This is a genomic window from Shewanella avicenniae (assembly GCF_017354945.1).
Classification (GTDB): domain Bacteria; phylum Pseudomonadota; class Gammaproteobacteria; order Enterobacterales; family Shewanellaceae; genus Shewanella; species Shewanella avicenniae.
On record NZ_CP071503.1, the window covers coordinates 519043 to 576713 of the forward strand.

The following is a 57671-nucleotide window of genomic DNA, read 5'->3' on the forward strand; positions in this document are numbered from 1 at the left end:
CACATGGTCTTGCATAAACTCACATTTAAGCCAATCAGACACATCGCGGGTGGCTTCGTCAGCGCGGCGCTCGGTATTGGAACACTCCTCACCCAGCAAATCCAGTTCTTCGAGCTGATAGTGATAGCCACCATCGTCGGTCCATTTGTTTTCGACATCACCTGCATCTTTGGCCAGCAGATAACGGATCACACGGTGCAATACCAAGTCAGGATAACGGCGAATAGGCGAGGTAAAGTGTGCGTACTCTTCCAATGCCAAACCGAAGTGGCCTTCGTTATCTGGCGTGTACGTTGCTTGGCGCATCGAGCGCAGCAGCATCACTTGGATCAACTCGGCATCTGGGCGCTCACGCACTTGTTCGAGCAGTAATTGATAGTCGATCGGTTGTGGATCTAAGCCACCACCCAGCTGCAAGCCACGTTCACGCAGGAATTCCCGAAAGTTGGTCAGTTTTTGCTCTGATGGTGCTTCGTGAACCCTATAAAGTACTTCGCCTTTGTGTTTCTTAACGAACTTGGCCGCGGCTACGTTGGCCAGAATCATACATTCTTCAATGATTTTATGTGCTTGGTTGCGTGTGCGCGGCACAATACGCTCAATCTTACGTTGGTCATTGAAGATAAACTGGGTTTCTTCGGTTTCAAAACCGATCGCACCACGCTGATGGCGTTGCTCATCTAACGTTAGATACAGTTCTTGCAGCACTTGCAGATGTGGGTACAGCGCTTGGTATTCGGTTGGCACTTCACCTGTTTCGAGCATCGCCGCTACTTTGGTGTAGGTGAATCGCGCGTGAGAATGCATCACGGCAGGATAAAACTTGTAACCGGAAAGCTTGCCGCTGGCGGCGATGGTCATTTCTGCCACCATACACAAACGATCAACGCCCGGATTTAGTGAGCACAAGCCGTTAGAGAGTTTCTCTGGCAGCATTGGGATCACTTGCGACGGAAAGTACACCGAGTTGCCGCGCGCGCGCGCTTCTGAATCCAATGCTGATTGTGTACGTACATAATGGCTTACATCGGCAATGGCTACCCATAAACGCCAACCGCCGCCACGTTTACGCTCAGCATACACTGCATCGTCAAAGTCGCGTGCATCTTCGCCATCGATAGTGACTAATGGTAACTCGCGTAAATCGACTCGACCGACTTTGTCTTCTTCCTGCACTTCATCAGGAATTTTTCGCAGCTTTTTCTCAATTAAGCTGGACCAAGTATGGGGTAGGTCATAATTGCGCAGTGCAATTTCGATTTCCATCCCCGGCGCCATCTCTTTACCGAGTACTTCGGTAACTTTGCCGGCGGCTTTGACATAGCGACCGGGACGGCGGGTGAGCTCTACTACTACCACGTCACCCGCGCGGGCGCCGTTTCTATCCGCAGTTTCAACCAGAATTTCTTGGGAGATGCGTTTATCATCAGCGACCACAAACCCCATACCGCTATCAACGTAGAAGCGGCCAACTAATGGGGCTTTGCGTTCTTCTAACAAGCGCACAATGCGCGCTTCGCTTTTGCCTTTGCGTTCAACGCCGGCGCGTTGCGCTAACACGCGGTCGCCATGAAAATAGCGTTGCATATCGCCGTGGTGGATAAACAGATCTTCGCCGCCCTCATCCGGTTGGAAGAAGCCGTATCCGTCGCGGTGGCCGATAACGCTACCGGCGATTAAATCCATGCGTTCAGGCAAGCCATAACATTGGCCGCGGGTAAACACTAATTGGCCATCGCGTTCCATGGCACGCAGCCGACGTCGCAGTGCTTCATACTGTTCTTCATCGTTGAGGCTGATGCCCAGTGCATGGGCGATGCTGTCGCGGTTTAGAGGGGATTGCTGAGACTGGAGGTATTCCAGAATATATTCCCGGCTGGGAATAGGATTTTCGTATTTATCTTGTTCTCTCTCAAAATGAGGATCTTTAGTCATTCATTATCCATTTCTATTTAGCCCTCAGCCATTATTGATGTAACTGAGGTTGTTGTGCTCGTTTGACCTGGCTGTCGGGCATCAACTTTGCCAACTTTGCCAGTAATTTTTGGCTTTGCTGCTGTGTTTTTTCATCAGCAAAGGTTTGGTTATATAACCAATAATAGGCCAGCACATAATCTCTGGGTGTACCGTGCCCTTCGCTAAGTAATTTGACCAACATCATCTGCGCAGCCAAGCTGCCACCAGACGCAGCAGGAAACACGTAATACACTGCTCGTTCAGGATCTTTGGTTAAAAACTTACCGTCATTATAGTATTGCGCGAGCTTAAGCATCGCTTCTGGGCTGCCTTGCTCAGCAGAGCGGCGTAACCATTCAATACCACGTTTGGGGTCTGCTTTGGTGCAAACTCCATAATTCAACATTTCGCCCCACAAGTATTGATACAAAGGCTCTTTAAGGACACTTGCGTGGGCTTCAATGTCCTTAAGTAATTGGCAGTCATCTTGTTTGACGCGCTTAAGCTCGCTGCCTTGGCGGATGAGCTCTAACAACTCTTCTTGACTGTAAATGTCGACAGCTTTGATTTCAGCTCGCGCAGCAAGGGGCATGACACTTAGCAAGAGAAGAAGGGTAATCCGCAGCAACATTTCAGCACCTGTCAATCTGAGTTAGATACCAGTTAATCGGCAGTATAATGCAAATCTGAAGTGACACATCATGTTGCGCAATTGTCTTCCAATAAAAAAGGCCGCTATTGCGGCCTTTTTTGATTACTCACTAAATGGGTTGACGCGAATGATAGTCTCATTGCGGTCAGGACCAGTAGAGACGATATCAACCGGCGTCTCTAGCAGTTCTTCAATCCGTTTAATGTAATCTAATGCCGCTTGTGGCAGTTGCTCAAGTGAAGTTGCGCCAAAGGTGTTTTCACTCCAGCCTGGCATGGTTTCATAAATTGGCTTCACCAATTCATAGCCTTCTGCTGCCAAAGGCGCTGCTTTGGTTACGCTACCATCAGGCAGTTCATAACCAACACAGATTTTAACTTCTTTCAGACCGTCCAACACATCAAGCTTGGTCAAGCAAAAGCCACTGAGGCTGTTGATTTGCACAGCACGGCGCATAGCAACCGCATCCAACCAACCTGGACGACGTTTACGACCAGTGGTTGCACCAAACTCTTGGCCTTTGGTCCCTAAATGATCACCAATTTCGTCCAACAGTTCAGTTGGGAATGGACCGGCACCCACGCGAGTGCTGTATGCCTTGATGATACCCATCACGTAATCGAGATGGCGAGGACCCATACCGCTACCAGTTGCAACGCCACCAGCAGTGGTGTTTGAAGAGGTCACAAATGGATAAGTACCGTGGTCGATATCCAGCATAGTGCCTTGTGCACCTTCGAACAGGATTGGTTCGCCTGCGTGGCGAGCTTGATCCAGCATTTCTGTGACATCAACACACATGCTCTTCAGATAGTCAGCAAGTGCCAACGCATCTTCCAAGGTTTTCTGGTAATCCACTGGTTCGCACTTGTAGTATTCGGTCAGCGTAAAGTTGTGATATTCCATCACTTCTTTCAGCTTCTCAGCGAACAATTCTGGATTAAACAGATCACCTACGCGTAGGCCGCGACGTGAAATCTTATCTTCATATGCTGGACCAATACCACGACCGGTAGTACCGATAGCTTTGTTACCACGCGCTTTTTCGCGAGCGATATCGAGAGCACAGTGATATGGCAGAATAAGTGGACATGCTTCAGAAATAACCAGTCTTTCTTCAACTGGAATACCTTTGTCTTTCAGCATGCTGATTTCATTCATCAGGGCATCTGGTGCAAGTACAACACCATTGGCAATAACGCATTTGACGTTATCACGTAAGATACCTGATGGAATCAAGTGAAGAACGGTTTTCTCACCATCGATAACCAGTGTATGACCAGCATTGTGGCCACCTTGGTAACGAACGACGTATTTTGCCTGTTCTGTCAGAAGGTCGACAATCTTACCTTTTCCCTCGTCACCCCATTGTGTGCCGAGAACAACTACATTTTTGCCCATTGTTTGCTGCAAGGTTGCGGTTAAAAAAGAATTCTAACAGATTTGAAACGCTGGGGGTACGGTTTATGAAAAAATAATCAAAATAACTGCGCCGACCAGTGCTAATCCCGCACCTAGTCTTTGCAGTGTGGCTGCGGGTTGGCGTGCCATTTCGGCTAAATATAGTTGCCACTTTTTTGGAAACAGTAGTGGTCCAATTCCTTCGACAATTAACACCAGTCCGAGTGCCAACATTAATACTTGTCCGTTCATGTTGTCCCCCTAATAAGTTACCCAATAAAAAGCCCGGCATAAGCCGGGCTTTTGGAAATAGCCTTGTGCGATTAACGCTTAGAGAATTGTGGTTTACGACGTGCTTTACGCAGACCCACTTTCTTACGTTCAACCTGACGAGCATCGCGGGTTACGAAACCAGCAGCACGCAGAGTAGGACGCAGAGTTTCATCAAGTTCCATCAATGCACGAGTAATACCGTGACGGATTGCACCAGCTTGACCAGTGATACCACCACCTTTAACAGTGACATAGATGTCCAATTTTTCAGTCATTTCAACCAGTTCAAGCGGTTGACGAACTACCATGCGAGCAGTTTCACGACCAAAATAAACATCCAGAGGACGCTTGTTAACTACGATATTACCACTACCTGCTTTGGCAAATACGCGGGCAGTTGAAGTTTTGCGACGGCCAGTGCCGTAGTACTGAGTTGCAGCCATTTGCTTAATCCCGTTTAGATATCAAGAACTTGAGGTTGTTGTGCAGCGTGGTTGTGCTCTGCGCCTGCGTAAACTTTCAGTTTACGGTACATAGCGCGACCCAATGGGCCTTTTGGCAGCATACCTTTAACTGCTTTCTCGATGATCATCTCTGGTTTGTGCGCTTGCAGTTTTTCAAAGCTGATCTGCTTGATTCCACCTGGGAAGCCTGAATGCGAGTAGTATTGTTTACCAAAGGCTTTGTTACCTGTTACAGTCACTTTCTCAGCATTGATAACGATGATGTAATCACCGGTATCTACGTGAGGAGTGTACTCAGGCTTGTGTTTACCACGGAGACGCAAAGCGATTTCAGTGGCGATACGACCCAAAGTCTTACCTTCAGCATCAACAACATACCAGTCGCGAGCTACAGTTTCTGGCTTGGCAGTAAAAGTCTTCATTATTACAAAAACCCAAAGTTAAATTCTGTCACATGTTGAATCGACATGACTCAACAATACACGCCTTCCATATACCCCTTCGAATATATTTTGGCATTAAATCCGCCCATCACGGACGGAGTAACGTGGGCAGGGCGTGGATTATAGACAAAGCTGAGTTAAAAATCACCTGCTTTTTTGTCGAAAATCCAGTAATTGCGGCGATTTTTAAAACGCTTCAGCAGGGAGATGTTCAAGGGCTAAATATTCCCGAGATTGCATCTCAATTAAACGTGAACGGCAGCGGCGAAATTCGAAGCTAAGTAGGCCTTCAGTATAGATTTGTTCCAGCGGAATTGCGGCGGAAACGATCAGTTTTACCCGGCGTTCATAAAATTCGTCAACCAGCGCTAGAAAACGTCGTGCGATGTCATCACCGGTTTGTTGTGCGCCCATTTGCTCGACATTTTGCAGCAGTACGGTGTGGTAGGCCATGGCGATTTCCATGTAGTCGATTTGGCTACGTGGGCCGTCGCACACGGCACGGAAATCGAGCCATAACACACCATTTGCGTGCTTAACGGTTTGGATATCGCGTCCATCAATATTGAGCGCTGCAGTCACGACGTCAGCACCGCTGGTAAGCTGCTCAAAATAAAGCGCCAAGTTACATTGGGCCGTGTCATCTAACGGATGATGATAGATCTCGGCTTGCTCTAATGTACGCAGGCGATAGTCGATGCCCGAATCTACGTTCAGTACTTGGCAATGGTGGTTGATTTGCTCAATGGCAGGTAAGAAACGGGCGCGTTGCAGACCATTGCGATAAAGTTCATCAGGAATAATATTCGAGGTTGCGACGAGCGCGACACCTTCAGCAAATAAGGCAGTGAAGAGGGTGCCGAGTAACATGGCATCGGTAATATCGGAAACAAAAAATTCGTCAAAGCAGATAACCCGATACTGCTTCGCCATTCGTTTAGCGATGAACAGCAGCGGATCTTGGGTACCTTTTAGATCATTCAGCTCGCGGTGAATCCGCAGCATAAAATGGTGGAAGTGTGCCCGCAGTTTTTGATCACTTGGCAATGACTCAAAAAATAGATCCATTAAATAAGTCTTACCGCGACCAACACCGCCCCAAAGATAGAGCCCTTTTACCTGTGGTACTGAGTTTTTAACAAAAAAACGTTTTAGTCCGGTTACTGGCGGTTGCTGCAGTTCGTCATAAACACGCTGTAAGGCTTTTACTGCCTGCTCTTGGGCGGCATCAAAACTGAAGCCTTCTTTATTGAGGTCTTGTTGGTAGCGTTGCCAAGGAGTTGTTACTGCCACTTGAAATGTTCTCGTTAAGCCTTATTTGACAAGGTGATGAAGATCAAATTTTGCTTGATGTTAGCACGCCAACTGCAACACGCCTACTGGCCAACAGTAGTAACTAACAGGCGATGTTTTACCCTCGCATTTCGGTTCAGTTGGATTAATTAATCTTTGTTAATGGCAGAAACTTTTGTGAATTGTGGTTAGTCGGAGTTAGTAACAAAGCTCAAGCGAGCGTAACCAAAGTCGCTTCAGCGTGACTGATGAACAATTCCGGATTCGGATATTAGGAGCAAACCTCGATGAAGACCAAATTAACACTGATATCTGCGGCACTGTTAGGTGCGAGCTTAATGAGCGCCCCTGTGATTTCTCAAGCCGCAATTCCGCAATCTGTGGATGGCCAACAAGTGCCAAGCTTAGCGCCAATGTTAGAAAAAGTGACCCCAGCGGTGGTGTCTGTGGCGGTTTCGGGCAACAAGGTGTCCCGTCAGCGCGTGCCTGACGTATTCCGCTACTTCTTTGGGCCTAACGCGCCACAAGAGCAAGAGCAAGTGCAAGAGCGCCCATTCCGTGGTTTGGGCTCAGGCGTGATCATCGATGCAGATAAAGGCTACATCGTCACTAACAACCATGTGATTGATGATGCAGATGAAATTAAGGTGGGCTTGCATGATGGCCGAGAAGTTACCGCCAAATTGATTGGTACAGATAAAGAGTCGGACGTCGCGTTGCTGCAGATTGAAGCTGACAATCTTACTGAAATTAAGCCAACGGATTCTGATGCAATTCGCGTAGGTGACTTCGCAGTGGCGATTGGTAACCCGTTTGGGCTGGGGCAAACTGTTACCTCAGGTATCGTCAGTGCGCTGGGGCGTAGCGGCTTAGGTATTGAAATGCTGGAAAACTTTATTCAAACCGATGCCGCGATTAATAGTGGTAACTCAGGTGGCGCTTTGGTGAACCTGAAAGGTGAACTGATAGGGATCAACACTGCCATTGTGGCGCCAGGCGGTGGTAACGTGGGCATTGGCTTTGCGATTCCAGCTAACATGGTACGTAGTTTAGTACAGCAAATTATCGACCACGGTGAAGTGCGCCGCGGCGTGCTGGGGGTCATGGGTCGTAACCTTGATAGCAACCTTGCTGAAGGCTTTGGTTTAAAATCGCAACACGGTGGTTTTGTTAACTCAGTGGTAAAAGACAGTCCAGCAGATAAAGCAGGCATCAAAGCAGGTGACATCATTGTTAGTATTGATGGTAAACCAGTTAAAACCTTCCAAGAGTTGCGGGCGAAGATCGGGACTATGGGCGCCGGTACTGAGGTGAAACTGGGCATTATTCGCGATGGCGATGATAAAACAGTTGAAGTTACCTTAGGCGAGGCCAGTGAAGTCAAAGAACAAGCTGCTGGCAATATCCATCCAATGTTGGCGGGTGCAACACTGGAGAATAAAGATAAAGGGGTTGAGATCACTGGCATCGCTGATGGCTCTCCGGCAGCCATGAGTGGACTACAAAAAGGCGATGTGATTGTGGGTATTAACCGCACGCGTATTAAAACCCTCAAAGAACTAAAAGAGGGCTTAGAAGAACACGAAGGCGGCGTCGCACTGAAAATTATGCGCGATAACAACCTGTTGTACTTAGTGCTGCGTGGCTAATTTTCGGTAACTCTCATCTCAATTATCAAGAGCTGCTACGGCAGCTCTTTTTATGGATGACCGCTAATTTGTGGCGATGAAAACAAATGCAAACCGCTAGATGGTCGATCAGCCTAAAAACTGTTATTCTAGCCTAACTTTCAAACAGTTAACTCAGCAGCTACCCATGTTCAAAGATACTCTGCTCTATCTCAGTAAAGCGATAGCCTTTGGCTTAGTCATGGCCGCGGTTGTGTTGCTGTTTAACCATTTTAGCCACTCGTCAGTTAATCTTTTCCAGCAAGGGAATGAGTTGCAACGTGTGTCGTTTAACGGCGCAGTGCGTAAAGCAGCACCGGCGGTGGTAAACATTTATAACTTGGGCATGAGCCAAAACCGCCCCTTAAATAAAAGTAAACTGCAAGGGTTAGGTTCTGGCGTCATCATGCGTTCTGAAGGCTATATCATCACCAACTATCATGTGGTGGAAGATGCAGACGAAATTGTTGTAGCGTTACAGGATGGACGTAAATTTAGTGCGGATATTGTCGGTTTAGACTTTGATACCGATTTGGCCGTGCTGAAGATTGAAGGCGATAAACTGCCGGTGGTGCATGTGGATTTAGCGTCGCCACCTAACGTCGGTGACATAGTGTTGGCCATTGGTAACCCTTACAACATTGGCCAAACCATCACTCAAGGGATTATTAGTGCAACTGGCCGTACCGGGCTTAGCAGCACTGGCTATCAGGATTTTATTCAAACAGATGCGGCGATTAACGCCGGCAACTCAGGTGGCGCATTGATTGATACCACTGGCAGCCTTATCGGGATTAATACTGCCGCGTATCAGCTGCGCAACGAAGGCGGTGGTCATGGCATAAACCTCGCGGTGCCAATTAAGTTAGCCTACGACATCATGGGCAAGCTAATTAAAGATGGCCGAGTGATCCGCGGTGCTTTAGGTATTTCCGGTGAAGAGGTGATTAATCCGGTAGTTGGGCAGATGCTGAAAATCCCCAATCTGCGGGCTGTGGTGATTAATGCGATGGACAGTAGTGGCCCAGCAGCTAAGGCTGGCTTAGCCCCTGGCGATTTAATTATTCGCTACCGTGATGAAGTGGTGACTGGGGTGACGATGTTGATGGATCGCATTGCAGAAACCAAACCTGGCTCAGAAGTGACCATGCAGGTTGTGCGTGGCAGTAACATTATGGATGTGCAGGTTGAGATTGCAGAAAAAGAAGCTGCTTATCCAGAAAGAAAATAATATTGCGGATATGTAGGTAACAAAACGCCGACGATATGTCGGCGTTTTCTATGGCATTAATGATTAACGACTGGCTCGTCGTCTTCATCATCCTCGTCATCGACTTCGTCACCCATAAAGTAGGTGCCCCAGCCGTCATAGTCGACTTTGTGCTTTGCCGCTAAGGCAAATAATTTCTCACATGCATTATCGAGCAGGTCGATATCCAGCGCATGATTGGCGATCGCATCAAAGCAGAACAGCAGTGAGCCATCATCTAATTCAATTTCTTCGGCATCATTCACTTCAAAGCCAAGTTTAAAAGCATCAACGGCAGCTTTTTCCAGCTTATCAAAGTTGGTCGATGAAAAGTGATGCTCAATTGTGTATTCCGCATCAGGATCTGAACCGTCCTGCAGCAGCGATTCTACGATATCGCGGTTCTCTTCCATCTGCTGTTTCAGCAGTTGCTCAATGGCCATAAGCATCTCCAATGTGGCAGTTCGTTACTGCAAATAGTTGATCAGTCGCTGTTACTTCGACGCAGCGAGCTGTTGATTCAATTCTGTAAATTTAGCTGACATTTGCTGATGTGTAGTTAATGCCAAATTTTTAGCATCCGATGCACTTAGTGCGCTGGTTTGTATCGGTGGCAGCACTTCAATAACAACTTTACCGTTGTGCCAACGATTGAGCTTAATATCACCCTGACAACTAGCAACCACGGGCACCACCGGCACACCTGCGGTAATGGCCGTATGAAATGCTCCCGATTTGAACGGCAAAATTCCTCGGCCACGGCTACGTGTGCCTTCGGGGAATATCCAAACTGATAATTTATCATCGCGAATACGTTGTGCAGTTTTGGTTAAGGTTTCCACTGCTGTTGCTCTATTTTTACGATTGATCATGATGTTGCCCGAGAGCCAGTAGATCAAGCCAAACAGTGGGATCCATAAAATGCTGCGTTTACCCAAAGTGACTGTACCGGGCACAATGACATTTGAATGGGTGAACAGATCGTAATTGTTCTGATGGTTTGCCACAAAAATACAAGGCTGGGATTGAGCGCGTTCGGCATGGCGGATTTCTAGCGCAATGCCCATCAATTTTGCACACCAGCTAAAAGGGCGAGACAGTACATAAACGTTATTGCGGTGCAGTGGTCGCAGCAGGCAATAAATCGTTCCGCAGATGAATAGTAGCAGTAGCATCAGTGCTAATAGTAGGCACCTTAATAGCAACAGCATAACTCGCTCCTTTTTTCTAGGGGCGCCAGTATAACGGCACATACCATTGCGCTCAATCTGCAAACAGCGTACTTAAGCTGATTTAGCGTTTGGTTAAGAGACAGTTAAGAGTATAGCTCTAGCCTATGGCTGAATTATTAATGTAGGGAACAATGTATGCTGGCTTTTTTACGCAAAAATATCGGATTGATTATCTTGGCAATTGTGCTTTTCGGTGGCGTATTTGGCGGTATTTATTATGTGGAACATTCATTATCTAGCCAAGAGCGAGTCATTAACTAGATTTGTGCGAGAGTAGGTTAGCTGTTGACCCGACTGCTCGTAACTGACGCATCCCGATCGGTTTGCGCATAAACCGTTATGCGCGGCGGTTTATATCTCTTTTCATTTGTTGATGTTTCATCGTTGGGGAGTCGCACTGACGGATGCCACAAGGACTTCAGCGTTAGTGGTCAGCCCTCCTTGTTCATCATTCCCTCTTTCTAATCGCCATAATGACCAACTCACTCTTGCTGAGATCTGTTGCTAGGCGCAAAATAGTTAGCCTGCTAACAGGTTAGGCCGCGGATGGCGGTACTACCGGATCAAATTCTTCGTAAAATGGACAGTTGTACATCATGGACAGGGTTTCGTTGCAAGTAACGGAAGATGGCTCCCATACACTTTTTAATGCCGAATTAAACGAAACATATCATTCCAGTCGAGGCGCGATGGCCGAAGCGCAACACGTATTTATTGACTCTGGGTTTGATGTGGAATTCGCTCAAGTGACTGGGCAGCTCAATATTCTTGAAATAGGTTTTGGCACCGGCTTAAACGCGTTAATGACCTTGGGACGGGTTACTGAGTTGGCGCAAAACCAACCGGCCAATTCGCTACCGCAAGTCTATTACCAATCATTGGAGCCTTATCCAATTGCTGACTTTATCATCCAGCAACTGAATTACACCGCACTGCTGCCGGAGCGCTTTGGTGAGCTGTTTGCCGCGATTCACCATGCTGAATGGCATCATCCTGAAGTATTATCGCCGCAGTTCACCATTGAAAAGACCATGACCACCTTAGAGCAGTTTAACGCAGCGGCTCACACATTTGACCTCATCTACTTTGATGCGTTTGCACCCAATAAGCAGCCGGATGTGTGGTGTCCAGACAATATGCAAAAGTGTTTTGAGTTACTTAAACCTAATGGCATGTTGGTGTCGTATTGTGCTAACGGGCAATTCAAACGTAATTTGAAAGCGGCTGGGTTTATGGTCAAGCCACATCCAGGTGCACTAGGAAAGCGTGAGATGACTCGAGCTTGGAAAATCAGTAGGGAATCTCGCCAATTGAAGTGAGACATTTTGTCTATGTCGGTTTGAAGAAGTTCACATAATCTGCGTAATTACGCCAGAATAAAATGACAGAGATGGACAAACAAATGTATCGATTTATTATTGTTGTCGGGCTCATTTTTATCGTGGGGGCGATTTAAATGACTTTGCCCACCTCTGTCGAAACTTCAGCAGATCACTATTATTGTTAATCTTTGCCTAGCATGTGATCTGCTGCTTTTCCTTCCCTTCGTCCTTATGATCTCGCTAGTATCCTCTAGCTGAATTTCTTCCTGAATAAAAAACGACTTAAGTGAACTTAGAATTAGCGCATTATTTTATTATTGGGCACATTTTCTATCGTTGGGGGCGATAACAAGGTGTTCAGCCCACCCAAGTCGAAACTATTGCGGTAAACGTTCTCAAGCTTGTTTACCTTGGTCGCTAACATTCCGCCGACGACCTTGAATAAAAATGACAGAATTAAACCTAGAAAAGCGCGAATTTGGGGAGCACACTTTTTTCTATCGTTGGGGGCGATAACACAAGGTTCGGTCCAATCCTGCCTAAATCGTTTACACTGACATCAAACGTCGAAACGATGACACCAATGCTGCAAAGCCTTTTTGCTTGATGTCTGCTTCAGCTTCTACAGACCAAGCGAATAATGTTTTTGTCGGTACACCATACTGACGGGCAACGTCAAAATGCAGCTTACCGTGGGAGAGATCGTTCAATGCTCTGGTTTTGATGTTTACATCAATCATGTTGTTCTCCCTTTGTTATTGACCCTGAAAGTTAAATCAGCAATCGTTAATCTTTACTCTACATCCCACTGGCTAATGCCCAAATGTTGCAGTTGTTCCCAACATTGCCGACAGCTATTCAAGAATCCGAAAATCTGTTTCATTCTTTACTCCTTGTCGTAGTGGCCTACTACTTTAGTTATATGTAAGAACTGTGCCAATTTTTCATAGTTAAAATTTTTCAATAAAAACAATACCTAATAAAATTGGATTGTGATTGCGAGAAAAAGCTAAAGATCCAAGGATGTGCATGCTGCACTAATTTGGTGCAATTAAGGCGCTTTTGCTGTGCAAGCACAGAGAGAAAGAATTCAGTGAGAATTAAAAGGGAAAATTAGCTGAATAGCCACTGAATTGGCGTTAAAAACGGAACGCTATGGTTATTGAACGGTTGTGACTTAAGCTGCTCAAGATATACTTAGAGCCAATTCAGTACGAATATCAAATTCACAAGGAGGCGATGTGATGCACATTTCCAAAAAACTATTAGCCACTTTTGTGGTGACCGCATTGGCCGCTGGTTGCACCACGGTAAATCCCTATACCAAAGAGGAACAAACCGCTAAAGCATCTACAGGTGCGATTATTGGCGCAGTTGCTGGTGCCGTCGTTGGTGTGGCAACTTCCAGTAAGCATGATCGCGGTAAAGGTGCGTTGATTGGTGCTGCGTCGGGTGCTGCCGTGGGTGGTGGTATTGGCTATTACATGGATGTTCAAGAAGCTAAATTGCGTCAGCAACTGGATGCTACCGGTGTGAGTGTCACCCGTACCGGCGACACTATCGTGCTGAACATGCCTAACGAGTTAACTTTCGGGGTTGACAGCTCGACCCTGAGTGAGCGCGCACAATCGGTGTTGGATGGCGTAGTGCTGGTGGTTAACGAATACAGCAAAACCCAACTCAACGTGATTGGCCATACTGATAGCTCAGGCAGCGATTCTTACAACCTGCGTCTGTCGCAGGTAAGAGCATCAACAGTAGGTAGCTATTTGATTACCAAAGGTGTTGCAGGACAACGTGTTGTGACCCAAGGCGCGGGTGAGAGTCAACCTATCGCCTCAAATGATACTGCGCAGGGACGGGCACAAAACCGCCGGGTAGAGATTATCCTTACACCATTGCCGCAGTAAGTGATGCGATAAAAAAAGCGCTCGTTGAGCGCTTTTTTATTGGTAATCTTTAGATAGCAGAGACTGGTAGCTTCTGTTTAACTCGCTTCATCAAACCTAGCGTTGATCAGCTGACAGATTGCGTCTAATGCTTGTTCCGCTTCTGGGCCTTCAGCGCTGAGAGTGATGGTTTTACCCATACCTGTTTCTAACATCAATAGCCCCAATACGCTGCCAGCTGACGCCTTTTTACTGCCCTGAATGATCGTGACATTGGCGTCAAATGCGTTGGCGAGTACTGCAAGCTTAGTTGCTGCGCGCGCATGAAGCCCGAGCTTGTTGATGATTTCGATCTCGCGTTCAACTTTTGCCACTTTGTAACTCCCGATGCTTCGCTTGCACGCGATGTTTGCTACTGCTAAAGCGTTTAGCAAGTTGATCTGCTACATACACTGAACGATGTTGCCCACCAGTACAACCAATAGCGATGGTGAGATAACTGCGGTTATTGCGTTCAAGATGCGGCAACCAAGTCTCAAACAGGTTTTCAATCTGCCAGATGAGCTTATTGACTAGCGGTTGGCGTGACAAAAACTCCTGCACCGGTTCATCTAAGCCAGTGTATGGCCTAAGACTGACTTCCCAGTGCGGGTTCGGTAGGAACCTGACATCAAACACAAAATCAGCTTCGGTTGGCACCCCATGTTTAAACCCAAACGACTCAAAGTTAATTACCAGTTCTTTGGTAGAGGTGCCCAGCAGAATTTCACGCACAGTGTCGCTTAATTCATAGATGTTGGAAGTTGAGGTATCAAGATAATGATCCATCAACTGCGAGATAGGCTCTAGCAGTTCACCTTCCTCTTCAATCGCCTCTTTTAACGATTTATGACGCTTGGAGAGCGGATGTAAACGGCGGGTTTCACTATAGCGCTTGATTAATACTTTGTCGGATGCATTGAGGAAAAAACTGATGACCTCTGTGCCTTCGGGGAGTTTCGCAAGCTGACTTTCAAGTAACTTATCTTGGTTGGGTAAGTTGCGCACGTCAACACTGATAGCGACGAACTCATTGCTGCCTCGCAGATTTACTAGCAGATCGCCAATCATCTGTAATGGCAAGTTGTCAACACAGTAATAGCCCATATCCTCTAATACGCGCAGGGCTACAGATTTTCCTGAACCTGAACGACCGGAGACTATGGCCAACTTCATGCGGTGATTACCTGATAAAGTTCTTGCTCGTTCTCAGCCTTACGAAGCTGCTTGAGCACTTGTTTATCGCTTAGCTTTTCCGCCATGGCGGAGAGCGTGCTCAGGTGTTGCTGACATTGATCTGCTGGCACAATAAGTGCGAACAAAATATCCACCGGTTGATTATCAATCGCGTCAAAAGGAATGGCCTCTTCACACTTGATTAATACCGCAACGGGCGTGTCAATATCCGGCAAACGACCATGCGGGATCGCAATACCGTTACCGATTCCTGTACTGCCCATACGCTCGCGAGCCAAAAGACTTTCAAAAATGGCTTGAGAGGATAGGTCGGGATACTGGGCTGCTGCGAGATCGCTGATGAGCTCCAGTACCTTTTTCTTACTGCCCGGAGTCGCACAGGTGGTACACTCCGGCCGCAGGATGGTCCTAAGTTCCATCGTTAGTGTTTTGTCAGCTTTTCTTTGTGTTTAATGACCTGACGATCCAATTTATCAATGAGGATGTCAATGGCGGCGTACATGTCGTCGTGTTGAGAGGTTGCAAATACTTCGCCGCCGGAAAGGTGCAGCTTGGCTTCTGCTATCTGTAGTGCTTTTTCAACAGCGAGGACAATGTGGACATTATTGATCTGTTCGAAATGGCGTTCAAGCTTTGCAAATTTGCTCTCAACGTAGCTACGTAAAGAATCGGTGATCTCAAGTTGTTTTCCTGCAAGATTAATTTGCATCGTTGACTCCTCCGATTGTCGGGCTTTTAAAGGCTCTTCCGCTGATTTGACGGCGGAATTAGCATTGCTTCCCGATACTTAGCGATTGTTCGTCTCGCGACATTAATGCCTTGTTCGGCAAGCAATTGCGCCATTTTACTGTCGCTTAACGGCTTTTTAGGGTTCTCCGCGGCAACCAGCTTTTTGATGAAAGCACGAATGGCTGTTGAAGAACACTCGCCGCCATCGTCAGTACCTACATGGCTAGAGAAGAAATATTTTAGTTCAAAAATGCCGCGAGGGGTGTGCATGTATTTCTGGGTGGTGACCCGCGAAATGGTCGATTCATGCATTTCTACCGCTTCGGCAATATCGTTGAGCACCATAGGTTTCATCGCTTCTTCACCATATTCGAAGAAGCCTTGCTGAAATTGAACGATGCAATTAGCGACTTTAAGCAGGGTGTCGTTACGGCTTTCCAAACTCTTGATAAACCATTTAGCTTCTTGCAGATGACCACGAATAAATTGGCTATCTGACTGGCTGCGCACGCTACGTGCCATCGTGGCATACTGCTGATTGATGCTGATTTTTGGCATGCAATCTGGGTTGAGTTCAACCACCCAGCGCCCGTTTTTCTTCCATACCGTCACGTCTGGAATGACATATTCATCTTCAGACTCTTGGATGGTTAATCCTGGGCGAGGATTTAACGTTTGGATGAGAACGATTGCGTCACGTAACTCTTCTTCCTTAAGGCGCGTTTTGCGCATCAAGGTGCGGTAATCTTTGGCGGCGATCAGATCGAGGTACTCATCGATGAGCATTTTGGCATTGGCCAAATGCGGTACGTCGTCACTGAATTGTGATAATTGGATCAGCAAACATTCGCGTAAATCGCGCGCGGCAACTCCCACGGGATCAAAGTGTTGAATGCGCTTCAGCACGGCTTCAACTTCATCCACTTCGATATCATCTAAGCCCAGCGCTTCAATAATTTCTTCAGCTGATTGGGTTAAATAGCCACGCTCGTCAATGGCTTCAATAATCGCGGTAGCAATTGCTTCATCGGTTTCTGAAAATGGTGTGAGGTTTTTTTGCCATTCCAAATGCTCATGCAAGCCTTCGCTAGTTTCACCTTGAAACGGCATGTCATCGTCACGGACGACGCCAGATGACGTGTTGGGCGCAGCGGTGAAAACCTCGTCCCAAGTGGTGTCCATTGGCAGTTCTTCAGGGAGCTCTTGGCTATTAAGCGCATCACTGGTTTCAACGGACGAACTGTCTTCTATCGACTCTGACAGCTCTTGTTCACTGTCACGTTCGCGGTTATCCGCTTCAAGCCCCGCGTCATTGTTATCAACATCAACATCGTCATTAATCTCCAACATCGGGTTGGAATCGAGTGCTTGTTGAATTTCCTGCTGCAGCTCAAGCGACGACAATTGCAGTAGACGAATTGCCTGCTGCAGTTGCGGTGTCATAGTTAATTGTTGACCCAGCTTAAGCTGAAGTGACGCTTTCATTGTTGACTGCTAATCCCCAAAAATTATGTATTAAAACAACCACAAAGAGTTGGTAGTTTTATGAAATTTATTTGTCCCCACCACCGTACTATAGCCTGAATTGTTCCCCTAAGTACACTGCTCGCACCTGTTGGTTGTCGAGGATCTCGGCGGGTGTGCCTTCTGCAATCAGCTGCCCATGGCTGACGATGTAGGCGTGTTCGCACACATCCAGAGTTTCGCGCACGTTATGATCGGTAATCAAGACACCCAGTCCTCGAGACTTGAGTTGTTCGATGATTTTCTTGATATCGATAACAGAAATTGGATCTACGCCCGCAAAAGGTTCGTCCAATAAAATGAATTTTGGATCAGCCGCTAACGCGCGTGCTATCTCAACGCGGCGCCGTTCTCCACCCGATAACGCCATCCCCAAGCTGTCACGGATGTGGGTGATATGAAACTCTTCGAGCAGCTGTTCAAGAATGGCTTCGCGTTCTTCGTTGCTTAATCCTTTGCGGACTTCAAGAACGGCCATAATGTTATCGCGCACTGAGAGTTTGCGAAAAATACTCGCCTCTTGCGGCAGATAACCAATCCCTTTACGCGCCCGCAGGTGCATTGGATCTAAGGTCAGATCATCTTGATCAATAAAAATACGGCCATGGTCACTCTGTACTAAGCCGACCACCATGTAGAAGGTGGTGGTTTTGCCCGCACCGTTAGGACCGAGCAAACCAACGATCTGTCCGGTGTTTACCTGTAAGCTAACATCTTTTACTACCGAACGTTTTTTATAGCTCTTGGCCAGATTGGTCGCTTTTAAAACGCTGGTCATGGCTGCTCCTGCTCGGTTTTCGGCGGCGTTGGCTCTTTAGGGAGATTATCTGGACGGATAACTGTGGTGACTTGCTCTTGGTCACTACCAATCGCTTGCAGCTGCTGCTTGTTCAGATCGTAAATGATCTTATCCGCTGAGGACATGCTGCTGCCTTGCTCTACCTTGGCCATACCGATCAGGGTCAACACGCGTTGGTTGATGTTGAACTGAATTTCATTGGCGCGAGCGGTGGTCAGCGTGCCATCTTCTTGCTTTTGGGTGAAAGTAGCTGGTTTGCCGGTGGCAATCAGCACACGGTCTTGATCTTTTTCTGGCGAGGTGGCACTCAATTCGTCGGCTTTAAGTGTTAACAAGCCTTGAGTCACCAACACTGGGCCGCCATAGACGACACGTTTATTTTTGAGATCAGCAAATTGAGTGGCGGACTTAATCTTTACCTCTTGTTGTAAGTTGATGTCCGCGGCAGTTGCCATCAGACTCGAGGCGCTAAGTACGATGGCCAGAAGAATATTATTTGCTCTCATAAGTACCTTTAATGTCGCTCAACAGTTTCAATTGCTGGGCATTTAAATCGGCATAAAGTCCGACACCTGATGCGTTAAAGCCACTCCCTGACATAAAGACCTGCTCCGGCGAGGTCATGATCATCGTCGACACGTCTAATTCTAAATACTCTGTCGTTAATGATCGAATGGGATCTTTTGGCGTAATGGCATCAATCATAACATTATTTTGTAGCACAACCTTATGTTGTGTGCGATTGAGCTGCCCTTGGTCGGCAGACATTTTCCACTGCGCATCACCGTTATCTGGATAGATATGGTAAATCGGCTTTTCGAATAGCGTGGTGTCGGTATCGGCAAAGTGCGCCATATGGGTCGCAGACACTCGGGTAGACACCTTACCGTTTTCATCGAAACTGACGCTTTTTAGATTATCAGCCACATAGTCAGGCCGCTCCACGGTGCTTACCGTCGTGGGTTGCTGTTCATTTCGCTTGCTCTGTACCTGCCAATACAACACGATGGCGGCGGCAAAGAAGGCAATGATGGCCAAAGTTACTCGGTTCATACACTCATTCCGTGGGCGCTATCGAGCAGATTTTGGCTGAGCAGCAACAGATCTGCAAGTTCTCGCACGGCACCAAAGCCACCGCCAATACTGGTGACAAAATCTGCCAGTTGTTTGACCTGTGGATGGCCATCCGCCACGCAAACGCCCAAGCCTACTTGTTGCATCACTGGCAGGTCAACCATATCGTCACCGATGTAAGCAACCTGCTCTGGGTTGAGTTGATAAACGTCAAGCAATTCATGGTAAGCGGTCAGTTTATTGTCGATCCCTTGATAAATGTGCTGAATACCGAGGGATGTCATGCGCCGTTCAACGATTTGTGATTTTCTACCGGTGATCACCGCCACCTGAATATTGCATGACAGCAACGCTTTAATACCAAAGCCGTCGCGAGTATGGAACGCTTTTAGCTCCTCACCCTGATTGCCCATATAGATGCGGCCATCAGAAAACACTCCATCAACATCACAAATCAGCAGGCGGATCTGCTGCGCCTTTTGCCACACCTTGTCAGTAACCGGGCCGTAAAAAGTCGTATGTTGTGTCACATAACCCCCGCATTGACTAAGTCGAGCATATTGAGCGCCCCAATTGGGTGGCGTTGTTGGTCGATAACAATCAGGCCGTTGATGTTGCGATCATCCATCACTTTAAGCGCTTCAGCAGCCAAAATGCTGTCGGTCACCGAGGTGCAGTTACGGGTCATCACTTCAGCAATCAGGGTTTGACGGAGATTGACTTCTGCATCAATCACCCGGCGTAAGTCACCATCGGTAAAGATACCCACCAATTCATTGTCTTGATTGACAATGGCAGTCATCCCTAAGCCTTTGCGGGAAATTTCATAGAGCGCTTCGGTGATGGTGATGTCGTCACGCACAATCGGCGTATCTTCGCCTTTATGCATGATATCGCTCACCTTCAGCAGTAATTTACGACCAAGCGCACCACCGGGATGTGACATAGCAAAATCATCTTTGGTGAAGCCTTTGGCTTGCAACAGCGCGATTGCAATGGCATCGCCCATCACTAAGGTGGCGGTGGTACTTGATGTGGGTGCCAGCCCGAGTGGGCAGGCTTCCTCGGGCACCTTGATGCACAAATGCAGTTGCGAATGTTTCGCCATCGTGGATTCTGGATTGCCCGTCATGGCAATTACTGGGATCCCTTGGCGTTTTATCACCGGCATCAAGGTCAGAATTTCGTGTGACTCGCCCGAATTAGAGATGGTCAATACGATATCGTTATCGCTCAATACGCCGAGGTCACCATGGCTGGCTTCGCCCGGATGCACGAAAAACGCTGGCGTTCCGGTGCTGGATAATGTGGCTGAAATCTTATTGCCAATGTGGCCAGATTTTCCCATGCCCATGACGATCACTTTACCTGAACATTGCAGGATCATCTGACATGCGCGGGCAAATTCTTCTGAATCAACAAACTGATACAGGTTATCGAGCGCCTGCTTTTCAATATCGATAACTTTGCGCCCCCAATGACGCAGTTGACTTGCATCTGTCATAGTCTTATTCGTCCAATGCAGCTATCGTATTTTTGCGACTGCAATTTATTTCATGCGGTGGGCGGAGGAGGCGATGGAACATCTTCAGCGGCAGAGCGCTGTTCTCATCTTGCCATTCGGCCACTGCCGCTAATTGATTTTATGGATGCAACAATGAGGTGCATCATTACAGTTAATCCATCTTGAGTGAAACAATGAACCCACCATTGCTCTGGCGCGTGCCTTCACTCTCTTGCGACAGTTCCATGGCCAATTGATTTTCGGCCTGCGTCGTTACTACTGACAATTAAATAAATAATTGCATGATTATAGTCGATTTTTTCTGTTAGAAATTGTTGTGGCGCAAGGATTATGCTGCACAAAACTCAGATGATGGTGCTGAATATCAATCGACTTTTGCTTGTTTCCCTGCATTGTCGCCGCATTTGCGATAAATGAAAAGAGCAGTGCTCGGCTTTGGGACATCAGTTGTTTGGGTTAACTAAATTGCGTACAATCTTTTGCCCACAGACGAATGCCTGAATGGTGATTCCACCATTCAGGCCAAGTTCAGAGTGCAGTTGCTAGCATGCAGCAAAGTTGGGATGAAACGGAATGGATTCATTCATCTCGCGCGACCGCAGAAGAGTGACGCTATTTCCTATTCCTGTTCAGGATTTTTCAAACGGATTCAGACATGAGCCAAGAACAGACCACATTGGTCGAAGTCAACAACCTCCGTTTCAGTCGAGGTTCGCGAGTGATTTATGACGATATCAGTCTCAAAATCCCTCGTGGCAAAGTGACGGCAATCATGGGCCCTAGCGGCATCGGTAAAACGACCCTATTAAAGCTGATCGCAGGACAGTTAACGCCAGACAAAGGTGAAGTGCTGTTCGATGGGCAAAATATTCATAAGTTAAGTCGCAACGGCTTGTTTGAAGCGCGTAAGCGTATGAGCATGCTGTTCCAAAGTGGCGCGCTATTTACCGACATGAATGTATTCGACAACGTGGCATTTGCATTGCGCGAACATTCTGAACTGCCAGAAGCGATTATTCGTCGGATTGTGTTGATGAAGTTGCAGGCGGTCGGTCTGCGCGGTGCCGCACAGTTGATGCCAAGTGAGCTATCCGGCGGGATGCAGCGCCGTGCTGCGTTAGCGCGCGCAATTGCGCTTGAGCCCGAAATGGTGCTGTACGATGAGCCGTTTGCTGGCCAAGACCCAATTTCAATGGGCGTGTTGGTGAAGCTGATTAAAGACTTGTCTGATGCGTTATCACTGACATCTGTCGTGGTGTCACACGACGTAACGGAAGTGCTGAGTATCGCTGACTATGTGTATGTGATTGCTGAAAAACGCATTATCGCCCACGGTACGCCAGCGCAGTTGCATCAGTCTGATAATCCACAATTGCGCCAGTTTATTGATGGCGAGCCTGATGGCCCGGTGCCATTCCATTTCCCTGCACAGGCTTACAAAGAGGAGTTGTTGGGTGGAAATAATTGAGTCGATATCAGCGCTGGGTGCTCGCGCGATTAATATCGTCAGAGGCTTAGGTAAAGCAGGTCTAATGTTATGGGGTGCGTTGGTGCAAGTGCCGCGTATCAAGAAAGGCACACCGCTGCTGATTAAGCAGATTTATGTTGTCGGTGTGCAATCGATGATTATTGTAGTGGTGTCAGGCCTGTTTATCGGGATGGTATTGGCACTTCAGGGCTATACCATTTTGGTGGACTTTGGCACAGAGCAAAGTCTTGGCCCCCTAGTGGCGCTGAGTTTATTGCGCGAGTTAGGCCCGGTCGTGACCGCCTTGCTGTTTGCTGGTCGCGCGGGGTCTGCGCTAACTGCCGAACTGGGGTTGATGAAAAGTACCGAACAGCTATCGAGTTTAGAGATGATGGCCGTTGACCCGTTACGCCAAGTGATTGCTCCGCGTTTTTGGGCGGGCTTAATCAGTATGCCGCTGCTGTCATTGATGTTTGTTGCCGTGGGTGTTTATGGTGGCTATCTGGTCGGTGTCTCTTGGAAAGGCATTGATGACGGTGCGTTCTGGTCAATTTTGCAGGCCGCGGTTGAATGGCGCCAAGATATTGTTAACTGTTTGATTAAGAGTGTGGTGTTTGCTTGGGTAGTTACTTGGATTTCGCTGTATCGCGGTTATCACTCTACCCCTAATCCTGAAGGGATCAGCCGCGCCACCACCCAAACAGTGGTGCAATCAAGTTTGGCCGTATTGGCCTTGGATTTTCTGTTGACCGCCCTGATGTTTGGTTAACCCAAACGGTGCGTTCATATTTGCTAAATGATGAGTAATTGGTAACGGATTATGGTGACGAAAAAGATTGAGTTGCTGGTGGGCATGTTTTTGCTGGCGGGCTTGTTGGCCTTTTTAGCTTTGGTGTACAAGGTCGCCAATGTTGAAGTGAGTAGCAGCAGTGATACCTACACCCTGAAAGCGGAGTTCACCAATGTGGGTGGGCTTAAAGTGCGCTCGCCGGTGAAAGTAGGGGGCGTTGTCGTTGGCCGTGTGAGCGCCATCAGTTTAGATCCTGAAAAACTGGAGCCTGTGGTCACGCTGACCATGGATAAACTGTACAACAAATTTCCTGAAACCAGCTCAGTTGCGGTACTGACATCCGGCTTACTGGGTGAGCAGTACATTGGGTTAACCCCAGGATTTATGGATGACGGCGTCGAGATTTTAAAAGACGGTGACCGCATCGATGATACACATTCAGCCATGGTGCTTGAGGATCTTATTGGACAGTTCCTCTACAGCAGCAAGGATAAGTAGGAGTAGCAGATGAAAAAATTTATTTACGCAGTAATGTTAACGGTAGCCGCGTCACTGTTACCGCAGGTAGTGGCCGCTGCAGAAGTGAAAGACTACAAAGATCCTTATCAAATGATCAAAGAGGTTGCTGATCAAACCTTTGCTCGTTTTGAACACGACAAGCCGCTGATCAAGCAAGATCCTAATCACTTAAAAGTTATCGTCCGCGAAGAGTTATTGCCCTATATCGATGGCCGCTATGCCGCGTATAAGGTGTTAGGCACGAACTTGCGCCAAACTACCGAGCAGCAACGTGATGACTTTAGTCAGGCATTTGAAGGCTACTTGGTGTCAACCTACGCCCAAGCGTTTACCGAATATTCTGATCAAAAAGTGGAGTTCGGCCCAACCAGTGATTTTGCCAATGAGAAGATAGTGGAAGTACCGGTGCAAATTGTGGAAAATGGCCGTCCGCCAATCAAACTGCACTTTAAAGTGCGTCGTTTGAAGGATGACACTTGGAAAGCGTTTGACCTCGTTGCAGAAGGCATCAGCTTGCTGAATTCAAAACAAACTGAAATTAGCAGTCTGATCCGTTCTAAAGGTATCGATGATGTGATTAGCATGCTGAAAGATAAAGCGAATGCGTCAGTTGATATGAACGGTCCAAAGGGTAAGGACGCGCTGTAATGCAATTTGAACCACAGGGTAATACTTGTCGTTTACGTGGACGCTTAAGCCAGCAGGATGTCAAACAGCTGTGGCCTGAGCGTCACAGCTTAGTGGCGGACAATATTCAACAGCTTGATCTGAGTGAGCTGGAATATGTCGATAGCGCCGGGATGGCGTTTTTGATGGAGTTGCTGAGCCAGTCGAATGGAATGCTGGTGTTGAAAGCGCCCTCAGAACAGGTAAAAAAACTGGTTTCTTTGTATGATTTAGAGACCTTTTTTACAGAATAACGTCAGCAGACAAGGTTAATACCGATGGATACCAAAGAGATTGAACAACTGCTTCAGCCCGCGCTGAACCTAACCGAAGTCTATGTGACTGCGGAAGGTACCCATTACAAGATTGTAGCGGTAGGTGAATGCTTTGACGGCATGAGCAAAATTAAGCAACAACAAGCGATCTACGCGCCATTGATGGACCGCATTACCAGTGGTGAATTGCACGCCCTGAGTATCAAAACCTTCACTCCCGAACAGTGGCAACGGGAAAAAATCTTCAACATGCCCTAGAAGGGAACCTTTGTGGATAAGTTAAAAATCCAGGCGAGCGGTGCGCTCGCCGGTAGCGTCGTAATTTCTGGCGCAAAAAACGCGGCTTTACCTATTTTGATGGCAGGGGTGTTGACCGATGAGCCATTCATTCTTTCTAACGTGCCAAACCTGCGTGATGTGTCTACCTCGTGCAAGCTCATTGCTTGCCTCGGTGCCAACGTTAGCGCCGATGGTCAAGGCAATGTCACGATTGATAGCAGCACCATTAATGAGTTTTGTGCGCCCTATGAATTAGTGAAGACCATGCGCGCGTCGATTCTGATCCTTGGCCCGTTGTTAGCTCGCTTTGGTAAAGCTGACGTCTCGTTACCGGGTGGCTGTGCGATTGGGGCGCGCCCCGTTAACTTGCACCTGCACGGTTTAGAGTTGATGGGCGCTAAGATCGAAGTGAAAGAAGGTTATGTGAACGCCCGTATCGATGGCCGTTTACAAGGTGCCCATATCTTTATGGATATGGTGAGCGTTGGCGCGACGGAAAACCTGCTGATGGCAGCGGTATTGGCCGAAGGTGAAACCGTTATTGAAAACGCTGCCCGTGAACCCGAAGTGGTCGACTTGGCCAACTGTTTGGTGGCGATGGGCGCGAAAATCGATGGTATTGGTTCAGCAACGCTGAAGATCCAAGGGGTTGATAAGCTGCATGGATGCCAATACCGCGTGATGCCCGATCGCATCGAAACCGGTTCATTTTTGGTTGCGGCGGCGGTAACTCGTGGGCGTATTCGCTGTTTGGATGCTGATCCAAAATCGCTGGAATCCGTGCTGGCCAAGCTTGAAGAAGCGGGCGCTGAGATTACCGTTGGTGATGATTGGATTGAGCTCGACATGAAGGGTAAGCGCCCTAAAGCGATCAGCATCAAGACCATGCCATATCCTGGTTTCCCGACCGATATGCAAGCGCAGTTTTGTGTGCTGAATGCCCTCGCAGAAGGCACAGGCCGTGTGACAGAAACCATTTTTGAAAACCGCTTTATGCACGTGCCTGAGCTGATCCGTATGGGCAGCAACATGGAGCTAGAAGGCAACACCTGTATCATTCATGGCAAAGAGTTTTTAAATGGTGCGCAGGTGATGGCAACCGATCTACGTGCTTCAGCAAGCTTGGTGATTGCAGGCTTGATGGCAGAAGGTGTGACTGTGGTTGACCGTATCTATCATCTTGACCGTGGCTACGAGCAGATTGAAGCCAAATTTAGCGGGTTAGGTGGTCAAGTTGAGCGCATTAGCGGCTAAGATCTTCACAAGATAAGCCAATGAAAAACCACTCGATTGAGTGGTTTTTTGTTATTTGAGCAGCGTAATTACTGGGTATGAACTTAGCCTAGGTTGCTAAACACGGTTAACTGATTGCGCCCGGATGCTATCGCTTGAGTGACTGCAGTGCTGGCATTATCTAACCAGGTATCAGGTGTCTTGATTGCTTCGTTGAGCTCACAAATCCCTAAGCTGGTGGTGACTTTGATCATGCTGCTTTTGTAAGTGAGCTCAGCCGCTTCAATATCGGCACGGATCATTTCTGCGCGATTAGCAGCATCGGCCGCATCGGTTTGCGGCATGATCAGCCCTAAGGTTTCGCCTTTATAACGGCCACAGATATCGTTTGGGCGCAGGTGCTTTTTCACTATGTGAGCAACATGTTGAATGGCTCTATCACCGGCGATGCGGCCATAGCCCTGATTGATTTGCTGCAATTGGTCAATTTCTAAAAACAGCACACTCGCGGGCTGGTGTTGCGATTTGCAACGTTCAAATTCATCCACGATGCCTTGGAGCCAATAACGGCGATTGAGCAGTAAGGTCAACGCGTCAGTTTGATTATGTAGCTGCAGTTTTTCTGTAGCGCTTTCTAGCTGCATTTTGTTAATTGCCGCATCAGTGACATCGTACACAATCATGCTCAGGTGGGTGATTTGCCCTGTGAGTGACGATAACGGTAACAGGGTGATGTTTTGGTACATAAATTCAGCTCGCCCTGTAATCGGCCGATAGTTACGGAATTTGAAGACGTAAGGACGCTGCTCCCAACTAATAAATGCTTGGTTTTTTAGTAGAAATACCGATTCCATTTTCTGCTTTAGCCACTGTTCGGGCAGATCGGGAAAACGGCTAAACAGATTATCGCCCTTGATATCATTAGGCGAAACACCGCTGTGGTTTTCCATAAAACCGTTCCACAGCTGAATATTGAATTTTCGGTCGAGCACCACTAAACCAACCTCGATGGTTTGCACCATATCGATTAGCCAATGTAGCTCATTCATCGCATTGAGTTCGTCTACTTTACCCATTGTGTCTTTGCCGCCCTTTAGCCCATCAAATAGCCTAGCTTGAACTCCAGTGTCGGCATGGAGTCTTCGGTAAACAGTAATAGCAAATCACATTCAACGTCGTGGCCTTCAATCTTGTAGTTGATTTCCATCGCTAAGGTGCGTTGCCAGCGGCCAGCGTTATCGTGGATCAGATCGTTAACGGTGCAGTGCCGTCCTAGCACCACCGGATGTGATTGGCTAAAGTGCATATCTAACTGCGCTGAAATACCGTTAAGAAACGCGCCGATCAGCACGTTGCCGGTATCCATCATCACTTCAATCTCGGTGCTCGCATTGTCGGGGTTGCTCATGTTCATCAGCTTAGCCATATCTTGAAAGCTGCTGTCATGGAAGAGCAATAACGCTTCACCCGCGATCCCCGCACCAATAAACCCTTGGCAGAGCGCGGAGATTTTCTTCTCTGATTCAGTAGCTTTTAGTGCCATAGTGAGTTCGCTGACTTCCAACACATTGACGTTGGGAATCGGGAGTAGCACAAACACATCAAGCAACTTTGCTAGTAGATCGGCAGCGCGGCCCATGGCGACGTTGGCCACTTCTTGGCAGGCATCGCGCAAATCCACTTTCAACATCGGATTTTCAGCTTGTTGCGCTTCATCTTTAAGTGCCAAGGTGAGGATGCCGTACTCTTCCAAAATATTGGTGATGGCACCGGCATTCACTGGCTTTTGAATAAAATCTAAAGCGCCTAGGGCTTTGACCCGTTCATGCGCTTGGATCTGGATATCGCCAGATACCACGATAATCATTGCAGGCAGATCTTGTTGCTGTACGGTGCGCAGCACTTCATAGCCATCCATGACTGGCATGTTTAAGTCGAGAAACACGATTTCGCCTTTCCCAGCCTTAATTGCTTCAATACCTTCTGCGCCATTGGTGGCGTATGTCACTTCCACATCCCATTCTTTGGGGAGGGTGCGCGCCATCTGTTTGCGCGCTAACGCTGAGTCATCGCATATCAGCACCGGAATGGTCATAAACTGCGGCTCTCCATATTGTGACACTTTAAGTGGGTCAGTGAGCTTAGCCTTCAAAGAGTAAAGTATAAGAATAATTCGGGGATTGCGTTGCCACAGCTTCAAAAATTCAGATAAACAAAAGCAATAGATCCCAAATAACAATGGGCTGCAGTTTTATTTACTTTAATTAGTGTAGCGCAGTGTTCGTCATACCTTTGATAATATTCAGGCATTCTGCGTAAGCAGTTGATTGATTGAGATTGAGCGGCAGCAATTGTTGCCGTGCTTGCTTGGCGGATAGTGCCGCAATTTTGAGTTGGCGTTGTGCTTGGGTTGCCTGAGATGCCGGTGCACCATCGGGACTTTGTAAATCCAGTAGTGCCATGCCAAAGCGTGAGTATTGCTGCACAAGCTCGCTATTATGCTGCGGATCGGCAGAGTAGGGGTTGACCACGACGAGTAAATTAGGCGCGGATAACTGCTGCTGGGCAATCATATCCATCACCAACGAGGCGGTTTGATTCTCGGTGATTAATACCCAGCCGCCTGGATAGCTTTGCATTAATGGCACCACCTGTTTGACCGTATCGACAATCAACTGCCGTTGCTGTGTGCGCAGTTCTTGCCATTGATCCTTGGTGCGAGATTGCGTAGGCGTTGTGCCTTGTTCTGCCACTGTGCCATCGCCGGCGCGACTCACATCTTCGGCCTTGGTGGTGAAGTTAGGTGATGCAGGGCGGTCTGGTGCTGCCACACTGAACGTTGCTAAGCCATGCAACGGCAGTTGTTCGCGCAGATAGGCCATCAAGCCAGGTGCATCTGCAGCTTGACCGAGCGAGGGCAGCAGCAAGGCCGACCCCAGTTTTTTCCTGCTCGCCCAAGCGTGGCTGAGCACTTCAATTTTCTGGCCCTGCACGTCAATGGTGTTACGCTGCGGCGCGCCCAACTCATCGGCGTGCGCCAACGAGGGAAGAGCGAATATCGTCAAGCAAAGCCAGCACCATTTCATCACTAGGTTCACCCTCAGCACTGCAAAAGTTAAGCAAATTGGCGGTAAATTTTCTCCATTATAGGAACTATCGGCAAGATTTACAGGATGTTGAATAAAACAAAGCCCGCATTGCGGGCTCTGTGAGAGTGATGCTGAAGTGCGTTTATACGTGGCTGACCAGCACTAAACGAATCGCATCGAGTCGCAGCTGGCAATTATCCAGATAACCGGTTAAATCGCTTTGCAGTTGGCGCAGATAGTCCAACTCTTCATCACGAATATTCGGGTTAACTGCTTGCAATGCTTCAAGGCGATTTAGCTCGCTGTTCAAGCTGTTTTCCATTTCGCTGCGGGCTTGCGCCACAATCTGTTCCATCGCGATTTGCGCATGCTGGGTGCCTTTGTCCAGCAATGGATGCAGCAGGGTTTGCGAGGCGTTAACTAGTTTGCTGCCAATATGGCGATTCACTGGGCTCAGCTGTTGGTTCCACTGATCATAGTTAACCTTGGTGCCCAGATTGTTGCCGTCTTTATCCAGTAATACGCGGATAGGCGTTGCTGGCAGATAACGGAACAGCTGCGATGATTTCGGCGCCGAGGCGTCGGCCATGTAAATCATCTCAAGGAACAGAGTGCCCGCTGGCAGCGCTTTGTTCTTCAACAAGGCCACCGCAGTGCTGCCGGTTTCAGAGCCGGTGATCAAATCGATACCGGTTTGTACCAGCGGATGCTCCAGCGTAATCAGGGCAATATCATCACGCGACAGCGCTTTATCACGGTCGAAAGTCACTGTGACACCATCTTCTGGCAAGCCTGGGTAGGTTGGGAACATCATATGTTCGGTCGGTGTTAGCACCACGGCGTTTTCGCCGCGATCTTCTTGATCGATCCCCAGAATATCCCACAAACGGATGATGCTACCGATAGTGTCGGTATTGTCGTCCATCTCGGCCAGTTTTTCGGCTAAGGCTTGTGCCTTACGGCCACCATGAGAGTTCAATTCCAACAGCTTATCGCGGCCTTGCTCCATCGCTTGTTTGAGCGCTTTGTACTGACTATGGGTTTGATTCAGCAGTGTTGCCAGCGCGTCTTCATCCTCGTTAATCAGCAATTGCATCAACTGCTCGGCGTGAGTTTTATACAACTCATGGCCACCTGGGCATGTGAGTTCAAACGCATTTAAACCTTCGTGATACCAACGCAGTAGGGTAGTTTGCGCTGAGCCATTAAGGTATGGCAGATGAATTTCGACATCATTTTGTTGGCCGATACGATCCAAACGACCGATACGTTGTTCCAACAAATCAGGGTTCAATGGCAGGTCGAACAACACCAGATGGCTGGCAAACTGGAAGTTACGTCCTTCGGAACCGATTTCAGAACAGATCAGCGCTTGTGCGCCACCTTCCTCTTGGGCGAAGAAAGCGCCCGCTTTATCGCGCTCAATAATCGACATGTTCTCATGGAACACGGTCGCCAAAATCCCTTCACGGGTGCGCAGTGCTTCTTCCAACGCTAAGGCAGTATTGGCTTGTGAGGCGATGATCAGCACTTTTTTGCTGCGATGGTTTTTGAGGAAATCAATCAGCCAATCTACCCGTGGGTCGAACTTCCACCAGGCATCGGCATTTTCATCAAATTGCTGGTAAATTTTCTCTGGGCTCAACGCCAAGCGTACTTGCGCATCCTGCGGCAGATTGCGGTTCATCATGCCGCTAACGCGCAACGCGGTTTGATATTGCGCGGGGATCTCTTGCGGATAGGCGTGGAAAATACGTTTCGGGAAGCCTTTTACTGATGCGCGGCTATTACGGAACAGCACCCGGCCAGTGCCGTGGCGATCCAGCAATTGTTGCAGCAGCTCATCACGGGCTTGTTCGCGCAGTTCGCTGTCCACTTCTTGCGCTTGGATCAGCTTCAAGGCTGGCATAATGTCGTTTTCAGCCAGCAACTCAGTCAGGCTGGCGATCACCTCATCAGGAATTCGGTTGCCCGAGGCAATCGCATCGGAGGCAATCGCTACTTGGCGATAGTCTTGCTCTTCCCGCACAAAGGCCTCGTAGTCATAAAACCGGTTTGGATCGAGTAGGCGCAGACGGGCAAAGTGACTTTCGTGACCCAATTGATCGGGTGTTGCCGTCAGCAACAGTACGCCGGGGATCACTTGTGATAACGCATCCACCACCTGATAAGGGCGGCTTGGTTTGTCCGCTGACCATTCCAAGTGATGCGCTTCGTCCACCACCAACAGATCCCAATCGGCATCCAGCGCTTGATCCAAGCGGCGTTTATTGCGCAGTAAGTCGATGGAGCAGATCACCAGCTGTTCGGTGTAGAACGGATTATCGTGGTCGGCAAAGGCTTCAACGCAGCGGTCTTCATCAAACACGGCGAAGCGCAGGTTAAAGCGGCGCAGCATCTCCACTAGCCATTGGTGGCGTAAAGTATCAGGCACCAAAATCAGCACCCGCTCAGCGCGGCCAGTCATCAGTTGCTGGTGGATGATCAAACCGGCTTCAATGGTTTTACCCAAGCCTACTTCGTCGGCCAATAATACCCGTGGCGCATGACGACGACCGACTTCACTGGCAATCCACAGTTGGTGAGGGATCAGCCCCACTCGCGGGCCTTGCAAGCCCAACATGCTGGACGTAGCTAAGCGATAACGCAGTTGCTGTGCTTGATAACGCACACTGAAGCGATCTAACCGATCGATTTGCCCCGCAAACAAGCGGTCTTGTGGCTTATTAAAACGGATATTATGGTCGAGCAGGGTTTCGCGTAAATCGCATTGCTCGCCATTGTCATCGCGAACACCCGAGTAAAAAACTAGCCCATTATTTTCGGTCACTTGTTCAATCTTGAGTGACCAGCCTTCGTGACTTTTGACTAAATCGCCCGGGTTATAAATGACCCGTGTTAATGGCGCATCAGCGCGGGCAAAAGTACGGTTTTCACCAGTCGCCGGAAATAGCAGCGACACCACGCGGCCTTCTAGTTGCACTACAGTTCCTAATCCCAGCTCTGATTCAGTGTCACTAATCCAGCGTTGGCCTAAAGCAAAGGGCATTTCGTTATCTTCCTCGGGGGTTGCGGGGGCGCGTATGTTATATCAAACCGATTATAATACCAAACCAGAAACGCGCCCTGCGCACCGAGGATTTTTCATCAAAGCTGCTTGTTAATAAATTGTAGCTTTGTCAATTGTCATCCATTGGTAAAGGTGCCAGTATAGAACTAAGACCCAAGCGGTCAGACCCTTGCCATTCACCTCAACATGGAGCCCCGATGTACCCTGCGTAACCCACAATAAGATGACCATTTGTGCAACTAAATGGAGGCGCTATGGAGCAAGACGACAGAAAATTGTTTGTACTTGATACCAACGTGTTATTGCACGAACCTTTAGCGATATATTCGTTCAAAGAGCATGATGTTGTAGTTCCGATGACAGTTCTGGAGGAGCTGGATCAGATAAAAGACCGCAAGCGAGATGTCAGCCGTGACGCGCGCGTTGCGATTCGAGCCTTAGAAGATATTCTTGGTGGCGACACCACCCCTGAAGAGATCATTAACGGCGTGCCGTTGCCATTACGCGAAGGCCATACCGATGCCTCTGGCACACTCTCAATCTTCCCCGACCACCAAATTGATTTCACCATCGGCGCACTGCCGGGCGACAACAACGACAACAGCATCATCAATACCGCGCTTCACTTACAGCAGCAATATCATCCACGTACCGTCGTACTCGTCACCAAAGACATCAATATGCGCCTTAAAGCCAAGGGTGCTGGCATGTTACTGGTTGAGGATTACCGTACCGACCAATTGATTGACGACATCCGCTTTCTTGCCAAAGGTTTTCATGAATTTGACGGCAATTTTTGGGAGCACTTGCAAAAAGTCTCTACCGAACGCCAAGGTCGCCACACAGTGCATGAGGTGCCACTCAAAGATCTCGGCGATGATATTTTCTACGCTAATCAATATTTGTTGGACCAAGACTCAGACTTCTGTGGCCGCGTCGTGGGGCGCACTGAATCGACCTTGAGAGTATTAGATTTGGGGCGTGATCGTCTGCTCAACATGGAGGCTTGGGGTGTCAGACCGAAGAATGTCTATCAAGGCATGGCGCTACAAGCGCTGTTAGATCCTAACATCGATATGGTGATTTTAACCGGGCCCGCCGGTTGCGGCAAAACCTTGCTGGCGATGGCGGCGGCTCTTGAGTTGGTGGTTGAACGTAACCAATACGACAAAGTCATTGTGACTCGTAATACACCAGAAATTGCCGAATCGATAGGTTTTTTACCTGGGACGGAAGAGGAGAAAATGGCACCTTGGCTGGCAGCCATTACCGATACCTTGGAGGTATTGCATAAACATGATGTTAATCCAGCAGGCTCAATGAATTACATCATGGATAAGGCCAACATTCAGTTTAAGTCGATTAACTTTATGCGCGGCCGTTCGATTCAAAACGCCGTGGTGATTTTGGATGAATGCCAAAACTTAACTGCATCGCAAATCAAAACCATGATTACCCGCATGGGCGAGGGCACCAAGTTAATTTGTAGCGGCAACCTTGCCCAGATTGACTCTAACTATCTGACCGCAGTGACCTCTGGCTTAACCTATATGGTGGAACGTTTTAAAGACTTTGAAGGCAGCGCCAATATCTACCTTAACGGTGTGGTGCGTTCACGTTTGGCAGAGTTTGCCGAAGAACACTTGTAAAGTACCCGCACAAAGGCCTCACAGAGGCCTTTGTTATTTGTATGGGGTGCTTATATCTCAATCGCTTGTTGTTGCAGCTGTAAGGTGCCGCGGTAGAGATGTTTTTTGACGCTCTCTTCGCTGATATTAAACGTCTTAGCGATGCTCGCGCGTGGTTCGTTGGTCAGCCAACGTCTTAATAAAATCTTCTGTCGTAGCTGTGACATCTGCTGTAGCTGAGCGGTAACCTGTTTGAGATGCTGCTGTTGAATCAAGGTGTCATCCAGTGGTTTGCTGGGACAATCTTCCATGGCCTCCAAGGTTAACTCTTCTACGCGACTGCGGCATCGATAGTATTGAAATGCGGCATGTTGAGCGACACGAAGCGCGTAGGCCAATGGTTGGCTGATCAGTTGCTTGCTACTTTGTTGCCATAGATTGACTAAGGTGTCTTGTAGAATATCTTCCGCATCATGGTAGTGGCTTACCAGTTGAAAAATGGCCTGACGTAATTGGTTGATTTCTTTGGCGGAAAGCGGGATGTGCGGCTGCGTCAACTTGAGTAATCCTTAACCTAACAAATTGCTAACGGGCGGCTATCATCCCACGCTTAAATGACCAAAATGTGACGTTGATCGACCCACGTCATAGGGAGAAAAAAAGAGAGCCAACTTTAGCGGCGGCTCTCTTTATTCTGCGGCGTTTCGCAGGGCGTTAATCAATCACAGCAGTTTAGAATTGATAACTTGCCCCAACGTAGAAGGTGCGACCGCTTTCGGTGGTGTTGTATGGACGGTCATCTGAGCTGGAGTATTGCTCTTCACGCTCATTACTCAGGTTAACGCCTTCAATGGTCACTTTGAGATTTTCGCTGACATTGTAGTGCGCTGAGAAATCCCAATAACGGGTGCCGTGGTAACCGTTTTCATCTTCATCGGCGGTGCCGCCACGTTCAGTGCTGACTGAGTTGAGATAACCGCTACGTTCCGCCATTGATACGCGTGCGCCCCAATTATCTGTTTCGTAATACAGGGTGATGTTGGTGGTGTGATCTGACAAGCCTAAGAAAGGTTTGTTGACTGCTACCGTTTCACCTAAGTCATTATCGAATACTGAATACACCGCATCGCCCGCGGCGTGGGTGTAGTTGAGGATCATGCCGAAGTTATTAAATGGCGCTGGCAAGAAGTCAAAGTCACGTTGCAGCGCAAATTCCCAACCATCAAAGGTGGAATCGTCCATGTTAACTGGGCGCGTCCATTGGGTTTCAGTGCCACCGGTCACCGCCATGCCGTCAGAGGTGGTTTGCCCTGCAATCAAATCGGTCGAGAAGCCCGTGTCACTGTATGGCACATATGCGGTTTGGTTGAAGATGAAGTTATCAATATCCTTGCGGAAGTATGATAGTGCAATGTAGCCCGTTTGGTTGTCGAAGTAGTATTCGGCAGCAACACCATAATTGTTTGATTCATAAGGTTTCAAATTCGGGTTGCCGGAGCTGATTTTGACATCATCTTCAACTGATACTGTGCCTGATACCGTCAGGTTTGACAGCGACGGACGGGTCAGGTTTTTACCTGCGTTGGCACGCAATACCAGATTATCCGTCACGCTCCACGCTAGGTTCAGTGTGGGCAGGCTGCCGCTGTATGCACCATCAACCGATACCTGCTCGTGGTTCACATAACCTTTTGAGGTGATGTCGCTATCGTAATAGCGCACACCGAGATTGCCGCGCAACTCACCTGCGTCGCCGAGATCCGCAAAGAAGTTATACTGCGCGTACAGTGCTAGGGTGTCTTCAGTGACATTGTCGTCTTCACCGTCAAAGGCAAAGTGACGATCAATATTGAATTTGTCCAGCGTGCCATATACTTGGGTGCTCAACCAAGATTGCTTATCAAAGCCGTGGTTGATGAACACCAAATCAGGATCTACAACATCGCTAACGCTGCCGTCTGACCACTGACTTCTCAAGCGGTCGGTCTGTTCTTGATACCCAGTACCTTGGTTTTCGTACTGTTTGTAAGAGGCGCCAAATTCTATGCTTTGGAAGCTGTCTAGTGCGTATTCAAAATCGACTTTGGCGATGTCAAAGCTGTTATCTACCTGTTCACGGCCTAAATCGATCTCATGGTATTTAAACGCATCAATGTCGGTTGGGTCATAGCCATTGTTGTAGGTGTTGGTGGCGTAGAAGGGATCTTGGCTGTAGTCGATGGTCATATCGCCAAATGATTCTAAGTACACTTTGGCGCTGTTGGTATCAAACTTACTTTCCATGTGGCCTACATAGGCTTGCATGGCCAGATCAGCATTGAGCTGCCAATCCATATTCAGCGCGACTTGGCTTACATCGGTTGTCGCTTGTTGGTGACGGCTTTCAGAGTGAATCGCGGCATTTTCCCATTCGCTGTAAACCGCTTCATTGCGCTCGTTGAGTTGCAAATCGGTTAGGCGAGAACAGATCGAGTTATCTTTGCCATTAACGGTTAAATAGCCAGGGCCAGCACAACCTAAGTTGGTGGAGCTTTGTGAACCACGGCTTTGTAAGTGATATTCATGACGGTCAGAATCGAGCTGGCCATACAGCGCATCTACACCAAATTGCAGGGTGTCAGATGGGCGATATTGCAGTGCCAAGGTGGCACCGGTGCGGCTTTGGTCAGCGTTATATTGCGAGTAACGGTTACCACGGGAGAAGCGCACTTGGTTGTCGTTGATGGCTTGTTGCGTGTCTGCGTCAAGTTCACTGATGTCAGATCCACCGGTGGTGCGATAGCGCCAGCGGTAGTTGTTGTAGCCTTGTTCGCTGGTATTGCGGTTGCTGTAGGCTAAAGAGACCAGTGCGCCAAAATCTCCCCAAGTGTTCGATAGCAAAAAAGCAACCCGTGGTGAGGTATCACTGGTTTGCGAGTTATCGCCTGCTTGCACGTTTACCGCGCCTTTAAAGCCATCATAATCAAACGGTTTTGCAGTTCTTAGTGCCACAGTACCGCCAATACCGCCCTCATCCATATCAGCAGAAAAACTTTTTTTGACGTCGATTTGGTTAAACAACTCAGCGGCAAAGATGTTGAAGTCAAATGCACGAGAGGTGTTGGTGTTGCCGCGGTTATCCATGGGTGAGTCTGAGGTACCGAGCGCTTCCATGCCGTTCAATTGTACTTGGGTAAAGGTTGGGCCTAAACCACGCAATGAGATCTGCCGACCTTCGCCGCCTTCGCGGGTAATGGTTACCCCTGGAATGCGTTGCAGCGATTCCGCCAAGTTCAAATCAGGAAACTGGGCAATATCTTCTGCCAGAATAGTGTCTTGGGCACCTACCGCATCTTTTTTCAAATCGGTGGCTTTCACAAGGCCAGAACGAAAGCCTTTGACTTCGATCTTCTCAATATCGTTATTCGCGCCATTGTGAGTTGCTAAGGCATCTTCTGCCATGGCAGGTGCATTCAACAAGGCACTAATCGTCAGCGCAAGCAGTGAATATTGACTACGGTGTTTCATATTTTCTCCAAGGGATTGGCGGTTTATGGGGTATCGCCAGTGTTGTTGGTGTAATTTTTCACTTGCCACAACGCACGGTTGGCAAAAGTGACTTGCCAGCCGCTTTGCGTTGCTTGAGGTGATGTAGGGTAGAAATCAGTTGAAATCAGCTGTGCGCCACTGCTGACCGCTGCAGCAAATTGTTGTTGGCGTTGCGTGGTCGTTGCACTGAAATCGGCATCAGCGCGGGTGCGCACTAAAAAGCCTTGTTGAACCAGTTGCTTAATTTGCTGCTGTTGGGTGATGGGGTCGTTGCAGATCATCAAGGCTGCTGCTGGGTCATCACTGGCGTAAGATGCAAAAAATAGCGGCTGGCCGGATTGTGCGGCGCGTAACTGCTGCTGTTGTGGCGCATTGCCATCAAAGATAAAAATGAATCTACCGCGCAGTTGCTCGACTGTCGGCCAGCCCTGTCGTAGCACCGCTTGACGCACGCTTTTGGCATCGCCTTGCAATTGCGAGGGGGTAAACAGTGCATCGCCTAAGCTGGCGCGAAGGGTGTTTTGTAAACGTTCAAAGGTGGCAGCGTTGAACTGCGCCGGTTGAGCGCCACCAATAAAGTCCGGTTTGCGCTCTTTTACATTCATCAAAATAAACAGCGGTAGATGCTGCGGGTGTTGCTGCGACCATTGCTTCAGTTGTTGTAAGCAATCGGTTAACTGTAAACAGTCGGAGCGCACATCGATGTCAGGAATATGAAATACCTTAAAGCCAGGTTGCCCCAGCGCTTGTTGCTCAGCAGGGCTAAATAACGCCGTTGAGGTGAGTTTGCCAGCTAGCGGATCACTGAAACGTTTGCCGTCAGGGTCGTCCAGCACGTCGATTTCTAATTGGCGCAAGCCCAAATCCAACTGTTGTAGCAGCGGTAGGTGGTAATAATTAATTTGGCTAAATAGCTGTGGATCTTGTTGTTGAATCCAATTGCCAACGGCCGACGGTATTTGCTGCTTGTAGCTGTTATGCGAGCCAACGAACTGATAATCAGTGATTTTCAGCGGCGCTGCAGTGATAGTTGGGTTGGTTGTGGCCCCGGATGTCGCACTCATCAAGCCGAAAAGGCAATAAAAACACAGGGCAAGCCTGCGCTTGAAGTTGGGCATAATGGCGTTAATGTGGCGTAACTGCATTTATGGCTGCTGGATTGAATGATCTCTGCAACTAAAGAGTAAAAAGATGTCTAAACGGGGACAGCCACAGTTGAAGCTTCATCAAATCTTCATATTGGCCGATGGGTCATACACAGGTTTTTGGCAGCAAAAACGCCGAAAAAAGGCGAGGTGGTGTTGTGCTTTAGTGCTTAATTTACGTCGAAATTCAGCCATTGGTGACTTTGTTTTCTAAGCTAAGCTGCTATCATTAATGGCTATTTTTCGCTGTTTTGCCAATCGTCGTATCCAAGGGTAGCGGATGAAATCCACTGAGCCAGATCTCCAGCTTAAATCGCCAATTCAAAAAAACTACAACCGAGCAGTGTTTTACACCTATATCGGGGTGTTGGTGTTGGCCTCGTTGACCGCTTGGCTCTACTTTGAACGCCAAAAAAATGAGCAGATGGTGCAGCGTGAAGAGCAGATTGATCGTCACGTGATGCAGATTGACCTGTTGTTGGAATCCAGTATTCGCGCGGTCAAAAGCTTACGTAATATTGCCGTTGATCATCTGCGCCTCGCGGAAGATGTTCGCAAAGACCGATTACCGCAGTACCAGAAATTTAATGAACAAGGGCAATACTTTACCCTAGAGCCGACCTACGCCAACAGCGGCCAGCCGTTTACCAATATGGGGCGGATTACCGGTGTCGGCTCACTGGATGGCCGCAACGAAAAGTTCTATCAAGAGTTACAGATGCTGTTTGAGCTGTCGCTGTCATTTCCAGTTGCGAAGGAAGCGGCACCTAAAGCTTCGGCCATCTATTACATCTCCAAGCGGCGAATGATGTCCTACTTCCCTTGGCCAACAGATGAGATGCGCTTTCGCGATGACATGCTGACCCGCAAGCAGTTTCAACTGGCCACGCCAGAGATGAACCCACAACGCAGCGTGTTTTGGAGTGAGGCCTACGTTGATAGTGCAGGCAACGGGCTACTGACCACGCTCGGGGTGCCGATTTATCTCGATAACGATTTTATTGGTTCGATCAATCTTGATATGACCTTGGCGTCGCTGGCCAAGCAGATCCGTCTCTATTTCAAAATGCCGGGCACAGTGATTCTGCTCGACCAAGGCAACAATATTCTGTCCCATAGCGATTTTGATACCTCAAGCATTAACCGTGTGTATCACATCAGCCAGCGCCTGCCGCCGGAACTGCATTCGCTGCCAGAATCTGAACTGTTTGATGCCCACGAAGGGATGATTCGCAACGGTTACTACATTCACTCGGTTGCGCTGCACAATGCACCGTGGCGTTTGCTGTACCTGCAAAACGTCGATGAGATGTTTTCTGACTCGCTAGAAAAATTGAAAGCCACCTTCTTTTTGGTGGTGCTGGCGTTGTCGATTTTGGTGACAATCGTGCACTGGCAAACTCGCCGCTCATTTGTGAGCCCTGCATCGAGATTGTTGTCGCATCTCGAAGAGTGCTCCCGTGCGCCACGGCGACCACCGACGCGCATCAATAAAGACTGGCTGCCTTGGTTTAAGTTGGTTAGCCGCATTTTTGAAGAAAACCAACAGTACACCAAGCACTTGGCCGAACAGAATAAACGCCTCGATAAGCTGGTGGCACGGCGTACTGAACGTTTACGCGAAACCACCGAACGCCGTGAGCAAGAGTTTGCCCTGCTGCGTTCTTTGCTTGATAGCATTCCAGAAGCGATTGTATTTAAAGATAAAGATGGCAAGTATCTCGGTTGTAACCGTTCAGCCGAACGGGTGATTGGTTACAGTGAAAGCGAGATGATTGGTCTGAGTGATGATGATCTGATGCCCGCTGAAATGGCGGCGCGGGTCAGAGATGAAGACCAACGTATTCTGCGCGACAAAGTGCCGATGCGTTATCAAGAAAAGGTGGAGCTGGCTGGTAAGCCGGTGTTGCTGGATACGCTCAAACTGCCGTTCTACAACCGCCGCAGCGAATTGCAGGGGTTGATTGTGGTGTGGCGCGATGTCACCCGTGAATATGAATCGGCCGAGCAGTTACGCTTGTCTGAAGAGCGCTATCATCTGGCGATGGACGCGGTGGAAGACGGTCTGTGGGACTGGTATCTCGATTCGGAACAGATCATCTGTAACGCCTCGTTTTATACTATGTTGGGCTATCAGCCGAACGAATTCCCATTGTTGCTCAATAAGATGGCAACGCTGGTTCATCCTGATGATCTTGAGCGCGTCGACGAGTATCGCTTGGGCTATTTGGCCAATCCTGATGGCGTGTTTGAGATTGAATTCCGTATGCTCGGTAAAAATGGTCAGTACCATTGGTTGCTCTCTCGTGGCCGCATGGTGGAATTTACCGAAGATAATCAGCCGAAGCGGATGTTGGGTACCCACAAGGATATTACGCGGCAGAAAAGTAACGAAGTGGCGCTGCTTGAGGCCAAACGTGATGCGGAACTGGCAAACCTCTACAAGAGCGAGTTCTTGGCCAACATGAGCCATGAAATCCGCACGCCAATGAACGCGATTATTGGCATGTTGCAGTTGGCACAGCGTACCCCGCTGACTGCACAGCAACAGGACTATTTGGAAAAAGCCGATTTCTCAGCGCAATCGTTACTGCGCATCATCAACGATATTCTCGACTTCTCCAAAATTGAAGCCGGCAAAATGGAGTTGGAAAAAGTGCCATTCCAGCTCGACAGAGTGCTGGAACATGCGCTGGATCTCAACGCCCTAAAAGCACAAGAGAAAGGTATTGAGCTGCTGCTGTACGCACCGGTTACCGCCGGATTAGTGCTCAGTGGTGACCCGCTGCGGCTGGGGCAGGTGTTGGTCAATCTGCTGTCTAACGCGGTCAAATTTACCAGCAGCGGTGAAATCGAATTAGGTTGTGAAGATGTGGGCGAGCGCGACCATCGCATTACCCTGAAATTCTGGGTACGTGATACCGGCATAGGTATCGAGCATGCCAAACAGCAACAACTGTTTGATGCCTTCGCCCAAGCCGATGGTTCCACCACCCGGCAGTATGGCGGCACCGGCCTTGGGTTATCGATCAGTAAACATCTGGTGTCGATGATGGGCGGTGACTTGCAGGTGCACAGTCAACCGGGCGAGGGCAGCACTTTTACCTTTACCATCAGTTTTGAAATTGATGAGGAGGGTAAGATCGAGCCATTGGTGATGCCGGAAAAACTGAATAACCTGCGTACCTTAGTGGTTGATGATAACCCATCAGCACTGCAGATTTATGCCTCGCAATTGCGAGATTTCCGCTTTGAAGTGGAAACCGCAACCAACGGTCAAGAGGCGTTGCAGATATTGCAGCAGCAACCCATTGAGCTGTTGTTGCTCGACTGGAAGATGCCAGAGATGGATGGCTGTGATGTGCTGGTGGCGATGGATGAGTTACTGGCAAGTGGCAGTTTAAAACAGCGCCCAGTCGTCATCATGATGACCGCCTATTCCGCAGAGCCGATGGCGCATGAACTCGATTCATCACGAGTGTATGCCCTGCTGCAAAAGCCGTTTAAAGCCTCGGCTTTGTTTAATGAAGTGATCAACGCCTTCAACGAAGTGCAGCAACCGGAAAGTGTCGTCGAAGAGCCGCTGCTGTTGACCGACGCCAGCCGCGGAGAAATCCTGTTGGTCGAAGATAACTTGATTAACCAGCAAGTGGCGATGGAACTGCTACGCAGTGCCGGCTTTAATGTGGATCTCGCCGAAAACGGCCAGATGGCGTTAGAGATGGTACCGGCGAAGCACTACGACGCGGTATTGATGGATATTCAGATGCCAGTAATGGACGGTTTAACCGCAACACGCGAGCTACGTAAAACATACTCGGCTGAGCAGTTACCGATTATCGCCATGACCGCCCATGCCATGTCGGGCGATCGCGATAAGAGTCTTGAAGCGGGAATGAATGCTCATATCACCAAGCCGATTATGCTCAATGAATTGTTTGATACCTTAAATCATTGGGTACCAAAAACTTGAGTTAAGCAGATCAATCCCTTAACTTGGGCTGTACGAAATAATAACAACAGCAAGGAAAAGGGATGAAACTTCTACAGGGGTTACTGTTAAGCGCTGTGGCACTGCTTTGGTGTCATGGCGCGCAGTCGAAGACGTTAACCTCGTCTGACATAATAGCCAATAGCCAAGCCGCTAAAGGCTTTATCAATTACTACTACGATGCCCAAAGCGGTGAACTTTATCTAGAGCCTAATCAGCTCAATCAACCCATGTTGCTCCTTGCGAGCCTGCCGCATGGAGTGGGGTCTAACAAACTCGAACTGGATCGTGGTCAAGTGAGCCAAGCTCGCTTGGTACAGTTTGAACAACAAGGTCCTTATATCCTGCTGAAGCAGTTGAATACCCGTTATCGCGCTGATACCCCCAATCTGTTAGAGCAGCGTTCAGTAAAAGAAGCGTTCGCGGAGTCTATTCTGTGGAAGGGCAAACTCATTGCGGGTAAGCAACTATTAGTGCCGATAACTCAGTTAATGATGCTTGACCTTTATGGCATCAAAAATACCTTGGCAGATACCGGGCAGGGTGCTTACAAACTGGATGAGAGTCGCTCGGTAATTGTGCCGAGTTCGGTGAAATCCTTTTCAGAGAATAGCGATGTCGATGTGCAATTGACGTTTTCTGCCGAGCCAGCAGGAGAAGAGGTCGCTAGTGTGACGCCTGATGCACGTTGGATGTCGGTGCGCGTGCGTTATTCGTTTATCAAAGCGCCAGATGATAACTATCAACCTCGCGCATATCAGCCTTATAGTGGCTTTCGCCCAATAGCTTATCGTGATTACGCGACCGAAATTGACGAGCCAATCACCAAGCAATTGTTGCAACGTCATCGCTTACAAAAAGTAAACGCAGGACCTGCGCCCAGTGAAGTGGTCAAACCGATTGTGTATTACCTCGATCCGGGGGTTCCTGAGCCAATCCGTAGCGCGCTACTTGCCGGTGGTCGTTGGTGGTCAAAAGCGTTTGATGATGCGGGTTTTATCGGTGGTTTCAAAATGGAGATGTTGCCTGACGGCGCAGATCCTCAAGATATTCGCTTTAACCTCGTGCAATGGGTGCATCGCTCCACGCGTGGTTGGTCACTGGGTATGTCGGTAGTTGACCCGCGCACTGGTGAGATCATCAAAGGTCAGGTCACTCTTGGGAGCTCCCGAGTACGCCAAGATCATTTGATTGCGCGTGCGGTCACTGCAGGTTGGCCAGACCGACAAGCTGCTGCGCAGGCATCAGAAGCGTTGGCTTCAGCTCGTATTCGCCAATTGGCCGCCCATGAAATTGGTCATACGCTCGGGTTGACGCATAACTTTGCTGCGTCGACCAACAATAACGCCTCCGTCATGGATTACCCGCATCCCTACATTGCGCTCACAGACGGTCAAATCGATATTAGTCAGCCTTATCGTGATGGCTTGGGTGAATGGGATTCGTACGTGATCAAATATGGTTACAGCGATTTAGGTGACACTACAGAGACTGAAGCATTATTAGTGCAGCTAATGCAGGACGCCAAACAGCAAGGGCTGCGCTATATCCATGATGCGGATGCAGGCGCAATGAGCGCTGCGAATGCCTACACCAGCCAATGGGATCGTGGTGCCGATCCTGTGGCTGAGTTGCAACGTTTGCAGCAGGTGCGTCAGGTTGCGCTGCAGCAGTTTTCTGCCAACGCGTTGCTGAAAGGTGAACCGCTAGGCGAATTGGCCGATGCAATTGTGCCGCTGTATCTACTGACGCGATACCAAATTGGCGCAGCCAGTAAATTTATCGGTGGTGTTGATTACGGTTACAACGCCGATATCGAGACGGGTAGCTGGCACTTTATGTCGCCAGAACAACAAAAGTTGGCCTTGGACACAGTGCTGGAGAACCTCAAAGTTGAGCAACTTTATCTGCCGACACCATTACTTGCCCGCTTAGTGCCAAAAGCAGGCAGTTATCGCCGAACTGAAGAAAACTTTGCCACGTCCTTGGGTGTCGTCAACGATCCGCAGGCGATGGTGGAAGCCTTATCACGCCATACCTTGAGCTACCTGTTGCAACCTGCAAGGCTTAATCGCGTGGCGCAAGGTTCAGCACGGGATCAAGAGCAGTTGTCCGTCATGCAGTTGCTGGATCGTCTGGCCGCAACCACCTTATTGGCCGATCTGCCTAACAATGCCAAACGCGCTGCAGCGATGCGGATCAACGCAGTGGTGGTGGATAGTAGCTTGGATGCACTGGCTGACAGCAACACCAACCCGGAAGTGAAAGCGCAATTAGCGCTGAAGCTGGCGTATTGGAGCAAGCAGTTTGAGCGCAAAGCCAAACGGGTGAGTGAGCAGGAAGCCGCACATTACGAGCTCATGCAGCGAGTGATTGATGAATCGCTTGATGGTAAAACCATGCGCATGATCAGCAAGCCAGTGCCAATGCCACCGGGCTCGCCCATCTAAAATCGTTGAGTCGTAAATGCAAAACGCTGGCGCTATTCGTCAGCGTTTTTTGCTTTAGGGTTACGTGGATAAAAATGATCGGGTTTGTGTGATAAGTGGGTAAACTCACGGGTATTTTTATATGGCAACTTCATAAAGCCTGACACGCCTTGGCCGTGGATTTTATCCACATGCTGCAGAATTCGTTCAAGGCAGCCCTGAAATAAACTTTGACGCGCGGGATCGAGCAATTTCAAATAGTTGTGAATTTTTAAGTGCGTGGGCAAGGCTTCAAAAATGATGCAGCCGGTATGATGAATATGGTTAATGCGGCTAAGCTCGTTCATGATCTCGACTGGCAATTCGAGGTTTTCATCGGGGTCTTTGCCATCTTCAAAGTAGGAGTGCCAACGCGACTGCGATTCGCTATTGGGCACATCGCCTATCTCAAACGGCAGATGTTGATTCGGTTGACTCACAAACGCACTGTTTTCAGAGTCGCGCTCGAAATGCAGCGTGTCCTTCGCGTTAAAAAAGCAGGCTTTAAAGGTACCGATTTTATGAATGCCACGGGCGAGCGCCACCATATTGTTGACGGCTTGCAGCAAGGCGGGTTTGAGCGCGGGATCATACAGCGCCAGATTCGAGTCGATATAGACCCCATGTTCGCGCCAGTGAATCGCCAGCCCTCCAACAATTGGGTATTGGCCTAAGCGGCTGACGGAGGCGATAAAGCCTTTTTCGGTATCGCCCATACCGACCAGAAAATTGCGATAGTACTTTTCTAGTTGAATATCATACTGGCGTATTTCGGCATATTGATTTGAGCCTTGATGGCTCTTCAAAAAAGATTTACGCGAACTGTAGCTGACGGTCTCAACATCGCGCACCTCGGGTTGAATCCAAATCGGGATCTCGGCATGGGTTAATGGCTCGGTTAAATCAGGCAGTAACAGATGCTGTGAATATTTCATGCTACTAAGAAAGTAATCGCCGCCTTGGTGCCTTAGCGTAGGATCGGGCGATAACATCGCATCCAAGGTGCGCGCTAACTCCTGTGGCAAGCCTAAGCTGGTCGCGGGGATTACCTGCGAGCCAAAGCGACTAATTTGGCCAGAAGCCAGCGCATAAAGGGTGGCCGCAACCCCTTGTTCATCAAAGCGCGGGCTGGAGAGCTCGCCTGAGAGCTGCTCCTCACCGATAAAGTACACGTCGCCCATGCGCGCATTCGTATGCTGTTGGTCGTTAGAGAGCGTGTCTAACACATTATCGTTTGCCGGTTGGCCATCGGCATCGCGCTGCGCAAACACCGCTGAACCCCAATCAATTAGCGATAATTTATCGCTGTCTTGGTCGTAGATTAGATTGGACGGTTTGATATCACCATGCACCAAGGGGCGGCCAACACGCAGGTAAATCAGCAAGTCGGCGAGTTGGCGGGCGATACTCATAATTTCATGGACTGGCAGCGCACCAAGGCGACGACAGCGCACATCTAAGTCTTCGCCGCGGGCGCGCTCCATCACTAAAATTCCTTGATTCCCGATGCGGTCAAATTTCACTAATGCGGGCACGTTCGGGTGGTTGAGCTGCCCCAACACAAAGGCTTCTTCTTCGAGTCTGTCTTGGATATGCTGCGGCAGCGTCACCCGCGAAAACTTAAACACGTGCTCAACGTGGTCACTGTTATGCCCAGCAAACACAAAGCCATAAGCGCCTTTGCCAATCAGGTGTGGGGCTTGGTAACCTAGCTTCAACAGCTGCTGCTGACAAAGGGCAATCCACTCGCGATGCTTACGGGCGTCGTCGGCTCTGAGCAGGTAAATCGACTGCTCTTCCGAGATATAAAAGTGTTGTAATTCAGGGATGGGCACTACGCGACCTAGGATGTTACCGCCAGATAAACTATCGGTTCATTTAAGCAGCTACCGCAGCAGCCAGCAAGCCGCGAAAGGTGAGATCTGCCTCGAATTTGCCGTACCTAACGAATCTTTTTATGTGGCACTTTGACATGTATCAACAATTACTGAATCAGTAATGAGTAATCTTAGCCTATCGAATCGCTAACAGCATCAGAGGTTGAAGATGCCTGAGCCTGACAAGCAAGAGCTAATTACATTGTTTGAATATGCCAGACCCAGGATTATCAAATCCATGGAGCTGCGCCATTGTCCGCATTCTGGGTTTTATAATCCGGTGGATGAGCGTTGCACATTCTGTCACCAAGGGATGGAATGCCAGTGGATGAACCGCAACGATGACCTCGTCGCGCTAGAACATAAAACGGTAAAAGAACTGAGACAGCAGTTGTTGATGGCGGTGGAATTTGTTGATGCCAGCTTAACGCCTCATCACCTGTCGCGCCGTAAGTGTGAGTGTGATAATTGTTTGTGGCTGCGTAAAGTCGAAACAGCGTTGGCGAAATTCAAATAGTGTGACTTTACATCTCGGCGCTGGAGTCGTTACAGTGAGCCGATATCGCTGCTGTCGAGATGTTATATGGAACCTCAATTTTGGCACGAGCGTTGGGAAAACCAACAGCTCGGCTTTCATCAACCGGAAGTAAATCATTTTCTAACAAAACATTGGCCAGATCTGCAGCTAAGCAGTGGCAAAGTGTTTGTGCCGTTATGCGGTAAATCCGTTGATATGCGTTATTTGGCTGAGCAGGGTTTTCAGATCCTCGGCTCAGAGTTCAGCGAGATCGCCGTGCGGCAGTTCTTTGCGGAAAATGGCCTCACGCCAGAGATTATCGCTGGGCAACCGATCAGCTGTTATCAACAGCACAACTATCAACTGTTACTGGGTGACTTCTTTGAGTTAACCGCTGAGCATGTGCATGATTGCACCGCATTTTATGACCGTGCCTCGATGGTGGCGTTACCCGAGGAGATGCGGCAGCACTATGTGCGTCATTTGGCCAACATTTTGCCGTCGGGATGTTGCGGTCTGGTGATTTTGCTGGAATATCCACAAGAGGCATTGCCGGGGCCGGCATTTTCCGTCTCGCAAGCGTGGCTTGAGCAATATATGGGTGCGCATTTTGTGATTGAGCAGTTAGCCTCCTACGATGTGCTGCAAGAAAACCAAAAGTTTGTCAAAAACGGTGTGCCTTGGCTGCAAGAGAATATCTACCGCATCACACGTAACTAGCCGATTCACACAACAAAAAGGCGACCTATTGGTCGCCTTTTTCGCATGCTGTCATTAGCGATTAGAAATCGTAACGAACACCAACAGAGAATACGTTGTCGTCTTTTAAGTCAATTTTAGCGCCTGCAGATTTGTAGTCGCCTTCGTAGTGAGCGTAGTGACCGTACAGCAGAGTGCTCTTAGCCACTTTGTAGTCAGCACCAACGATGATAGCTGAAACGCTTACATCGCTTACACCTTGAGTAGTTGGGTTATTAGCTTTCATGTTGGTATCACTACCAGCAGGAGTAGTCAAACCATCAGCATTTGCGAAATAGCTACCGAAACCACCGTCGTCAGCAATGTATTCCGCTTTCAGGTTTACACCGTTCAGGTTGTAAGCCACGTTCACCAAATAGGTAGTGCCGTCGATGTCGCTATTCAGGACGTTTTCAGATTGTTGAACTAAACCACCAACTTTGAATTGATCCAGTTTTACTTGGGCTACAACACGCGTTGCATCAACACTGTCAATACCTTTGTTATATGCTACTGCAGCATAGAACATTTCTTGTTTCAGAGCTTTGTCACCGAATACGGCGCTTACAGCGTATTGACTACCGCCGTCACCTTTACCAGCAGTGTTGTTGTTGTCGTCAAACAGGTAAGTAGCGTTTACAGCAAACAAGCCAGCAATTTTTGGAGAATAATAGCTGATAACATCTGCAGAACGAGTTTGAGCTGGAAGCATGCGGTCCATATCCGCGTTGGTGTTACCGAACAGGTCGATGCCGCCTTCAGATTGTTTAAAAACTGTATCGTTACGACCGAATAAAGCGGTACCCGCTACAGTTTTTGCGCCCAGATAGGTATTACGAGAAGTAAATTGGTTGCCACGGCTTGAAGTGTTTTCTACGCCGTATTCCATTTGGTATACAACTTCTACACCATCAGAAATTTTTTCAGTGCCTTTAACACCTAACCATGAGAAGTTGTTTTCCAAGTAAGTGCCGCTTTCGCCTTGCGTAACGTTGTTGGTGCTGCCTTGAACTGTGTAACCAGCGTCAGTGTTAGTTACCATCAGATCCAAACGACCATAAAAACTTGGGCCATCTGCTAAAGCGCCGAACGATGCTGCCGCCAGTACTGTAGCGATTGAGGCAGAGATAAAACTTTTTTTCATGTGTGTGCTCCCTAGAACCGAGGTTCTAATCCATCTACATTAGTGTGTTTTTTGCTCTAATTATTCATGGAGCTAGACCCTGACGCGTCCTAATCAAGGCTAAGCTGCGCGAATTCTTACAGTTTTTATTTTTTAAGATTGTGACGAACTTCAAATATTTTGTGCTGTTAACCATACCTAGTTACAAAAAACGGACAAATATTTGTGTTATCGGTCAAAAAACGTGCTGCGCCCCGCATTCTGTAATGCCATCGAGTAGCTGAAATGTAAGAATTTACAATATTTTCAGTATGCTAGACGGTAAATACAAATTTACTGCACATTATCGACTAAATAAGTCTTAGACGAAATTGTAGAAAAGTAGAACTTTTTAAGTTTTTTTATTGTCTAAACGCGAATTTTTAGCCGGAGTCGGGTGGTTTTTCGGTTTAGCTGGGCGTTGCTTTTGGTTAAAATGGCCCTGCTTTAGCCGTCTTGCTGTCATCAGACAGCACTTTTGGGTGTTCAATCAAGCGAGAACCAGTCTCTTGTCTACCTCTATGTTTAATTCTGAGCTTTATCAACAGCGTTTTGGCGGCATCGGCCGATTATATGGTGTTGATGCATTATTAGCCTTTTCCCAAGCAAAAGTGATGGTAGTTGGCATAGGCGGTGTGGGGACATGGGTCGCTGAATCGTTGGCGCGCAGTGGTATCGGATGTATTCAGTTGATGGATCTCGATGATGTGTGCGTAACCAATACCAACCGCCAAATCCATGCACTGGCATCTACCATTGGTCAATCCAAAGTGGCGGTGATGGCAGAACGAATAAAGGCAATTAATCCGCTCTGTGACGTTATCGAACTGGAAGATTTTATTGCGGCGGATAATCTCAATGACTACCTACCACGCGATAATGCACCAGACTATGTAATTGATTGTATTGATGCAGTTAAGCCTAAAGCGGCGCTTATTGCCTGGTGTAAACGCAATAAAATCAAAATCGTTACCATTGGTGGTGCGGGCGGACAGATTGACCCTTCGCAGGTCAAACTCACCGATTTAGCAAAAACAGTACAAGATCCATTGCTGGCCAAAGTACGCAGTTTATTGCGCAAAGAATATGGCTTTAGCCAAAACGTCCAACGTAAATTCGCAGTGGATGCGGTCTTTTCAACCGAGCATCTCAAGTACCCCAAAGCAGATGGCTCAGTTTGTGAAACAAAAGAAGGGCTTACCGGCAGTATGCGGATGGATTGCGCTTCAGGGTTTGGGGCTGTGTCCGTGGTAACGGGGACATTCGGCTTTCATGCGGTGGCGCGGGTGCTGCAAAAATTGGCAGCGGTTTAATATCTTTCCGCCAAAAAGATGATCTGAATCTATCTGTGTCAATGGTGGTTGTTGATAGAATCCAGCCACCTTTTTGCGATAGAGTCTATGCTATGCAACAAGCACTTCTCACACGCTTTCTGCGTTACGTCAAAATAGATACTCAATCTGATAGTCGCTCCACTCATACGCCAAGCTCACAAGGCCAATGGCAACTTGCTAAGCTATTAATGCAAGAGTTGAGCGAACTTGGTTTTAACGACATTTATCTTAGTGATAGTTGTTGTTTATATGCCAAGGTGCCGGCCAACGTGGCGGATGTCCCGACCATAGGCTTTATTGCCCATCTCGATACCTCGCCCGATTTCAGTGGCAAAGATGTGAATCCGCAAATTGTGGAAAACTATCAAGGGCAAATTCTGCCGTTGGCGGGTGCTGATGAGTTATCGCCAGAACAATTTCCGCAACTACTGCAATATATTGGGCAGACGCTGATCACGACCGATGGCACCACATTATTAGGCGCGGATGACAAAGCGGGGATCGCCGAGATCATCACTGCAATGCACTACTTATTGCAGCATCCGGAACTGCCACATGGCGAAATTTCGCTGTGTTTTACCCCAGATGAAGAGATTGGCAAGGGCGTTGTTCACTTTGATTTGGAACGCTTTGGCGCCGAGTGGGCTTACACCGTAGATGGTGGTGCTATTGGCGAACTGCAATGTGAGAACTTTAACGCAGCAACCGCTGTGATCACTGCCAAAGGCAACTCCTGTCACCCAGGTTCGGCGTTTGGAGTGATGGTCAACGCGATGACCATGGCCTGCCGGTTTCACGCCAAGATGCCATTGCATGACACGCCAGAACACAGCTTAGGCTATGACGGCTTCTTCCATCTAGTGTCAATGGAAGGTTCAACCGAACAGGCGCAACTTAGCTATCTTATTCGTGATTTTGATAGCGACCAATTTGCGCAGCGCAAGAGCTGGTTGAGCGATCTGGTCGCCAAATACAACGATGAACTGACCGCCGGGAGTTTGACTGTCGAAATCTCTGACAGTTACCCCAACATGAAAGACGCAATTGAGCCAGTTCCCCATGTTATCGATATTGCCACCCAAGCGATGGAACTCGCGGGTGTGCATGTGGATATTAAGCCAATTCGGGGCGGCACCGACGGTGCTCAGCTGTCACATCGCGGTTTACCTTGCCCGAACTTGTTTGCTGGTGGGCATAACTTTCATGGAAAACATGAGTTTGTTTGCCTTGAATCGATGACCAAAGCCACTGAAGTGATCATTAATATCACCAAGTTAGCCACCCAGCGTTATCGTTAATCCTGCTTCAACTTTGTAGCCACTGTTATTGATGAATAGCAGTGGCTGCGATCTTTCCTTCGATCCCTCAGCGTTGGCACTAGACTTGCTTTTGATCATTCAGCGATCTTTTTTTGACACTGGATATGGTTATGAAGCGATTGAACTTGTCTGTACCTCAACACCTTTCGTTACGCGGCGTATTATTGCCACTGTCTATGTGGGTGATGTTGCTGGGTGCGCTGTTACTCTTTGTACCGATCAATCTATTGATTGCGCTGAAGTTGGATGCACTGGTGGAACAATTCACACCCTACATCGCGTTAGCCTTAATGGCTTCGGTAGCGTATGTCGGTGTATTAGCGTCAAACTTTATTCTTGATGAGGCTATTCGCCATTTGCGCGGCAAACGCATTGAAGAGCAGGTCGATGAGAAAGTTAAGTTGCTCGATCCGACCGAACGCGCTTTGCTACGTGAGTTCTTTATTCAAGGTGCTGCCATTTTGACGTTGCCGCAGGATGATATCGTGGTGCAAAGCTTACTACAGCATCATATTATCGAATGTGTGGGCAATGAACGTCACTATGCAATTCAAGGCCCGACCGCAGATTACAAAATTTCTGTGTATGCACGAAAGTACCTGAATCGCCGCGTATTGCGTTTACCGTCAGGTGAAATGAGTCAAGATGACTTGCAACAGCTGATGAAGTCTCGCCCTGCCTTTATTGCCAACCTCGCGCAGGTGCGTAAACACGCGGCCTAAACTAGCCTTGCGATTTATCAAAATAAAAGGGCAGCTAAGCTGCCCAAAATAAGATGTGTCTTCTTTGAAGGATTTGTCTAATTTTCGACAAATTTTTACAAGCTACTTACTGCGACGACGTTTCACCGAATTGATGGCTAGTTGCGGTCAAACGGCAGTAACTTGAAAGGGAGTTCAAGGCGTGGCCTGAGGTCCACAAGTTGCTCCTCTTGTTGTAGCCGCGAAGGAATGTAATCGCTTTTGCCGGTTTATTGAGCGATCTTGATCACTAACTTTCGCTTTAGAAAACCAGCCATTGACGCCAATATCGCAGAATTTGCTGTAGTTCAAAAAACACACAACAAATTTGCTTCTTTTCCACAATGCTTGTTTATATCGGCTTGTTTTGTGATGAAGAATGCGTCAGGAAGCTGCTTGTTTGACCGTTTGAGAAGAAAAAATAGGCATCTGATTCTTAAATGCAAAATTAGGTTGTTAAAGCACTTGCGCTTCAGAGTCGCAAATGTATAATTCCGTTCGTTCGCTGCAGTACGCGATGCTGAAGCGACTTACAATATGTGCCAGAGTGGTGAAATCGGTAGACACAGGGGATTCAAAATCCCCCGCCCTTAAAAGCGTGACGGTTCGAGTCCGTCCTCTGGTACCATCTCTTCTAGAGTGATTATCTAGAATGAGCAAGCCGACGAAAGTCGGTTTTTTTATGCCTGAAATTTGAGTTAGCTGCGGAATTTGACGCGTTAAGCGTCTGCTCGCACAGCTAACAACGGGGGATTCGCTTTCCATAACATCAGCCCGCCGTTAACAAGCATGACGGCTTCGGTTCATCCTCTGGTACCATCTCTTCCAAGAGATGATAGACCGACGAAAGTCGGTTTTTTTATGCCTGCAATTTGCAATGGTAATTCCTCAGCTGTTTATTTTTAGCGATGCGGCTCTTTCGTGTTAGCGCCCCATTCCATCAACCTTCTGCGTCTTCGTAATCATAACTTTTGAGCTTGCGGTAGAGCGTTGCTTGGCTGAGTCCCAACTTTTTAGCAACGAGGCTTTTGTTGTTTCGCAGCTTTTTCATAGTGCTGATAATGTGGCAGCGCTCGACTTCATGCAGCGACAGGATAGTGTCGTGCGTCGAAGTTGGGGTAGCTAAGGTGTGCAGCTCATCGGGCAAGTCTTCGGGCTGGATTTGAGCGTTAATACCTAATACCGCGGCTCGCTCAATCACATTGATTAACTCTCTCACGTTGCCCGGCCAATCATAGTTCAGCAACAAGTCCGCTGCGCGGTGGTTAAAGCCAGTAAAACTTTTACCGAGCACATCGTTAAAGCGATTAAGAAACTGACGGCAGAGGGGAAGGATATCTTCTCGGCGCTCACGCAGTGGCGGGATCACTAGCTCGATCACTTTTAAGCGGTAGTACAAATCTTGCCGAAATTCGCCAGCTTCAACCGCTTTCTCAAGGCTTTTATTGGTGGCGGAGATGATCCGCAGATCCACTTTAATGGCACTGTTATCGCCAACTTTGATGATCTCTCGCTCCTGCAACACCCGCAGTAATTTTACCTGCATTGCGGGGGATAACTCGCCCACTTCATCAAGAAACAACGTACCGCCGTTGGCACTTTCTATTAGCCCAGTTTTATTACCATCGGCGCCAGTAAATGCGCCTTTGCTATGGCCGAATAATTCATTCTCCAATAAGGTTTCTGCCAATGCTCCACAGTTAATTGCCACCAAAGGTTTGTCTTTGCGCTGTGAATTATCGTGTATAAAGCGCACCAATTTTTCTTTGCCAACACCACTCTCTCCGGTAACCAGTACTGAGGTTGGCGCTTTAGCAACGTTGGCGGCAATATCTAACAGCCGATTCATGGCATAGCTGGCAGATACCGGATAACTGTCATCATCTTTGCTGTTCCAGAGGGTGTCTTTGATTTTGGTCTGAATGATCGGCGGCAGCTGATATTCTTTTTCCAACACATCGCTAAGTTGGCTGGCAACCGATTCATTGCTGATGTTGTTATAGAAGGGCAATAACGGCGTGATTTCATCACCCCATTCTTCAACGTAGTTGCCCCACAGATGGCAATATTTGTCACCGCAGGCTTGGCACTCGCCCTCCATAAAGTAGACGGTGCGTTGCTCCACATTGGAGACATAACCGCTGGCAAAGCCTATACCTTCCCAGCAAACTGCTTCATCAGATTGCCCTATTAGCTCTAACTGTTGCTCAGCCTCAAATAGGCCAACAAAATAGCTGTCGACTAAGGGTTTATTGATAATGCCATCTTGGCGTTGGTTATAGAGCATCTCACCAAAGCCATACATCGAGCTCAGTAGTGGGCCAAGTTTGCCCATTTTAGCTTCGTCCCACAGCTCTGGCATAGAGCGTCTTATCCGTTCGGCAACTAACCAGCCTTTGGTAAAGCCAGCTTTGATCACAATCGACTTAGTAATGTCTGGCCCCAATGATTGACACAGATCCATTCGCTTAATGCCTTGGGAATAGAGATCTTCAAAGTAGATGCGTTGCTCGAGGAAACTCATGGATCCACCTTGAGGCTTAAATGAAAGTAATTCTCTCAAATCTAAATTTGAAGTTTGCATCATGAGTTCTCCATTCATACTGAGCAATGCAGTGACATTAACGGATATTCATAATTTCTGCTGTGAGTTTTCTCTATATTGAGAACCTGAATAAGCCAATAAAAAGGTTGAATATCTTAACGGGTTGTGAACAAAGCAAATGCAATACTTGGGAAAGCAATGATGAATAGCATCTTAAAAGATAAAGGATGCAAAAAGATCTCGGCAATCGTTTTGACTTGCCGAGTAAATGGGACCAACGATAAAACTTTATTAGCAAATTAAGCGTGTTTAACAGGCGTTTTACGGTACTTTGAAATCAAACTCATGACAGTTATTGCAATAATTTTCAGATTGCTCATGTTCATGATGGCAATTTTCACATTCGAGTGCTGGGCCATAATGTGGTGAATCGTGTTTATCTGGCGCGCCGTGATAATCCGTCTTCCTTTCTGGCAATGTATGGCAAGTAATACATTGGTCCATTTCAACAAAATCAAACGGCTTGGTGGTATGGCAACTGTTGCATTTTAATCCCGCCGCTTGATGGTGTGGTTTCATGGTGTTCGCAATTGCGCTATTCGCTAACAAGATGACAGCGAATGTCATGAGGTATTTGAAATGCTTCATTATTAATATGCTTCTAACTCGTTATGCTGAAAGAATACATCGGGACTGCCGCTATGTGCCGTGGCAGTCCCTTGATGCGTAACTTGCGAGATTAGGCTTTGGCGGCCATTTGACCCGCGATACGGCCAAACACAATACAGTCAGGTACTGCAACGCTGCCTAAGCGGCAAGCGCCATGAGTACCACCCGCACTTTCGCCTGCAGCAAATAAGCCTGGGATTGGTTTGCTGGTTTCGATATCGATAACCCGTGCTTGAGTATCAATTTGTACGCCACCCATTGAGTGGTGCGCTTTAGGCCAGTAACGTACGCCATAGAACGGTGCTTTTTCGATAGGTTTTTGACCCATGACAAACAGCTTGTCAAACTCAGGGTCCTTACCGGCTTTCACATAGCTGTTGTAGCGGTCAACTTGTGCCTGCATCTTGTCGTATGGAATGTTGTAGAACGCTGCCAGTTCTTTCAGTGTGTCGAATTTATGAACCACTTTGCGTTCAATCAGCTTGTCCATCACGTGTCTTGATGGCTCCATACCCACTTCATCGCAGAAGGCGATGCCAGGTTTACCCACTTTTAAAATCGCATCAGCACGGATTTTGCGGTCGGCAATTTCGTTAACAAAACGTTCGCCAGTGTCTGAATTCACCATGATGCCATGAGTGTAAGCGGAGTAGGTGGCGAAAATAGGCGCCAGACCAAAGCCTTTTTCTTCAGGCGATGCCCAAGGGCCGAGTTGGATCCAAGACAATTGCACTGGGTTTGCGCCGACGCGTAGCATCTCTTTCAAGCATTCAGCGGTAGCACCTGAATGGTTAGTGGTTGCTACTTCTCCGGTCAAGCGAGGGTCTTGGGTTGAGCGATAGGCAACATCGGCTGCAAAACCGCCGTTGGCCATAACCACACCTTTCACTGCTTTATAGAATTTTACTTTGGTTGGCAGTGCTTGGCCTTCTTGATAACGTGGCAGCACTTCCAAACCGACTACGCGGCCAGCTTCAACAATCAGGCGTTTCACGTACACTTTTTTCTCAATGGCCACGCCCAGCGCTTGGCATTTTTCAATCATCGGCTGCACAATGCCTGAGCCTGATTGGTTGGTGGTGGTGATAGATCGGGGTACTGTGTGGCCACCAAATTGAGAGATAGAGTCTTTGAATTTAGCGCCAAGATAGTCGCGGCACCATTCGTAAGCTTCGTTACTTTTCTCAACTACCATCTGTGCTTGTTCAGGATAGTTAAGCCCCAAACCTGCTTTATACATGTCTGCCAGCATTGCTTCTTTAGAATCTTTAATGCCGAGTTTCTTTTGTAGATCACTGCCCATCGCAGACATACAACCACCGTTGATGGTTGAGTTGCCACCCAGCACTGGCATTTTTTCCAACACCACGACATTGGCACCGGCGAGTTTGGCTTCAATGGCGGCTGATAAGCCCGCAAAGCCACTACCTACCACAATCACATCAAAGGTTTTATCCCAGCTTTTAGGAACTGGTACAGATTCTGCTGCTTGTGCGGCATTTAGGCCTGAAAGTGCGAGTCCTGATGCAGCTGTGGCAGCGCCAGTGAATTTAAGGAAATTACGTCTTGCGAGATCCGTGGTTTTATTCATGTTGCTCATAACAATCCCTGCTTTCATTTATAGTCATTAAGTTAATTTTTACTACAAGGTGTGAGTAAAAATATGAGAAAGACCATTCACCTAACGCAGAATTAGTGCCAACATTTTAATATGATGATTTCTAATGATTTTTAAAAATCGTTTGATTCGCTATTATCATTTTTGAATAGCTGATTTTGATAAATGTCTCTCGAAATTTAAGAATTGAGAAATGGTGATTGTGTGACAGTGGTCGCGCTGAATAATCTTAAAAACTAAATAATGAGATTTTAAATAATTGGTCGATTTTCAAA

General features: G+C 48.1%; 52 protein-coding genes and 1 tRNA gene (1 of these 53 running past the window's edge). 21 read left to right on the forward strand and 32 right to left on the reverse strand.

Annotated elements, in window-relative coordinates:
• The 7 genes from rnr to zapE form a co-directional block, all read right to left on the reverse strand.
• Positions 1–1935 carry the 5' portion of a ribonuclease R gene (gene rnr, locus JYB87_RS02225; protein ID WP_207355288.1) on the reverse strand. 453 nt of this gene lie to the left of the window's left edge, so 1935 of the gene's 2388 nt are visible here — the first part of the coding sequence; the start codon lies at positions 1933–1935; its stop codon lies off the left edge, out of view.
• Between the two features lie 31 nt (positions 1936–1966).
• On the reverse strand, positions 1967–2548 hold the full coding sequence (locus JYB87_RS02230) for a tetratricopeptide repeat protein (RefSeq protein WP_324032443.1): 582 nt from the start codon (positions 2546–2548) through the stop codon (positions 1967–1969).
• Positions 2549–2710: 162 nt separating this feature from the next.
• On the reverse strand, positions 2711–4009 hold the full coding sequence (locus tag JYB87_RS02235; protein ID WP_207355290.1) for an adenylosuccinate synthase: 1299 nt from the start codon (positions 4007–4009) through the stop codon (positions 2711–2713).
• A gap of 63 nt (positions 4010–4072) precedes the next feature.
• The gene (locus JYB87_RS02240) at positions 4073–4261 is read right to left on the reverse strand and encodes a DUF2065 domain-containing protein (protein WP_207355291.1); all 189 of its coding nucleotides are present in this window, start codon (positions 4259–4261) and stop codon (positions 4073–4075) included.
• A gap of 71 nt (positions 4262–4332) precedes the next feature.
• On the reverse strand, positions 4333–4725 hold the full coding sequence (gene rpsI / locus JYB87_RS02245) for a 30S ribosomal protein S9 (RefSeq protein ID WP_207355292.1): 393 nt from the start codon (positions 4723–4725) through the stop codon (positions 4333–4335).
• 14 nt (positions 4726–4739) lie between these two features.
• Positions 4740–5168 (reverse strand): 50S ribosomal protein L13, encoded by a 429-nt coding sequence (gene rplM, locus JYB87_RS02250; protein ID WP_207355293.1) that lies wholly within the window; start codon positions 5166–5168, stop codon positions 4740–4742.
• Positions 5169–5375: 207 nt separating this feature from the next.
• Positions 5376–6482, reverse strand: coding sequence for a cell division protein ZapE (zapE, locus tag JYB87_RS02255; protein WP_207355294.1), 1107 nt, complete (start codon positions 6480–6482; stop codon positions 5376–5378).
• A 287-nt stretch (positions 6483–6769) separates the two neighbouring features.
• Here zapE and JYB87_RS02260 point away from each other — a divergent pair, with 287 nt between their 5' ends.
• Together JYB87_RS02260 and degS are read left to right on the forward strand one after the other, a co-directional pair.
• Entirely contained in the window at positions 6770–8131 is a 1362-nt protein-coding gene (locus tag JYB87_RS02260) for a DegQ family serine endoprotease (RefSeq protein ID WP_207355295.1), read from the forward strand.
• A gap of 166 nt (positions 8132–8297) precedes the next feature.
• On the forward strand, positions 8298–9380 hold the full coding sequence (gene degS / locus JYB87_RS02265) for an outer membrane-stress sensor serine endopeptidase DegS (protein ID WP_207355296.1): 1083 nt from the start codon (positions 8298–8300) through the stop codon (positions 9378–9380).
• A gap of 56 nt (positions 9381–9436) precedes the next feature.
• On the opposite strand, the gene rraB is transcribed toward degS, so the two are convergent.
• Both rraB and JYB87_RS02275 read right to left on the reverse strand, forming a co-directional pair.
• Positions 9437–9841: a ribonuclease E inhibitor RraB gene (rraB, locus tag JYB87_RS02270; RefSeq protein ID WP_207355297.1), complete on the reverse strand. Its 405-nt coding sequence runs from the start codon at positions 9839–9841 to the stop codon at positions 9437–9439.
• A gap of 51 nt (positions 9842–9892) precedes the next feature.
• Positions 9893–10609: a 1-acylglycerol-3-phosphate O-acyltransferase gene (locus tag JYB87_RS02275; RefSeq protein ID WP_207355298.1), complete on the reverse strand. Its 717-nt coding sequence runs from the start codon at positions 10607–10609 to the stop codon at positions 9893–9895.
• Between the two features lie 156 nt (positions 10610–10765).
• Here JYB87_RS02275 and JYB87_RS18775 point away from each other — a divergent pair, with 156 nt between their 5' ends.
• Together JYB87_RS18775 and mnmD are read left to right on the forward strand one after the other, a co-directional pair.
• Positions 10766–10891: a hypothetical protein gene (locus JYB87_RS18775; protein ID WP_267459560.1), complete on the forward strand. Its 126-nt coding sequence runs from the start codon at positions 10766–10768 to the stop codon at positions 10889–10891.
• Between the two features lie 335 nt (positions 10892–11226).
• Positions 11227–11949 (forward strand): tRNA (5-methylaminomethyl-2-thiouridine)(34)-methyltransferase MnmD, encoded by a 723-nt coding sequence (gene mnmD / locus JYB87_RS02280; protein WP_207355299.1) that lies wholly within the window; start codon positions 11227–11229, stop codon positions 11947–11949.
• 551 nt (positions 11950–12500) lie between these two features.
• Here mnmD and JYB87_RS02285 read toward each other — a convergent pair.
• Positions 12501–12692: a transposase gene (locus tag JYB87_RS02285; RefSeq protein ID WP_207355300.1), complete on the reverse strand. Its 192-nt coding sequence runs from the start codon at positions 12690–12692 to the stop codon at positions 12501–12503.
• Positions 12693–13196: 504 nt separating this feature from the next.
• On the opposite strand from JYB87_RS02285, the gene JYB87_RS02290 reads away from it, so the two are divergent.
• Positions 13197–13862: an OmpA family protein gene (locus tag JYB87_RS02290; protein ID WP_207355301.1), complete on the forward strand. Its 666-nt coding sequence runs from the start codon at positions 13197–13199 to the stop codon at positions 13860–13862.
• A 77-nt stretch (positions 13863–13939) separates the two neighbouring features.
• On the opposite strand, the gene JYB87_RS02295 is transcribed toward JYB87_RS02290, so the two are convergent.
• The 10 genes from JYB87_RS02295 to JYB87_RS02340 all read right to left on the reverse strand — a co-directional run bounded on the left by JYB87_RS02295 (position 13940) and on the right by JYB87_RS02340 (position 20707).
• On the reverse strand, positions 13940–14215 hold the full coding sequence (locus tag JYB87_RS02295) for an HPr family phosphocarrier protein (RefSeq protein ID WP_207355302.1): 276 nt from the start codon (positions 14213–14215) through the stop codon (positions 13940–13942).
• Positions 14202–15056: an RNase adapter RapZ gene (rapZ, locus tag JYB87_RS02300; protein WP_207355303.1), complete on the reverse strand. Its 855-nt coding sequence runs from the start codon at positions 15054–15056 to the stop codon at positions 14202–14204. Before rapZ ends, JYB87_RS02295 begins: the two co-directional genes overlap by 14 nt.
• Positions 15053–15496: a PTS IIA-like nitrogen regulatory protein PtsN gene (gene ptsN / locus JYB87_RS02305; protein ID WP_207355304.1), complete on the reverse strand. Its 444-nt coding sequence runs from the start codon at positions 15494–15496 to the stop codon at positions 15053–15055. Before ptsN ends, rapZ begins: the two co-directional genes overlap by 4 nt.
• Positions 15497–15498: 2 nt before the next feature.
• A complete protein-coding gene (gene hpf / locus JYB87_RS02310) occupies positions 15499–15786 on the reverse strand; it encodes a ribosome hibernation promoting factor (RefSeq protein ID WP_207355305.1) in 288 nt (95 codons plus the stop codon).
• Between the two features lie 26 nt (positions 15787–15812).
• Complete coding sequence (locus JYB87_RS02315) at positions 15813–17291, reverse strand: RNA polymerase factor sigma-54 (RefSeq protein ID WP_207355306.1); 1479 nt, start codon at positions 17289–17291, stop codon at positions 15813–15815.
• A gap of 88 nt (positions 17292–17379) precedes the next feature.
• Positions 17380–18108: an LPS export ABC transporter ATP-binding protein gene (lptB, locus tag JYB87_RS02320; protein WP_207355307.1), complete on the reverse strand. Its 729-nt coding sequence runs from the start codon at positions 18106–18108 to the stop codon at positions 17380–17382.
• Complete coding sequence (gene lptA, locus JYB87_RS02325; protein WP_207355308.1) at positions 18105–18635, reverse strand: lipopolysaccharide transport periplasmic protein LptA; 531 nt, start codon at positions 18633–18635, stop codon at positions 18105–18107. Before lptA ends, lptB begins: the two co-directional genes overlap by 4 nt.
• Positions 18622–19182 carry an LPS export ABC transporter periplasmic protein LptC gene (gene lptC, locus JYB87_RS02330; RefSeq protein WP_207355309.1) on the reverse strand — a complete coding sequence of 187 codons (561 nt, stop codon included), beginning with the start codon at positions 19180–19182 and terminating at the stop codon, positions 18622–18624. The genes lptA and lptC overlap by 14 nt, the downstream gene beginning before the upstream one ends.
• The gene (kdsC, locus tag JYB87_RS02335) at positions 19179–19733 is read right to left on the reverse strand and encodes a 3-deoxy-manno-octulosonate-8-phosphatase KdsC (protein ID WP_207355310.1); all 555 of its coding nucleotides are present in this window, start codon (positions 19731–19733) and stop codon (positions 19179–19181) included. Before kdsC ends, lptC begins: the two co-directional genes overlap by 4 nt.
• Positions 19730–20707, reverse strand: a complete 978-nt coding sequence (locus JYB87_RS02340; RefSeq protein WP_207355311.1) for a KpsF/GutQ family sugar-phosphate isomerase — start codon at positions 20705–20707, stop codon at positions 19730–19732. The genes kdsC and JYB87_RS02340 overlap by 4 nt, the downstream gene beginning before the upstream one ends.
• A gap of 676 nt (positions 20708–21383) precedes the next feature.
• On the opposite strand from JYB87_RS02340, the gene mlaF reads away from it, so the two are divergent.
• From mlaF to murA, 7 genes are read left to right on the forward strand one after another with little or no spacing between them, the layout of a single operon-like run.
• A complete protein-coding gene (mlaF, locus tag JYB87_RS02345) occupies positions 21384–22196 on the forward strand; it encodes a phospholipid ABC transporter ATP-binding protein MlaF (protein WP_207355312.1) in 813 nt (270 codons plus the stop codon).
• Complete coding sequence (gene mlaE / locus JYB87_RS02350) at positions 22183–22965, forward strand: lipid asymmetry maintenance ABC transporter permease subunit MlaE (RefSeq protein ID WP_207355313.1); 783 nt, start codon at positions 22183–22185, stop codon at positions 22963–22965. The genes mlaF and mlaE overlap by 14 nt, the downstream gene beginning before the upstream one ends.
• 51 nt (positions 22966–23016) lie before the next feature.
• On the forward strand, positions 23017–23484 hold the full coding sequence (mlaD, locus tag JYB87_RS02355; protein WP_207355314.1) for an outer membrane lipid asymmetry maintenance protein MlaD: 468 nt from the start codon (positions 23017–23019) through the stop codon (positions 23482–23484).
• A gap of 9 nt (positions 23485–23493) precedes the next feature.
• On the forward strand, positions 23494–24153 hold the full coding sequence (locus JYB87_RS02360) for an MlaC/ttg2D family ABC transporter substrate-binding protein (RefSeq protein WP_207355315.1): 660 nt from the start codon (positions 23494–23496) through the stop codon (positions 24151–24153).
• Entirely contained in the window at positions 24153–24425 is a 273-nt protein-coding gene (locus JYB87_RS02365; RefSeq protein ID WP_207355316.1) for an STAS domain-containing protein, read from the forward strand. The genes JYB87_RS02360 and JYB87_RS02365 overlap by 1 nt, the downstream gene beginning before the upstream one ends.
• Before the next feature lie 24 nt (positions 24426–24449).
• Positions 24450–24704 carry a BolA family protein gene (locus JYB87_RS02370; RefSeq protein ID WP_207355317.1) on the forward strand — a complete coding sequence of 85 codons (255 nt, stop codon included), beginning with the start codon at positions 24450–24452 and terminating at the stop codon, positions 24702–24704.
• 12 nt (positions 24705–24716) lie between these two features.
• Complete coding sequence (gene murA, locus JYB87_RS02375) at positions 24717–25979, forward strand: UDP-N-acetylglucosamine 1-carboxyvinyltransferase (RefSeq protein WP_207355318.1); 1263 nt, start codon at positions 24717–24719, stop codon at positions 25977–25979.
• Between the two features lie 83 nt (positions 25980–26062).
• Here the strand turns inward: murA and JYB87_RS02380 are convergent, their stop codons facing one another.
• The 4 genes from JYB87_RS02380 to rapA all read right to left on the reverse strand — a co-directional run bounded on the left by JYB87_RS02380 (position 26063) and on the right by rapA (position 32096).
• Complete coding sequence (locus tag JYB87_RS02380; protein WP_207355319.1) at positions 26063–27034, reverse strand: sensor domain-containing diguanylate cyclase; 972 nt, start codon at positions 27032–27034, stop codon at positions 26063–26065.
• A gap of 17 nt (positions 27035–27051) precedes the next feature.
• On the reverse strand, positions 27052–28053 hold the full coding sequence (locus JYB87_RS02385; RefSeq protein WP_207355320.1) for a response regulator: 1002 nt from the start codon (positions 28051–28053) through the stop codon (positions 27052–27054).
• A gap of 169 nt (positions 28054–28222) precedes the next feature.
• A complete protein-coding gene (locus JYB87_RS02390) occupies positions 28223–29023 on the reverse strand; it encodes a DUF3530 family protein (protein WP_207355321.1) in 801 nt (266 codons plus the stop codon).
• Between the two features lie 166 nt (positions 29024–29189).
• Positions 29190–32096, reverse strand: a complete 2907-nt coding sequence (gene rapA / locus JYB87_RS02395) for an RNA polymerase-associated protein RapA (RefSeq protein ID WP_207355322.1) — start codon at positions 32094–32096, stop codon at positions 29190–29192.
• A 275-nt stretch (positions 32097–32371) separates the two neighbouring features.
• Between rapA and JYB87_RS02400 the strand changes: the two genes are divergently transcribed.
• Positions 32372–33766 (forward strand): PhoH family protein, encoded by a 1395-nt coding sequence (locus JYB87_RS02400; RefSeq protein WP_207355323.1) that lies wholly within the window; start codon positions 32372–32374, stop codon positions 33764–33766.
• Positions 33767–33816: 50 nt separating this feature from the next.
• On the opposite strand, the gene JYB87_RS02405 is transcribed toward JYB87_RS02400, so the two are convergent.
• The 3 genes from JYB87_RS02405 to JYB87_RS02415 all read right to left on the reverse strand — a co-directional run bounded on the left by JYB87_RS02405 (position 33817) and on the right by JYB87_RS02415 (position 38418).
• Positions 33817–34302, reverse strand: coding sequence for an RNA polymerase sigma factor (locus JYB87_RS02405; RefSeq protein WP_207355324.1), 486 nt, complete (start codon positions 34300–34302; stop codon positions 33817–33819).
• Positions 34303–34477: 175 nt separating this feature from the next.
• A complete protein-coding gene (locus JYB87_RS02410; RefSeq protein ID WP_207355325.1) occupies positions 34478–37252 on the reverse strand; it encodes a TonB-dependent receptor in 2775 nt (924 codons plus the stop codon).
• A gap of 23 nt (positions 37253–37275) precedes the next feature.
• The gene (locus JYB87_RS02415; RefSeq protein ID WP_207355326.1) at positions 37276–38418 is read right to left on the reverse strand and encodes a Ca2+-dependent phosphoinositide-specific phospholipase C; all 1143 of its coding nucleotides are present in this window, start codon (positions 38416–38418) and stop codon (positions 37276–37278) included.
• Positions 38419–38698: 280 nt separating this feature from the next.
• Between JYB87_RS02415 and JYB87_RS02420 the strand changes: the two genes are divergently transcribed.
• Both JYB87_RS02420 and JYB87_RS02425 read left to right on the forward strand, forming a co-directional pair.
• Positions 38699–42391, forward strand: a complete 3693-nt coding sequence (locus JYB87_RS02420; RefSeq protein WP_207355327.1) for a response regulator — start codon at positions 38699–38701, stop codon at positions 42389–42391.
• A gap of 62 nt (positions 42392–42453) precedes the next feature.
• On the forward strand, positions 42454–44859 hold the full coding sequence (locus JYB87_RS02425) for a zinc-dependent metalloprotease (RefSeq protein ID WP_207355328.1): 2406 nt from the start codon (positions 42454–42456) through the stop codon (positions 44857–44859).
• 32 nt (positions 44860–44891) lie between these two features.
• Here JYB87_RS02425 and JYB87_RS02430 read toward each other — a convergent pair whose 3' ends face one another.
• Positions 44892–46712 carry a serine/threonine protein kinase gene (locus JYB87_RS02430; RefSeq protein WP_207355329.1) on the reverse strand — a complete coding sequence of 607 codons (1821 nt, stop codon included), beginning with the start codon at positions 46710–46712 and terminating at the stop codon, positions 44892–44894.
• Between the two features lie 211 nt (positions 46713–46923).
• Here JYB87_RS02430 and JYB87_RS02435 point away from each other — a divergent pair, with 211 nt between their 5' ends.
• Positions 46924–47271: a hypothetical protein gene (locus JYB87_RS02435; protein WP_207355330.1), complete on the forward strand. Its 348-nt coding sequence runs from the start codon at positions 46924–46926 to the stop codon at positions 47269–47271.
• A gap of 66 nt (positions 47272–47337) precedes the next feature.
• Positions 47338–47991 (forward strand): thiopurine S-methyltransferase, encoded by a 654-nt coding sequence (locus JYB87_RS02440; RefSeq protein WP_207355331.1) that lies wholly within the window; start codon positions 47338–47340, stop codon positions 47989–47991.
• Positions 47992–48052: 61 nt separating this feature from the next.
• On the opposite strand, the gene JYB87_RS02445 is transcribed toward JYB87_RS02440, so the two are convergent.
• Positions 48053–49153, reverse strand: coding sequence for a porin (locus JYB87_RS02445; protein ID WP_207355332.1), 1101 nt, complete (start codon positions 49151–49153; stop codon positions 48053–48055).
• Positions 49154–49692: 539 nt separating this feature from the next.
• Between JYB87_RS02445 and tcdA the strand changes: the two genes are divergently transcribed.
• The 4 genes from tcdA (at position 49693) to JYB87_RS02465 (ending at position 53192) form a co-directional block, all read left to right on the forward strand.
• Positions 49693–50484, forward strand: coding sequence for a tRNA cyclic N6-threonylcarbamoyladenosine(37) synthase TcdA (gene tcdA / locus JYB87_RS02450; protein ID WP_207356577.1), 792 nt, complete (start codon positions 49693–49695; stop codon positions 50482–50484).
• Between the two features lie 92 nt (positions 50485–50576).
• Positions 50577–51803, forward strand: a complete 1227-nt coding sequence (gene pepT, locus JYB87_RS02455) for a peptidase T (protein WP_207355333.1) — start codon at positions 50577–50579, stop codon at positions 51801–51803.
• Positions 51804–51934: 131 nt separating this feature from the next.
• Positions 51935–52546: a superinfection exclusion B family protein gene (locus JYB87_RS02460; protein ID WP_207355334.1), complete on the forward strand. Its 612-nt coding sequence runs from the start codon at positions 51935–51937 to the stop codon at positions 52544–52546.
• A 559-nt stretch (positions 52547–53105) separates the two neighbouring features.
• Positions 53106–53192, forward strand: a tRNA-Leu gene (locus tag JYB87_RS02465).
• 312 nt (positions 53193–53504) lie between these two features.
• Here JYB87_RS02465 and JYB87_RS02470 read toward each other — a convergent pair.
• The 3 genes from JYB87_RS02470 to JYB87_RS02480 form a co-directional block, all read right to left on the reverse strand.
• Positions 53505–55166, reverse strand: a complete 1662-nt coding sequence (locus JYB87_RS02470; RefSeq protein ID WP_324032453.1) for a sigma 54-interacting transcriptional regulator — start codon at positions 55164–55166, stop codon at positions 53505–53507.
• Between the two features lie 264 nt (positions 55167–55430).
• On the reverse strand, positions 55431–55757 hold the full coding sequence (locus JYB87_RS02475; protein ID WP_207355335.1) for a cytochrome c3 family protein: 327 nt from the start codon (positions 55755–55757) through the stop codon (positions 55431–55433).
• Positions 55758–55848: 91 nt separating this feature from the next.
• Entirely contained in the window at positions 55849–57378 is a 1530-nt protein-coding gene (locus JYB87_RS02480; protein ID WP_207355336.1) for a flavocytochrome c, read from the reverse strand.
• Positions 57379–57671: the final 293 nt, after the last annotated feature.

Bases quoted from the DNA above. Each gene is read 5' to 3' on its own strand.
- JYB87_RS02420 (WP_207355327.1), top strand. From the start codon at position 38,699: ATGAAATCCACTGAGCCAGATCTCCAGCTTAAATCGCCAATTCAAAAA.
- JYB87_RS02240 (WP_207355291.1), bottom strand. From the start codon at position 4,261: ATGAACGGACAAGTATTAATGTTGGCACTCGGACTGGTGTTAATTGTC.
- rraB (WP_207355297.1), bottom strand. From the start codon at position 9,841: ATGGCCATTGAGCAACTGCTGAAACAGCAGATGGAAGAGAACCGCGAT.
- ptsN (WP_207355304.1), bottom strand. From the start codon at position 15,496: ATGGAACTTAGGACCATCCTGCGGCCGGAGTGTACCACCTGTGCGACT.
- mlaD (WP_207355314.1), top strand. From the start codon at position 23,017: ATGGTGACGAAAAAGATTGAGTTGCTGGTGGGCATGTTTTTGCTGGCG.
- JYB87_RS02340 (WP_207355311.1), bottom strand. From the start codon at position 20,707: ATGACAGATGCAAGTCAACTGCGTCATTGGGGGCGCAAAGTTATCGAT.
- hpf (WP_207355305.1), bottom strand. From the start codon at position 15,786: ATGCAAATTAATCTTGCAGGAAAACAACTTGAGATCACCGATTCTTTA.
- mnmD (WP_207355299.1), top strand. From the start codon at position 11,227: ATGGACAGGGTTTCGTTGCAAGTAACGGAAGATGGCTCCCATACACTT.
- JYB87_RS02385 (WP_207355320.1), bottom strand. From the start codon at position 28,053: ATGACCATTCCGGTGCTGATATGCGATGACTCAGCGTTAGCGCGCAAA.
- JYB87_RS02230 (WP_324032443.1), bottom strand. From the start codon at position 2,548: ATGCCCCTTGCTGCGCGAGCTGAAATCAAAGCTGTCGACATTTACAGT.
- JYB87_RS18775 (WP_267459560.1), top strand. From the start codon at position 10,766: ATGCTGGCTTTTTTACGCAAAAATATCGGATTGATTATCTTGGCAATT.
- JYB87_RS02470 (WP_324032453.1), bottom strand. From the start codon at position 55,166: ATGAATGGAGAACTCATGATGCAAACTTCAAATTTAGATTTGAGAGAA.
- lptA (WP_207355308.1), bottom strand. From the start codon at position 18,635: ATGAGAGCAAATAATATTCTTCTGGCCATCGTACTTAGCGCCTCGAGT.
- JYB87_RS02260 (WP_207355295.1), top strand. From the start codon at position 6,770: ATGAAGACCAAATTAACACTGATATCTGCGGCACTGTTAGGTGCGAGC.
- JYB87_RS02475 (WP_207355335.1), bottom strand. From the start codon at position 55,757: ATGAAGCATTTCAAATACCTCATGACATTCGCTGTCATCTTGTTAGCG.
- lptB (WP_207355307.1), bottom strand. From the start codon at position 18,108: ATGACCAGCGTTTTAAAAGCGACCAATCTGGCCAAGAGCTATAAAAAA.
- JYB87_RS02435 (WP_207355330.1), top strand. From the start codon at position 46,924: ATGCCTGAGCCTGACAAGCAAGAGCTAATTACATTGTTTGAATATGCC.
- JYB87_RS02360 (WP_207355315.1), top strand. From the start codon at position 23,494: ATGAAAAAATTTATTTACGCAGTAATGTTAACGGTAGCCGCGTCACTG.
- JYB87_RS02285 (WP_207355300.1), bottom strand. From the start codon at position 12,692: ATGATTGATGTAAACATCAAAACCAGAGCATTGAACGATCTCTCCCAC.
- JYB87_RS02425 (WP_207355328.1), top strand. From the start codon at position 42,454: ATGAAACTTCTACAGGGGTTACTGTTAAGCGCTGTGGCACTGCTTTGG.
- JYB87_RS02315 (WP_207355306.1), bottom strand. From the start codon at position 17,291: ATGAAAGCGTCACTTCAGCTTAAGCTGGGTCAACAATTAACTATGACA.
- JYB87_RS02380 (WP_207355319.1), bottom strand. From the start codon at position 27,034: ATGGGTAAAGTAGACGAACTCAATGCGATGAATGAGCTACATTGGCTA.
- lptC (WP_207355309.1), bottom strand. From the start codon at position 19,182: ATGAACCGAGTAACTTTGGCCATCATTGCCTTCTTTGCCGCCGCCATC.
- degS (WP_207355296.1), top strand. From the start codon at position 8,298: ATGTTCAAAGATACTCTGCTCTATCTCAGTAAAGCGATAGCCTTTGGC.
- JYB87_RS02400 (WP_207355323.1), top strand. From the start codon at position 32,372: ATGGAGCAAGACGACAGAAAATTGTTTGTACTTGATACCAACGTGTTA.
- tcdA (WP_207356577.1), top strand. From the start codon at position 49,693: ATGTTTAATTCTGAGCTTTATCAACAGCGTTTTGGCGGCATCGGCCGA.
- JYB87_RS02370 (WP_207355317.1), top strand. From the start codon at position 24,450: ATGGATACCAAAGAGATTGAACAACTGCTTCAGCCCGCGCTGAACCTA.
- rapA (WP_207355322.1), bottom strand. From the start codon at position 32,096: ATGCCCTTTGCTTTAGGCCAACGCTGGATTAGTGACACTGAATCAGAG.
- JYB87_RS02445 (WP_207355332.1), bottom strand. From the start codon at position 49,153: ATGAAAAAAAGTTTTATCTCTGCCTCAATCGCTACAGTACTGGCGGCA.
- rapZ (WP_207355303.1), bottom strand. From the start codon at position 15,056: ATGAAGTTGGCCATAGTCTCCGGTCGTTCAGGTTCAGGAAAATCTGTA.
- mlaF (WP_207355312.1), top strand. From the start codon at position 21,384: ATGAGCCAAGAACAGACCACATTGGTCGAAGTCAACAACCTCCGTTTC.
- JYB87_RS02460 (WP_207355334.1), top strand. From the start codon at position 51,935: ATGAAGCGATTGAACTTGTCTGTACCTCAACACCTTTCGTTACGCGGC.
- rpsI (WP_207355292.1), bottom strand. From the start codon at position 4,725: ATGGCTGCAACTCAGTACTACGGCACTGGCCGTCGCAAAACTTCAACT.
- JYB87_RS02480 (WP_207355336.1), bottom strand. From the start codon at position 57,378: ATGAGCAACATGAATAAAACCACGGATCTCGCAAGACGTAATTTCCTT.
- JYB87_RS02235 (WP_207355290.1), bottom strand. From the start codon at position 4,009: ATGGGCAAAAATGTAGTTGTTCTCGGCACACAATGGGGTGACGAGGGA.
- JYB87_RS02275 (WP_207355298.1), bottom strand. From the start codon at position 10,609: ATGCTGTTGCTATTAAGGTGCCTACTATTAGCACTGATGCTACTGCTA.
- JYB87_RS02415 (WP_207355326.1), bottom strand. From the start codon at position 38,418: ATGCAGTTACGCCACATTAACGCCATTATGCCCAACTTCAAGCGCAGG.
- rplM (WP_207355293.1), bottom strand. From the start codon at position 5,168: ATGAAGACTTTTACTGCCAAGCCAGAAACTGTAGCTCGCGACTGGTAT.
- JYB87_RS02440 (WP_207355331.1), top strand. From the start codon at position 47,338: ATGGAACCTCAATTTTGGCACGAGCGTTGGGAAAACCAACAGCTCGGC.
- JYB87_RS02290 (WP_207355301.1), top strand. From the start codon at position 13,197: ATGCACATTTCCAAAAAACTATTAGCCACTTTTGTGGTGACCGCATTG.
- JYB87_RS02365 (WP_207355316.1), top strand. From the start codon at position 24,153: ATGCAATTTGAACCACAGGGTAATACTTGTCGTTTACGTGGACGCTTA.
- JYB87_RS02410 (WP_207355325.1), bottom strand. From the start codon at position 37,252: ATGAAACACCGTAGTCAATATTCACTGCTTGCGCTGACGATTAGTGCC.
- pepT (WP_207355333.1), top strand. From the start codon at position 50,577: ATGCAACAAGCACTTCTCACACGCTTTCTGCGTTACGTCAAAATAGAT.